Origin of the sequence: Pseudoxanthomonas suwonensis, assembly GCF_010093235.1 — a bacterium.
GTDB lineage: Bacteria > Pseudomonadota > Gammaproteobacteria > Xanthomonadales > Xanthomonadaceae > Pseudoxanthomonas > Pseudoxanthomonas suwonensis.
Genome location: NZ_PDWP01000012.1, coordinates 56710 through 106165, shown reverse-complemented (window position 1 = coordinate 106165; position 49456 = coordinate 56710). Strand labels below are relative to the sequence as shown.

The window sequence follows — 49456 nt, the reverse complement described above, 5'->3', positions numbered from 1 at the left end:
CGCGGGCACCCGCGGCGCCCGCGGCCGGAGCACACATCGCCCCCGCACCCGTGGGACCAGCCCCCGGGGGCGCTGATGCAACCCCCAGGCCGCGGGCCAATCCGGAGGGGCATACCAGGGAGGCGGGCAACCGCGCGATGCCCGCCACCCGCGAGCCCGCCGCGAAGGGGGCCGACCCCACCGCCAATGCAGCGGAGAGCACCGCCGCCAGGGCGCGCGAGGCTGCTGCCGACGCCCGCACCGACAACGACTGACCCGGAAGGGCCGGCTGCAGCCCGCAGCCGGCCCTTCGTGCTGCGCCGCCAGAAGGCGGCAAGGACGCCGTGGCTTATCCTCCCGGCACGCCTAACCGACGATTCCCATGCCCGTCCTCCGCAGCCAGATCGATACCCGCTCCCCCGGATTCCGCGAAAACGAAGCCCACCACCGGCAACTGGCCGATGAACTGCACCGGCGCCTGCAACGGGCCGCCGAGGGTGGTGGCGAGAAGGCCCGCCAGCGCCACGTCGAACGCGGCAAGCTGCCGGTCCGCGAACGCATCGATGCCCTGCTCGACCCGGGCTCGCCCTTCCTGGAAATCGCCCCGCTGGCGGCCGAGGAGATGTACGACGGCGCCGCGCCGGCCGCCGGCATGGTCTGCGGCATCGGCCGGGTGATGGGCCAGGAAGTGGTCATCGTCGCCAACGACGCGACGGTCAAGGGCGGTACCTACTTCCCGATGACGGTGAAGAAGCACCTGCGCGCGCAGGAGATCGCGCGCGAGAACAACCTGCCCTGCGTCTACCTGGTCGATTCCGGCGGCGCCTTCCTGCCGCTGCAGGACGAGGTGTTCCCGGATCGCGAGCACTTCGGCCGGATCTTCTACAACCAGGCGCGGATGAGCGCCGACAACATCCCGCAGATCGCGGTGGTGATGGGCAGCTGCACGGCCGGTGGCGCCTACGTGCCGGCGATGTGCGACGAGAGCATCATCGTGCGCGAGCAGGGCACGATCTTCCTCGGCGGCCCGCCGCTGGTGAAGGCAGCCACCGGCGAGGTGGTCGATGCCGAGGCGCTGGGCGGCGCGGATGTCCACACCTCCATCTCCGGCGTGGCCGACCATTACGCCGAGGATGACCGCCACGCGCTGGAGATCGCGCGCGGCATCGTCGGCCACCTCAACCGCCGCAAACAGCCGCCCGTGGCGTTGCGCGAGCCGCGCGAGCCGCTGTACCCGGCCGAGGAGCTCTACGGCCTGGTGCCGAAGGACACGCGCCGCCCGTTCGACATCCGCGAGGTGATCGCGCGCATCGTCGACGGCAGCGAGCTGGACGAGTTCAAGGCGCGCTACGGCAAGACCCTGGTCACCGGCTTCGCCCACGTGCACGGCTGCCCGGTGGGCATCATCGCCAACAACGGCATCCTGTTCGGCGAGAGCGCGCTCAAGGGCGCGCATTTCATCGAGCTGTGCAACCAGCGCGGCATCCCGCTGGTGTTCCTGCAGAACATCACCGGCTTCATGGTCGGTCGCAAGTACGAGAACGCGGGGATCGCCAAGGACGGGGCGAAGATGGTCACCGCCGTGGCCTGCTCGTCGGTGCCCAAGTTCACCGTGGTCATTGGCGGCAGCTTCGGCGCCGGCAACTACGCCATGTGCGGTCGCGCCTACGGCGCCCGCTTCCTGTGGATGTGGCCGAACGCGCGCATCAGCGTGATGGGCGGCGAGCAGGCCGCCAGCGTGCTGGCCACCGTGCGCCGCGACGCGATCGAGGCTGGCGGGGGGCAGTGGAGCGCCGAGGAGGAAGAGGCGTTCAAGGCGCCGGTGCGCGAGCAGTACGAGCACCAGGGCAGCCCCTGGTACGCCACCGCGCGTCTGTGGGACGACGGCATCATCGATCCGGCCGACACCCGCCGCGTGCTGGGCCTGGGCCTGTCGGCCTCGCTCAATGCACCGATCGAGCCGGCACGCTTCGGCGTGTTCCGCATGTAACCGGGAGGACACGCATGGCCGACGCACGCGTATTGCTGGTCACCGGCGCCAGTCGCGGCATCGGCGCGGCGACCTCGCTCCTTGCGGCTGCGCGCGGCTATACCGTCGTGCTGAACTACCGTCGCGATGCGGATGCCGCGCGGTCCGTGGTCCAAGCCATCCAGGCCGGAGGCGGCAACGCGCTGGCGCTGCAGGCCGATGTCTCCGATCCGGCGCAGGTGGCCGCGCTGTTCGAACGCATCGACGCCCGCCTCGGCCGGCTCGATGCGCTGGTCAACAACGCCGGTGTGCTCGAGACCCAGATGCGCCTGGAAGACCTGGACCCGGCCCGGGTCCAGCGCATTTTCGCCACCAACCTGCTTGGCCCCCTGCTCTGCTGCCAGCAGGCGGTGCGGCGCATGTCGACCCGCCATGGCGGTCGCGGCGGCGCCATCGTCCACGTCTCCTCGGTGGCCGCACTGACCGGCTCGCCCGGCGAGTACGTGGACTACGCCGCATCCAAGGGCGCGCTCGATACCCTGACCCGCGGGCTGGCACAGGAAGTGGCGCAGGAAGGCATCCGGGTCAACGGCGTGCGCCCCGGTTTCATCTACACCGGCATGCATGCCGACGGCGGGGAGCCGGGCCGGGTCGACCGGGTCAAGGCCATGGTGCCGATGCGCCGCGGCGGCCAGGCCAGCGAAGTGGCCGAGGCCATCCTCTGGCTGCTGTCCGACCAGGCCTCCTACACGACCGGCGGTTTCATCGACGTGGCCGGCGGCCGCTGAGCGGGCGTGAGGGGCCGCACAGTTCTGCTATGGTCGGCGGCGCTTTCCTGGAGGGGATCCCGCTGCATGCACCACCGACTGTCGTTCCGGCGCCTGGCCGCCACCCTGCCCCTGGCCCTTGCCATGACCGCCTGCACCGCGGGCAGTACCGAAGCCCCCGCCACGCCTGCGGTCGCCGCTTCCGTCGCGCCGGCTCCCGTGGACAGCCAGGCCGGCGCCGTGGATTCGGGCCAGTATCGCGACCTGTTCGCCGAGGCCGGCTATGAGGCCGCGGCCGTGGAAGCGAAGATCCAGGCCGCATTCGCGCAGCTGTTCCACGGCGACCCGGGCAACCAGACTGTCTACTACCCGTCGGGCAGCAACGAGCACGGCCCCAAGGCCTACATCCATGACGTCAACAGCAACGACGTGCGTTCGGAGGGCATGTCCTACGGGATGATGATCGCGGTGCAGCTGGACCGTAAGGCCGAGTTCGACGCGATCTGGAACTGGGCCATGACCCACATGTACCACGCCGACCCGAAGCATCCGGCGCACGGCTACTTCGCCTGGTCGGTGCGCACCGATGGCACCGCGATCGACGAGATGCCCGCGCCCGACGGCGAGGAGTACTTCATCACCGCGCTGTACTTCGCCTCGGCGCGCTGGGGCGACGGCGAGGGCATCTACGACTACCGCGCCTGGGCCGACCGCATCCTCACCGACGTCCTGCATCGCGAGGCGATCACCGGTCCAACCTCGACCGCAAAGAAGGCCACCGCGATCAACCTGTTCGACAAGGACGCGAAGATGGTCCGCTTCACCCCGGACCTGGGGAACTCGGCGCATACCGACGCCTCCTACCACCTGCCCGCGTTCTACGAGGTCTGGGCGCGGGTGGGGCCGGAAGCCGACCGCGCGTTCTGGCGCGAGGCGGCGCGGGTCAGCCGCGACTACTTCGTGCGCGCGACCCACCCGGAGACGGGCCTGACGCCCGACTACGGCAACTTCGACGGCACGCCGTGGGCCGCGCCGTGGCGCGCCGAATCGGCCGACTTCCGCTACGACGCCTGGCGCACCGCCATGAACTGGTCGATGGACTGGTCGTGGTGGCGCGCCGATCCGCGCCAGGTCGAGCTGAGCAACCGCCTGCAGGGCTTCTTCCTGCGACAGGGCCTGGACCGCTACGTCAGCCTGTACACGCTGGACGGCAAGCCGCTGGGCGGCGGCCAGACCACTGGCCTGGTATCGATGAACGCGACCGCCTCGCTGGCGGCCGACCATCCGCGCAGCCTGGAGTTCGTGCGCGAGCTGTGGAAGCAGCCGGTGCCCGAAGGCCACCACCGCTACTACGACGGCATGCTCTACATGATGGCCCTGCTCCACTGCAGTGGCCGCTACAAGGCCTGGCTGCCGGAAGACACGGCGAACTGACCACCGGAAAACAGGAACGGGCGCCCAGGCGCCCGTTTTCTTTTGCAGCGTTGCTGGCCGCGCTCAGCGGCGCGGCGGCTCCGGGCCGCAGTTGTCGCAGCCGCCGCAGGCACCCCCGTTCCCGCTGGCCGGCGGCGCGACCATGCGTGCCACCCGGCGCATCCACGCCGGCCTGCCATCACGCACCAGCGGCGCGGCGATGGCGATGCGCACGCGACGCACGGTGCCGGGGAACTGGCGGCGCAGGAACATCCACAGCGCCAGCAGCACCACCAGAGCGACGACCACGTACTGCAGCCACAGCGGCATCGTGCGTCCTCCTCAGCCCGCGCCCAGGCGGATGGCGACCTGGTAGGTCAGCATCGAGGCCAGGTAGGCCAGGGCGAACAGGTAGCCGGCCGCGATGGCCATGGTCTTCCACGAGCCGGTCTCGCGCTTGATCGCCGCCCAGGTCGCGATGCACTGCGGCGCGTAGATGAACCACACCAGCAGGGCCAGGCCCGTGGCCAGCGACCAGCCGTCGGAGATCAGCGGGGTCAGCGCCTGCGCCGCGGCCTCGTCGTCGGCCGCCGACAGCGCATACACCGTGGCCAGCGAGGACACCGCCACCTCGCGCGCGGCCAGGCCCGGGATCAGGGCGATGCAGATCTGCCAGTTGAAGCCCAGCGGCGCGAACACCACCGACAGCGCATGGCCGATGCGGCCGGCCAGGCTGTAGTCGATCGCCGGCATGGTCGCGTCGACCGGGGCCGCCGGGAAGTTCAGCAGCACCCACAGCAGCACGGTCAGGGCGAAGATGATGCCGCCCACGCGCTTGAGGAAGATCACCGCGCGCTCCCACAGGCCGATGGCCAGGTCGCGCGGGTTGGGCAGGCGGTAGGACGGCAGCTCCAGCAGCAGCGGATGCTCGCCCTTGTCGCGACGCCACTTCTTCATCACGAACGACACCGCCAGCGCGCTGAGGATGCCGGCGATGTACAGGCCGAACAGCACCAGGCCCTGCAGGTTGAACCCGCCCCAGACCTCGCGCGACGGAATGAACGCACCGATCAGCAGGGCGTACACGGGCAGCCGCGCCGAACAGGTCATCAACGGCGCGACCAGGATCGTGGTGAGGCGGTCGCGCGGATCCTGGATGCTGCGGGTGGCCATGATCCCGGGGATGGCGCAGGCGAAGGACGACAGCAGCGGGATGAAGGAACGCCCGGACAGGCCGGCGCCGGCCATCATCCGGTCCAGCAGGAAGGCCGCGCGCGGCAGGTAGCCGGACTCCTCCAGGGCCAGGATGAAGGCGAACAGCACCAGGATCTGCGGCAGGAACACGATCACCCCGCCGAGGCCGGCGATGATGCCGTCCACCACCAGGCTGGCCAGCGGTCCCTCGCTCATGCGCGCGCCGACCCACTCGCCCAGCGCACCGGCGCCGGCGTCGATCAGGTCCATCACCGGCGTGGCCCAGGCGTACACCGCCTGGAAGATCAGGAACATCACCACGGCCAGGGTCAGCAGGCCGAAGACCGGATGCAGCAGCCAGCGGTCCAGGGCATCGTCGATCTTCGCGGTGCGCTCCGGCATCGACACGGTCGCCGCCAGCAGGCGCCGGGTCTCGGCGTGCAGGTCGGCGTCCTCGGCCAGCTGCGCCGCCGGAGGTTGCGGATGGGCGGCAGTGCGGTCGATCAGCTCGAGCAGCTCGCGCGCGCCGTTGCGGCGCACGGCCACGGTCTCGACCACCGGCACGCCCAGCTCGCGCTCCAGCGCCTCGCGGTCGATCACGACGCCGCGGCGCTGGGCCGCATCGCTCATGTTCAGCGCCACCACCATCGGCCGGCCCATCTGCCGCACCTCGAGCACGAAACGCAGGTGCAGACGCAGGTTGGTGGCGTCGACCACGCACACCAGCATGTCCGGCGCCGGCTCGCCCGGGTAGAAACCGCGGCACAGGTCGCGGGTGATCGCCTCGTCCAGGCTGGCCGGGTTGAGGCTGTAGGCGCCGGGCAGGTCCAGCACCGCGTAGCTGCGCCCGGACGGGGTGACCAGGCGGCCTTCCTTGCGCTCGACGGTCACGCCGGCGTAGTTGGCCACCTTCTGCCGGCTGCCGGTGAGCTGGTTGAACAGTGCCGTTTTGCCGCAGTTGGGATTGCCCAGCAGCGCCAGGCGCAGGCTCGCTTCCTGGACGCTCATGCCGCCTCCGCGCCCGCCGAGACCTCCACCCGGACCCGCGCGGCTTCCTCGCGGCGCAGGGCGAACCGGGTATAGCCGACCTGCACCAGCAGCGGCTCCCCGCCCACCGGACCGCGCGCGACCACCTGCACCGGCTCGCCGGCCACGAAGCCAAGTTCGCGCAGGCGGCGGGCAATGGCGTCGTTCGGGTGGCGATCCTCGACCGAGGTGACTGCGACCGGGGTGCGCAGCGGCAGATCTGACAGCAGCACGATGGCTCCAGACAATCAAGAATTGTTCTCAATTGTAGCCCATCAGCGGCAGGTGAAGGTTTCCCGCGGGCCGGTACGCCGCGCTGCGTCATGGCCCCGCCCGGGCTGACCGTTATCATCCGAAACGGTTTTCCCCCGGAGCCATCATGGCCGAACCGCTGCTGATCCAACCGGCCGGCCCCGTGCTGCGCCTGCGCCTGAACCGGCCCCACCTGCACAACGCCTTCGATGCCGGGCTGATCGCGGCGCTGACGGCCGCGCTGGAGCGCGCTGGCGCCGACCCGGCCGTGCGCCTGGTGGTGCTGGAGGGCGAAGGCGCCTCGTTCTCGGCGGGCGCGGACCTGAACTGGATGCGCGGCATGGCCGCCGCCAGCGAGCAGGAGAACCGCGAAGACGCCCTGGCCCTTGCCCGCCTGATGCGTACCCTGGACGAACTGCCCCGCCCCACCCCGGCCCGCGTGCACGGCCCGGCGTTCGGTGGTGGCGTCGGCCTGGTGGCCTGCTGCGATATCGCCATTGGCACCCCCAGGGCGCGCTTCGGCCTGACCGAAAGCCGCCTGGGCCTGCTGCCGGCGGGGATCTCGCCCTACGTGGTCGCCGCCATCGGCCCGCGCCAGGCGCGGCGCTGGTTTGCCACCGCCGGGCATTTCGACGCGGAAGCCGCACTGCACATGGGCCTGCTGCATGCGGTCGTGCCCGAGGAAGAGCTTGATGCCGCCGTGCAGGCGCAGCTGGACCTGCTGCTCAAGGCCGGCCCGGTCGCCGCGGCCTCGGCCAAGCAGCTGGTGCGCCGGGTGATGGCCGGTGGCCCGGCCGAGGCGCTGGATGCCGACAACGCCGCGCTGATTGCCGCGCTGCGGGTTTCGCCCGAGGGCCAGGAAGGCCTGGCCGCGTTCCTCGGCAAGCGCGCACCGGCCTGGATCGACAGCAAGGATTGAGTTCCGCGCGCCGGCCGCCCGTGGCGCCGGCTTCGCGGAGTGACCGTGTTCCAACCGCGCGCACCGCGTCGCGGTTCCCACCTGGACCAGACATGCCCGCAAGCCCGATGTTCCAGCGCGTCCTGATCGCCAACCGCGGCGAGATCGCCTGCCGCGTTATCCGCACCTGCCGCAGGCTGGGCATCGAGACCGTCGCGGTGTACTCGGAGGCCGATGCCGGCGCCCTGCACGTGCGCCTGGCCGACCATGCCGTCTGCATTGGTGCCGCCGCCCCGAACGAGAGCTACCTGCGCGGCGAGGCGGTGATTGAGGCCGCGCTACGCTCGGGCGCCCAGGCCATCCATCCCGGCTACGGCTTCCTGTCCGAAAACGCCGGCTTCGCCGAGACGGTGGCTGCGGCGGACCTGGTGTTCATCGGTCCGCCGGCTTCGGCCATGCAGCGCATGGGCAGCAAGGCCGGCGCCAAGCAGCTGATGGCCGCCGCGGGCGTGCCGGTCGTGCCCGGCTACAACGGCGAGGACCAGTCGCCGGAAACGCTGTCCGCCGAGGCGCAACGCACCGGCTTCCCGCTGATGGTCAAGGCCGCGCACGGCGGCGGTGGCAAGGGCATGCGCGTGGTGCATCGCGCCGAGGACTTCGCCGCCGCGCTGGAAAGCTGCCAGCGCGAGGCGCGCAATGCCTTCGGACGCGACCGCGTGCTGCTGGAGCGTTACGTGCGCTCGCCGCGCCATATCGAGATCCAGGTGTTCGCCGACACCCACGGCCAGGTGATCCACCTCAACGAGCGCGAGTGCTCGGCCCAGCGCCGCTACCAGAAGGTGCTGGAGGAATCGCCGTCTCCGTTCCTGACGCCACGGCTGCGCGCGGCCATGGGCGAGGCCGCGGTCGCCGCGGCGCGCGCGATCGGCTACGTCAACGCCGGCACCGTGGAATTCATCGTCGATCCCGACGGCAACTTCTATTTCATGGAGATCAACACCCGGCTCCAGGTCGAGCATCCGGTCACCGAGATGGTCACCGGGCTGGACCTGGTCGAGTGGCAGCTGCGGGTCGCGGCGGGCGAGCCGCTGCCGCCCGCGCAGGCGCAGATCCCGCAGCAGGGCCATGCGATCGAAGTACGGCTGTATGCGGAGGATCCGGATTCGGGCTTCCTGCCGGCCTCGGGCACGCTGCGCACGCTCGCCCTGCCCTCGCCTTCGGAAAACGTGCGGATCGACGCCGGCGTCGAACAGGGCGATGCGGTGAGCGTGTTCTACGACCCGATGATCGCCAAGCTGATCGTCCACGACGTCGACCGCCCCAGCGCGCTGGCCACGCTGCGCGCGGCGCTGGCCGAATGCCATGTCGCGGGGCTGAAGACCAATATCGGCTTCCTCGAGGCGCTGGCACGGCATCCGGCGGTGGTCGAGGGCCGGATCGACACCGGCTACCTGGACCGGCACCTGGACGAGTTCCTGCATGGCGACGCAGCCGCGACCCATGCCGACCTCGCCATCGCCGCCGCCGCTTTCCTGCTGCGTGCGCAGCAGGCCGAGGCAGCGCAGGCGGCTGCCAGCAACGATCCGCACTCGCCCTGGGCGCTGGCCGATGGCTGGCGCATGCATGGCCGCGCGGCGCGCCACCTGCGCCTGCGCTGCGGCGAGGCCGTGCACGAGGTACTGGCACGCGGCCATGGCGGCGACTGGCGGCTGACCGTCGATGGCCAGCAGCACGCCATCAGCGGCGCACGCATGCACGACGGGAGGCTGGAACTGCTGCTGGACGGAGCGGGCCGTCGCGCACGCGCCCGCTTCGATGGCGACACCCTGGAACTGCACGACGGCCACCGCCGCCTGCAGCTGCAGCGCCTGGCCAGCGAGCGCGCCGGTGCCGACGAAGGCGGCGGCGACGGCCAGGTTCGCGCGCCCATGCCCGGGCGCGTGGTAGTCGTGCGGGTGGGACATGGCCAGCAGGTCGAGGCCGGCACCGAACTGCTGGTGATGGAGGCGATGAAGATGGAGCTGTCGGTCAAGGCGCCGCGCGCCGGCATCGTGTCCGCGCTGCGCGCGGCGGCCGGCGACTTCGTCGAGGCCGAAGCGGTGCTTGCCGTGGTCGATGACGCGGGGGCCGCATGAGCGACTTCGTGCGCATCGTCGAGGTGGCCCCGCGCGACGGACTGCAGAACGAGTCCGCGATGGTCGCCACCGCGGACAAGATCGCACTGGTGGACCGGCTCTCGGCCACCGGCCTGCGCAGCGTCGAGGCCACCAGCTTCGTCAGCCCGAAGTGGGTGCCGCAGCTGGCCGACGCGGCCGAGGTGATGGCCGGGATCCAGCGTCGACCCGGAATCGCCTACCCGGTGCTGGTGCCCAACCTGCAGGGCTATGAACGCGCGCGCGCCGCGGGCGCGGACGACGTGGCGGTGTTCACCGCCGCCTCGGAAGCCTTCAACCGCAGGAACATCAACGCCTCGATCGACGAGTCGATCGAGCGCTTCATGCCGGTGCTCAAGCGTGCCCGCGCCGACGGCGTGCGCGTGCGCGGCTATGTCTCCACCGTGCTCGGCTGCCCCTACCAGGGCGAGGTGCCGCTGGCCGACGTGGTCCGCGTGGCCCGGCGCCTGCACGCGCTGGGCTGCTACGAGATCTCGCTGGGCGACACCATCGGCGTAGGCACCCCGCGCAAGGCGAAGGAAATGCTGCTGGCGGTGGCCGCCGAGGTACCGATGCAGGCGCTGGCAGTACATTTCCATGACACCTGGGGCCAGGCCCTGGCCAATATCGCCGCCTGCGTGGAAGCCGGCGTGCGCGTGGCCGATGCCGCGGTCGCCGGCACCGGTGGCTGTCCCTATGCGCGTGGCGCCAGTGGCAACGTGTCCACCGAGGACCTGGTGTACATGCTGCATGGCATGGGGCTGGAAACCGGAGTGGATCTGGAGGCGCTGGCGGAGACGGGGCGCTGGCTGGCCGCGCTGCTGGGCCGCCCGACGGGCAGCAAGGTGGGAAAGGCGCTGGCGCGGGAGTAATACCTGGCCGTAGCCCGGATAAGGCCGAAGGCCGCATCCGGGGCGGGCCGGCGAACAGCCACCACCGCGATCAGCCGCCGTATCGGCTCGCCAATCCTCTCCCCTACCCATTGTTCCGCAGCGAGAGCGGGACCCCGGGTGCGCTTCGCTTACCCGGGCTACGCAGGCCGCGTGGCATGGGGCTGGAGACCGGCGTGGATCTGGAGGCGCTGGCGGAGACGGGGCGCTGGCTGGCCGCGCTGCTGGGCCGCCCGACGGGCAGCAAGGTGGGAAAGGCGCTGGCGGGAGTAATACTGGCCGTAGCCCGGATAAGGCCGAAGGCCGCATCCGGGGCCGGCGAACAGGCACCACCGCGATCAGTCGCCGTATCGGCTTGCCAATCCTCTCCCCTACCCATTGTTCCGCAGCGAGAGCGGGACCCCGGGTGCGCTTCGCTTACCCGGGCTACGCAGGCCGCGTGGCATGGGGCTGGAAACCGGCGTGGATCTGGAGGCGCTGGCGGAGACGGGGCGCTGGCTGGCCGCGCTGCTGGGCCGCCCGACGGGCAGCAAGGTGGGAAAGGCGCTGGCGCGGGAGTAATACCTGGCCGTAGCCCGGAAAGGCCAAAGGCCGCATCCGGGGCCGGCGAACAGGCACCACCGCGATCAGCCGCCGTATCGGCTCGCCAATCCTCTCCCCTACCCATTGTTCCGCAGCGAGAGCGGACCCCGGGTGCGCTTCGCTTACCCGGGCTACACAGGCTGCAGCGGCGCGGTGCGCTTTGATTGTCCGGGCTACGCGCCGGTCGAGGCCTGCGGGCCCTGGAGCCGGGATTCCCAGCTTTCGGTCTGGCCCTGTTCCAGGCGGCGCTCGAAGGTGCGCTGCCACGAGGGCACGAGCGGCAGCGTCAGCGCCGCACGCAGTTCGTCCTGGTCCAGGGTGCGGCGGTAAAGCAGGTCCATCAGCCGCGGCAGCGGCCAGTCCGCATGCGGGCGTTCGAGCAGCACGAGGTCGTCGCCGGCCTGCACCTGGCCCGTTTCGATGACCCGGTAGTACCAGCCACTGCGACCGCTGTCCTGCACGCGGCGGGCCATGTCGGGCACGCCGAAGCGGTCGGAGAGCTTCCAGCACGGCTGCCGGCCCTGGGCCATCTCGACCACGGCCGTACCGAGGCGCAGGCGGTCGCCGAGGCAGATGTCGGCTTCGGTGACGCCGGTGGTGCTGATGTTCTCGCCGAAGGCGCCGGGCTGCCCAAGCAGTGGATGCGCGCCGATCTCCGCGGCCCAGGCCGCATAGTGGTCGCGGGCGTAATGGTGGATGGCCTTGTCGGGCCCGCCGTGCACGCGGCGGTCGCCCTGCTCGTCGCCTTCCAGGCCTTCGGGACCGACCGTGACCGGTCCCTGGCGTGGCTGCTTGGCGATGGCGCTACGGCTGCCCGCCCGCGTATAGGGCAAGGCCGTGCCGGTGAGCACGGCCTCGATGCGGGCAATAACCTGCGCGCTCACGGGCCCACCACCGCGGCCAGGCGACGGCGATGGGCGCGTGCCACGGGCATCAGGCCGCCGCGGGAAGCGCGGCGATCTCGGCCTTGAGCAGCTCGCCCAGGACCTTGATGCCGTGGTCGATCTTCTCCGCCGGAACCGTCACGAAGGACAGGCGCAGGGTGTTGCGGCGCGGCTCGACGGCGTAGAACGGCGCGCCCGGCACGAAGGCCACGTTGCGCTCGATCGCCTTGGCCAGCAGCGCGCTGGTGTCGAGGCCTTCCGGCAGTTCGACCCAGATGAACATGCCGCCTTCCGGACGGTTCCAGCGCGCTTCCTTCGGGAACTCGCGCTCCAGCGCGGCCAGCATGTGCTCGCACTGGGCGCCATACAGGGTGCGGATCGACGGAATGTGGCGGTCGATGAAGCCGTCCTGCACCGCCTCGTACACGATGCGCTGCGAGAACGACGGGGGGTGCAGGTCGGCGGCCTGCTTGGCCTGGACCATCTTGCCGAGGATCTCCTCCGGCGCGACCACGTAGCCCAGGCGCAGGCCCGGGGCCAGCACCTTGGAGAACGAGCCCATGTAGATCACGCCATCGGGGTTCATCGACAGCAAGCTCGGCAGCGCCTCGCCACCGTAGGACAGCTCGCCGTACGGGTCGTCCTCGACCAGCGGCACGCCGGCCCTGGCGGCCAGCTCGACCAGGGCCTTGCGGCGCTCCAGCGGCATGCGCCGGCCGGTCGGGTTCTGGAAGTTCGGCAGGCAGTACAGGAAGCGCGCGCCTTCCATGTCGGCCGGCGTGATCCGGTCGGTGACGATGCCCTGGGCGTCGCTGGGCAGGGAGGCGAACTCCGGCGCGAACAGCGAGAAGGCCTGCAGAGCACCGAGGTAGCTCGGGGTTTCGACCAGGACCTTGCTGCCCTCGTCGATCAGGACCTTGCCCAGCAGGTCCAGGCCCTGCTGCGAGCCGGTGGTGATCAGCACGCGCGAGGCCGGGATCTTCGCGCCATTGCGGCTCAGGCGCTCGGCGACCCATTCGCGCAGCGGGGTGAAGCCCTCGGTCGGGCCGTACTGCAGCGCCGCGTGCGGGGCGTCGCGCAGAACCTTCTCGGTGGCTTCGCGCATGCGCTCGACCGGGAAGGTCGCCGGAGACGGCAGGCCGCCAGCGAAGGAAATGACTTCGGGACGCTCGGTGACCTTGAGGATCTCGCGGATCGCGGAGCTGGTGAGGGCCCGGGCGCGCCCGGACAGCGTGAATTGGGTCGTCATGGAGCCTAGTCTACCGGGATGCATGGGCCGGCCCAATGATGCGCCGCAGCGCGGCACTGCCGCCACCGGTTCTTCACGACGGACGGTCGCATGCTTGGACCCGGAGGGGTATGCGCCCCGATGCGAGCACACAGGAGGCAGGCATGTCGTTCCGCCAGTTCCCCGCCACCGGCAACGATGGCAATTCCTACGTGATCATCGAGTTCCACGACGAGAAGCCCGGCCCGGATGGCCGGCCGACGCTGCGCTACGAGCTGCCCGACGGCCAGCGCCTGGTCCGCAGGGACAAGCAGTTCAGCAACGAGGACGGCAGCCTGGTCCTGACCGCGGACTGAGCCCCCAGGGCCGGTCCAGCACCCGGCCCAGGCCGCCGTGGTCGATCGCGTCGGCCGCCGAGCGCAGCCGGTCGACGTCGGCACCGGCATCGAAGCCGATGCGGAAGTGGACCTCGCCGGCCGGGGTGCGCGAGGAGTGGATCGAGGTCAGGTTGATGCCGTGCTCCTCGAACACGTGCAGCAGCGCACGCAGCGAGCCTGGCCGGTCCTCCGGCAGGTGCACGCTCAGGCGCCGGGTCTCGGTGAGGTCGGCCAGCAGGTAGCCGATCCGTTCGAAGGTGTAGCTGCCCTCTTCCAGCGCGGCCTCGCCCCAGGCGGCGCGGTTGCCGGCCAGGTAGTGCTCGCGGAACTCCGCGCGGGCCTGCTCGTCGCCGCGCGCGACCAGCGCCTGCAGCCGCGAGATCTCGTCCGACAGCCGCGACAGCACCTCCACGGCGTGCGGGTTGCCGAACTGGATGTCCTCGTACACCTGCGGGTTGAGCGCGAGGATGCGCGCAGTGACTGCCGCATCCATCTCGAAGCCGACCGAACGGTACGGCATCAGCTCCGCAGGACCGCCCAGCTCGCCGGCGAAGCTGCGCAGCACGCCGGCCTGGCCGAGGTGGGCCGCGTGCACCATCGCCTGCACCAGGGCCATGACCCGGTCGTGGTGCGCGGGCGTGGTACGGACGTACTCGCCCTCCAGCGCCTGCAGCAGACCGTCGACCCAGCCGCGCCAGGCATCCAGCCTTTCCTCGCAGACCACCACCACGCGACCGCGCAGGGTCGGGGTCTTCAGCGGCGCGGTCATCGGGTGCAGGCCCACCACCTCGGCGCGCGAGGCGAGCATGGCCGCCACCGGCGCCTGCTTGATCGAGGTGATGTCCAGCCACAGCCGGCCCCGCTCGCGCCCGGCCGAGCGCTCGACGTACTCGCCGATCAGGCGGGCCGCGCTCTGGATGGGCACCGAGAACACCAGCACGTCGGCTTCGGCTAGCAGGCGCCCGGAAGGCTCGCTGGCCGGATCGGCCGGATCATGTCCCAGCACCCGCAGTCCCATGCGGTCCTCGAAGAAGCGGCGCAGCCAGCGGCCATAGGCCCCTGCACTGCCCACCACGCCCACGACCGGATGGGTCGGCACCGCCATCCCGCTCAAAGTTCCACCGCCGGGAAACGGGCCGGGGCCGCAGCCAGGGCCGCCGCCGGGGCCGCCTGCACGTCGAGCTCCTCCCAGCCATTGGCGAGGGTCGACTCCAGGGTCGCATGCACGCCGGCCACCGCGCGCTCGGCCGCACGGTGTGGCGGCTCCCCACGCAGCAGGAAGGTGGCCATCAGCGCGGTAAGCACGTCGCCGGTCCCGGCCACGTCCACGAACAGGCGCGGCGAGCGGAGGCGCCCGGCGCGGTCGCGGCCGACCAGCCGGGGGACCCGGTCGGCGGCCTCGTCGTCGTCCTCGCCCCCCACGCTGTGCGCGAGCACCCACTCGGGGCCGCGCTGCAGCAGCGAGCGGGCAGCCTGCAGCGCGTCGGGCTCGAGCAGGGCCGGCCTGCCGGCCAGCCGTTCGAGCTCGAAGGCATTGGGCGTGACCATCCATGCCAACGGCAGCAGGCGGCGCACGAACACCTCCTCCAGGCCCGGCTCCACGTAGGCGCCGGTATGGGTGTCGCCGATCACCGGGTCCAGCAGGTAGCGCGGCGCCGTGCCGGCGGCATGGTTGCGCTCGAGCCAGTCGGCGAAGGCCTCGCCATTGGCGACGCTGCCGAAGTAGCCGGAGGTCGCCATCGGCGCGCGCGCGGTCACCCCGCGCTCGTCCAGGCCCAGCAGCAGGTCGGCCAGCCAGTCGGCCGGCAGGACGCGGCCGCGCAGGGTGTCGTAGAAGGGGGTGTTGCTGAACAGCGTGGTGGGCACTTCGGCCACGCGCACGCCCAGCATGCGCAACACCGGCACCGCGGCGCTGTTGCCGGCATAGCCGTAGGCCAGCTGGGACTGCACGGACACCAGGTCCACCGGCGAGGGGCCCTGCGGGCGGTTGCGACGCTCGTGGACGAGGTGGCTTTCCAGTTCGCTCATGCCGGCTGCATTGGTGGATGTGCGGCGCATGCTAGCGCGTGCGTTGGCCCATCCGTGCGCAGCGTTTCAGCAGCAACGGAAATATGCTGATTCCGGCAGGTTTTCCGCCGGACACGACAGACATGGGCCCGCGAGGCGGGCCCATGGGATATTGATGCGCGTGAAACCGGAGCGCCGTATGGCGCCGCGGCTCAGGATGAGGTCATCCGTCCCCAGAACGACTTGACGCCGTCCAGGAAGGTGGCCGAACGCGGCGAATGCCGGCGTCCTTCCTCGCCACGGAAAGTGGCCTCGAACTTCTCCAGCAGTTCGCGCTGCTCGGCGGTGAGGTTGACCGGGGTCTCGACCACCACGCGGCAGTACAGGTCGCCCGGCGCGCGGCTGCGCACCGAGCGCACGCCCTTGCCGCGCAGGCGGAAGGTCTTGCCGGTCTGGGTCTCGGCCGGGATCCGGATCTCGGCCTCGCCACCGAGCGTCGGCACGTTGACCACGTCGCCGAGGGCGGCCTGCGAAATGCGGATCGGCACCTCGCAGTGCAGGTCGTCGCCGTCGCGGGTGAAGATCGCATGCTCGCGCACGCGCACTTCCACGTAGAGGTCGCCTGGCGGGGTGCCCGGCGGACCGGCCTCGCCCTCGCCGGTCAGGCGGATGCGGTCACCGCTGTCCACGCCTGCGGGAATCTTGACCGAAAGGACCTTCTCGTCCTCGATGCGGCCGGCGCCGTGGCACTTGCGGCAGGGGTTGCGCACCACCTGGCCACGCCCGCCGCAGTCCGGGCAGGCCTGCTGCATGGCGAAGATGCCGCGCTGGAAGCGGACCTGGCCATGCCCGCGGCAGGTGCCGCAGGTCTCGACCTGGCCGTCCTCCGAGCCGCTGCCCTTGCAGGCCTCGCACTCGGACAGGGTCGGGATCTCGATGCGCTTCTCGACGCCGGCGACCGCCTCCTCCAGGTCCAGCTCCATGACGTAGCCGATGTCCGCGCCGCGCCGTGCGCCGCGTCCACCACCGCCGCCGAAGATGGTCCCGAAGATGTCGCCGAAGATGTCGTTCATGTCCGGCGCCGGGCCGCCACCGCCGCCCATGCCGTGCTCGAACGCGGCATGGCCATGGGCGTCGTAGGCGCGGCGCTTGCCGGCATCGGACAGGACCTCGTAGGCCTCCTTGCACTCCTTGAACGCGGCCTCCGCGGCGGCATCGCCCGGATTGCGGTCCGGGTGGTACTTCATCGCGCAGCGGCGATAGGCCTTCTTCAGCTCTTCGTCGCTGGCGGTGCGGGACACGCCGAGGACTTCGTAGTAGTCGCGTTTCATTGAAAGGCCGGGATTGGAGATTCGGGATTGGGGAATCGGGAAGGAACGGGGGCGGGAGCCGCAAAGAGAGGAAGAGCGGGATGAAGCCCGCTCTTCCAATCACGAATCCCGAATCACGAATCCCGGCTCTTGTCGTCCTTGACCTCGGTGAACTCGGCGTCGACCACGTCGTCCTGGGCCGTGCCGCCCGGAGCCGGGCCGCCGGCCGCGCCGGCATCGCCCTGGCCGGCGGCCGCGGCCGCCGCGTACAGCGACTGCCCGGCCTCTTCCAGCGCCTTGGCCTTGGCCTCGATCTGGCCCTTGTCGTCGCCCTTGAGCGCGGTCTCCAGGTCGGCGATGGCCGACTCGACCCGGCCGATCACGTCGCCCGGCACCTTGCTGCCGTGCTCGGTGATGGCGCTGCGGGTGGCGTGGATCAGGCCGTCGGCCTGGTTCCGGGCCTGGACCAGCTCCTGGAACTTCTTGTCCTCCTCGCGGTGCGCCTCGGCGTCGGCCACCATCCGCTGGATCTCCTCCTCGGACAGGCCCGAGCCGGCCTTGATCTCGACCTTCTGCTCCTTGCCGGTCTTCTTGTCCTTGGCCGACACATGCAGGATGCCGTTGGCGTCGATGTCGAAGGACACCTCGATCTGCGGCATGCCGCGCGGCGCCGGCTCGATGCCGGTCAGGTCGAACTTGGCCAGCGACTTGTTGTAGCGGGCCTGCTCGCGCTCGCCCTGCAGCACGTGCACGGTCACGGCCGACTGGTTGTCCTCGGCGGTGGAGAACACCTGCGAGGCCTTGGTCGGGATCGTGGTGTTCTTCTCGATGATCTTGGTCATCACCCCGCCCAGGGTCTCGATGCCCAGGCTCAGCGGGGTGACGTCCAGCAGCAGCACGTCCTTGACGTCGCCGGCCAGCACGCCGCCCTGGATCGCGGCGCCCAGCGCCACGGCCTCGTCGGGGTTGACGTCCTTGCGCGGCTCCTTGCCGAAGAACTCGGCCACGGCCTGCTGCACCTTGGGCATGCGGGTCTGGCCGCCGACCAGGATCACCTCGCCGATGTCCGAGGCGCGCAGGCCGGCGTCCTTCAGCGCGATGCGGCAGGGCTCGATCGAGCGCTTGATCAGGTCCTCGACCAGCGCCTCGAGCTTGGCCCGGGTCAGCTTGATGGCCAGGTGCTTCGGGCCGGAGGCGTCGGCGGTGATGTACGGCAGGTTGACCTCGGTCTGCTGCGCGCTGGACAGCTCGATCTTGGCGCGCTCGGCCGCGTCCTTCAGGCGCTGCAGGGCCAGCGGATCCTTGCGCAGGTCGATGCCCTGGTCCTTCTGGAACTCCTCGACCAGGTAGTCGATGACGCGCGAGTCGAAGTCCTCGCCGCCGAGGAAGGTGTCGCCGTTGGTGGCCAGCACCTCGAACTGCTTCTCGCCGTCGATCTCGGCGATCTCGATGATCGAAACGTCGAAGGTGCCGCCGCCCAGGTCGTAGACCACGATCTTGCGGTCGCCGCCGGCCTTGTCCAGGCCGTAGGCCAGGGCGGCCGCGGTCGGCTCGTTGATGATGCGCTTGACGTCCAGGCCGGCGATGCGGCCGGCGTCCTTGGTCGCCTGGCGCTGGCTGTCGTTGAAGTACGCCGGGACGGTGATCACCGCCTCGGTGACCGTCTCGCCCAGGAAGGCCTCGGCGGTCTTCTTCATCTTCTCCAGCACCTTGGCCGAGATCTCCTGCGGGGCCATCTTGCGGCCCTCGCTGGTCTCGACCCAGGCGTCGCCGTTGTCGTGCTGGCGGATCGCGTACGGGACCAGGCCCAGGTCCTTCTGGACCTCGGCGTCGGTGAACTTGCGGCCGATCAGGCGCTTGACGGCGTAGAAGGTGTTCTTCGGGTTGGTGACGGCCTGGCGCTTGGCCGGCGCGCCGACCAGCACTTCGCCGTCCTTGGTGTAGGCGACGACCGACGGGGTGGTGCGATCACCCTCGGCGTTCTCGATCACGCGGGCCTTGCCGCCTTCCATGATCGCAACGCACGAGTTGGTCGTGCCCAGGTCGATGCCGATGATCTTGCTCATTGCTTGGGTGCTCCCTCGAATATGGGTGGCCGGTGCTGCCGTGGCCATTGATCGCTAGATAGGGGTGGGCCGACGCCATTCAAGTAGGCGCATTCAGCCGATCGTTCAGTCGTGGCGGGCCACCACCACCAGCGCCGGCCGCAGCAGGCGCTCGTTGAGGAGGTAGCCCTTCTGGAAGACCTGCACCACCGTGCCCGGGGCGGCATCGCCCGGATCGGCCTGGCTGATGGCCTGGTGGTGTTCGGGGTTGAACGGCTGGCCGGCCGGATCGACCACGACCAGGCCGTTGTCGGTGGCGACCTTCAGCAGCTGGCGCTTGGTCAGCTCCAGGCCCTCGCGCAGGGGGTTGCCCTCCCCCGTCCCGGCCGCGGCCAGGCCGGCATCCAGGCTGTCCAGCACCGGCAGCAGCTCGCCCAGCAGCTTCTCGTTGGCGAAGCGGCGCGCCTGCTCGATGTCCCGGGCCACGCGCCGGCGCTGGTTCTCCAGGTCGGCCCGTTCGCGCAGGGAATCCATGCGCAGCTGCTCGATCTCGCTGCGCAGGGCTTCGATCTCCCCGCGCAGCTGGGCCTCGATGCCGGCCTCGGCGTCCTGCGGCTGGGTGGACTGGATGTCGTTCTCGGTCATTGCAAATCGGCTCCGTGGCGGCGCTCCCGGCCGCCCATCCACGCCCCAATGGGGGCCGGCCCGGGTCGATTCAAGGCTGCGACGTGCTGCCGGAGCCCTGCAGCGCCGCGCCGAGCACGTCGGCGGCCGCCTGGACCACCGGGATGACCCGGTCGTAGGCCATGCGCGTGGGTCCGATCACCCCCAGCACGCCCAGCACCTGGCCGCCGCGGCCGTAGGGGGCGGTGACCAGCGAGACCCCGTCCAGCGGGGCCAGGCCGGTCTCCTCGCCGATGAAGATGCGTACGCCCGGCGCGCGCTGGGTCCGCTCCAGCAGCTGCAGGATCTCCCGCTTGCGGGCGAAGGCCTCGAACAGCTCGCGCAGGCGCTCCAGGTCCGACAGGTCCTGCAGCCCCATCAACCGGGTCTGTCCCGCCAGCACCATGTCGTCGCCCGGGGGCTCCAGCGCCTGTTCGGCCAGCTCCACCGAATGGGCCAGCAGCTGCTCCATCTCGTCCCGGGCCTGGCGCAGCTCGTGCACCAGGGTGGCGCGGATGTGCGCCAGCGAGCGCCCGGCGAAATGGGTATTGAGGTAGTTGGCGACCCGCTCCAGCTCGTCCGTGCCGAAGCTCCGCTGCGGCTCGACCACCCGGTTCTGCACCTCGCCGTCGGCGAACACCACGATGGCCAGGATCCGGCGTCCGTCCAGCGGCACGAAGTCGATCTGGCGGAAAGCGAACTGGCTGCGCCGCGGCGCGCTGACCACCCCGACGAAATGGGTCATGGCCGACAGCAGCTCCGAGGCGTTGCCCAGCAGGGCCTGGGTCCCGGCGCCGGCGGTCAGCTCGGTGCGCAGGCGGGCCAGCTCGTGCTCGCCCAGCGAACGGACCTGCAGCAGGCTGTCGACGAACACGCGGTAGCCCTGGGCGGTCGGCACCCGGCCGGCCGAGGTATGCGGCGAGCTCAGCAGGCCGATCTCCTCCAGCTCGGCCAGGATGTTGCGGATCGTGGCCGGGCTGACGTCCAGTCCCGAATGCCGGGCCAGGGTCTGCGAGCCGACCGGCTCGCCATCGCGGATGTAGCGGCCGATCAGGGTCCGCAGCAGCTGGCGGGCGCGCGGGTCGAGCTGGACCTGGTGGGCTGGGGACGGGGTTGCCATGTCCAATAGATAGCGCCTGCCCCGGCGCAGCCGCAAGCAAGCCGGGGCGGTGCCGTCTCAACCCGCGCGACGGCGGGCGGCGAGCATCGCGCCGGTATCGGCCACCCCTACAATGTGCGCATGCTCACCCATCTCGCCCTGAAGGATTTCGCCGTCGTCCGCGCCACGGAACTGGAGTTCGGACCCGGCATGACCGTGATCTCCGGCGAAACCGGCGCCGGCAAGTCGTTGCTGGTAGACGCGCTGGGCTTCCTGTCCGGCCTGCGCGCCGACAGCGGCGTGGTCCGCCATGGCAGCGAGCGCGCCGAACTGGCCGCCGGCTTCGACCTGGCCGGCAACGCCGCCGCCCGCCAGTGGCTGCGCGAACAGGAGCTGGACGAGGACGACGAGCAGTGCCAGCTGCGCCGGGGGATCCGCGCCGAGGGCGGCTCCCGCGCCTGGATCAATGGCCGCCCGGTGACCCTGGCCCAGCTGGCCGAGCTGGCCGGGCTGCTGGTGGAGATCCACGGCCAGCACGAACACCAGTCCCTGCTCTCGCGCGCCAGCCAGCTGGCGCTGCTGGACGCCCATGCCCGCAACGAGGCCGAGCGCGCCACCGTGCGCGAGGCCGCCGCCGCCTGGCAGGCACTGCTGGATGAGCGCCAGGCCCTGCAGTCGCGTGGTGACGTCGGCGACCGCATCGGCTGGCTGGAGCACCAGCTGGCCGAGCTGGAACGCGAGGACCTGGACCCTGCGGCGCTCGAGGCCCTGGACCAGGCCCACCGTCGCCAGGCCAACGCCGCCGGGCTGATCGCTGCCTGCGAGGAGGCCCTGGCCCGGATCGACGGCGACGAAGGCCCTTCCCTCACCGGCCTGCTGCAGCAGGCGCGTAGTGGCCTGGCCCGGGCGACCGGCGACGAACCGCGCCTGGGCGAGGTCGACACCCTGCTGGAGGGTGCCGCCGTCCAGCTCGAGGAAGCGCTTGCCCTGCTCGGCCGGATCCGCGACGACCTGGACCTGGATCCTGACCGCTTCGAGGAACTGGAACGCCGCCTGGGCCGGATCCACGACCTGGCGCGCAAGCACCGCCTGCCGGCCACGGAACTGGCCGCGCACCGCGATGCCATCGCCGCCGAACTGGAGACGCTGCGCGGCGCCGGCGACCGCCTGCTGCAGCTGGACGCCGAGATCGCCCGCGCTTCGGAACGCTGGACCGAGGCCGCCGCGGCGCTCACCGCCACCCGCCGCGCCGCCGGCGAGGCGCTGGCCTCCGCCACCACCGCCCTGATCGACGAGCTGGGCATGGGTGGGGGTCGCTTCCTGGTCGAACTGGAGCCGGTGGCCGGTGCCGGCAGCCGGCCCGACCCGAACGGCGCCGAACGGGTCGAGTTCCTGGTCGCGGCCAATGCCGGCCAGCCACCGCGGCCGCTGCGCAAGGTCGCCTCCGGCGGCGAACTGTCGCGCATCTCCCTGGCGATCGAAGTGGCCGCGCTGGGCTCGGATGCGGTGCCGACCATGGTGTTCGACGAGGTCGATTCGGGCATCGGCGGCGCGGTGGCGGAGATCGTCGGCCGCAAGCTGCGCGCCCTGGGCCGCTCGCGCCAGGTGCTCTGCGTGACCCACCAGCCGCAGGTCGCCGCCCAGGGCCATGCCCACTACCGCGTGAGCAAGGCCCCGGTGGAAGGCATCACCCGCAGCTCGGTCGAGCGCCTGGACGGCGAAGGGCGGCTGGGCGAGGTCGCGCGCATGCTCGGTGGCGTCGAGGTCGGCCCGGAAGCCTTCGCCGCGGCGCGACGCCTGCTCGAGGAAGCGGTGGCCGCCGACGCGGCCGCGGCGAACGGGCCCGCCCCGAAGCGAGGCGCGCGCCAGCGCGTCGAAGCCGCCGGCTGAAGCCTGGCGGCCACGGGAAACGGAAACGGCGCCGCGAGGCGCCGTTCTTCCTTCCAGGGGCGCCGCGGCTCAGCGCCGCGGCTTGCGCACGTACAGCACGAGCGAGTGGTCCTCCAGCTCGTAGCCGTGCCTGGCGGCGATCTCGCGCTGCAGCTGCTCGATCTCCGCGCTCTCGAACTCGATGATCTTGCCGGTGTCCAGGTCGACCATATGGTCGTGGTGGTCGCCGCGGTCCAGCTCGTAGATAGCCTGCCCGCCCTCGAAGTTGTGCTTGATCACCAGGCCAGCGGCCTCGAACTGGGTCAGCACGCGGTACACGGTGGCCAGCCCGATCTCGTCGCCCTGGTCCAGCAGGCGGCGGTAGATGTCCTCGGCGGTCAGGTGGTGCTGGGGCTGTTTCTCCTCCAATAGCTCGAGGATGCGCACGCGCGGATGGGTCACTTTCAGGCCGACGCGGCGAAGTTCATTGGATTCCATGCCCTAGCTCCATTCACTACCGGTTTACCGCCGGCGGGCCGACAGGGGGCCGTTCGGCGTGCCGGGAGTGTATCATCGGCCCACTTTCCACCCCCGCGTACACGCAATGCAAAGCCTGTCCCGCCTGCTGCTGATCGCCCCCGTCTCGCTGGCACTCGCCGGTTGCGGAATCCTGTACAAGCAGCCGATCTACCAGGGCAACCTGATGGAGAAGGAAGCGGTCGACCAGCTGCGTCCGGGCCTGAGCAAGCAGCAGGTCGCCGGCCTGCTCGGCACCCCGTCGCTTGCCGATCCGTTCCACGCCCAGCGCTGGGACTACGCGGCCAGCGAGCGCACCAACCGCCAGGGGGACGTGGAGATCAAGGTCCTGACCCTGCACTTCGAGAACGACACCCTCGTGCGCTGGGAAGGCGAGTACTTCCCGGAGCAGGACCTGGAGCTGGCCCGCAAGTCGATGCGCCAGTTCGGTCCGAACCAGCCGCGCAACAAGGACAAGCGCAGCCGCTGAGGCTCAGCGGCCGGTGCGCTGGGCGCCCGCGCGGCGCCGGCGCGCTTCCTTCGGATCGACCTGCAGCGGCCTGAGCAGCTCCACCCGGTCGCCGTCCCGCAGCCGGCTCTCCGGCTGCACCGCCACGCCGAACCCCGCATGGCCGGCCACCTCCCCTGCGTGGCCCAGGGCCGCAGCGCGCACTGCGTCGGCCACGGTCGCCCCCGCCTCCAGTTCCAGCTCGCGCCGCTCGAAGCGGTGCGGCCAGGCGATGACGACCTCCACCCGCATCCTCAGGCCTCGCGGTCGGCCACGCGCACGAAATCGTCGACCATGCGGTCGGCCAGTCCCTGGAAGCCGATTGCGAACACCGGTCCCAGCAGGCGCGAGGCCGGCTCGAACTCCAGGGTCAGGGTCACCTTGCAGGAGGCCTCGTCCAGGGCATGGAAGGTCCAGACCCCGTGCAGCTTGCGGAACGGCCCGTCGCGCAGCTGCATGTCGATCCGGCCTGGCCGCTCCAGCCGGTTCTCGGTGGTGAACCAGGTGCGAAGCGAGCCCAGGCCCAGGTCCAGGCGGGCGACCATGCGGTCCTCGCCCTGCTCCAGGACCTGCGCCTGCTCGCACCACGAGAAACGCCGCGGATACGCGGCGACGTCGTTGACCAGGTCGAACATGCGGGTCGCCGTATGGTCGACCAGGGCACTGCGCGTGATGCTTGGCATTTAACCGGGGGCGTCTGCGGCCGCCCGATTTGGGCGACAATGGAAGGATGAGCAAGAAAGCGCCCAATGATAAGGCAAAGGCCAAATCCAAGGCCGGGTCTGGCGACCGCACCATCGCGCTGAACAAGCGCGCCCGCTTCGAGTACCACCTGGTCGAACGCTTCGAGGCCGGAATCGAGCTGCAGGGCTGGGAGGTCAAGGCGATCCGCGCCGGCCGGGCCAACCTCACCGATGGCTATGCCTACGTGCAGGACGGCGAAATCTACCTGATCGGCGCCCAGATCACCCCGCTGATCCAGGCCTCGACCCACGTGGTGGCCAACGACCGCCGCACCCGCAAGCTGCTGCTGCACCGGCACGAGATCGACAAGCTGATCGGGCGGGTCGAGCGCGACGGCTACACCATCGTGCCGACCGCGATGTACTGGAGCGGCAACAAGGTCAAGCTCGAGATCGCCCTGGCCAAGGGCAAGAAGGAGCACGACAAGCGCGATACCGCGCGCGACCGCGACTGGCAGCGCGAGAAGCAGCGCGTCATGCGCAGGAACAACAAGGACGCCTGAGCCTCGCGGCAGGCACATGCCAGTCCCCGGGCAAGGACGACCTTCCGGCCTTGCCCAGCAGCCCTCCCGGTCCCGATTGACGAAGCGCGGGCCGTGCACCTGCCCCGCCTCGACGCCCGGCACGCATCATCCCGCGCGGCTCTGCACCATCCTCGCCCGCGGATAACCCGCTACATCCCATCCATTGCCGTGCCGCCGGGGCGGCACATCGATCCCACATCCCTGGCGTCCACCACGACCTGTACGGCCGCTCGCGGACCGCCGCGTCGCCGATGCAGGCATCGGGCAAGCGTGGCCCCGCACACGGCCACGCATTCGGACCGTGGCGGGCCGTGCCTGCCTATGCTCCCGGCTGCAGCTTCTCGGCGATGAAATCGAGGAACAGCCGCATCCGCTGCGGCAGGTGCGCGCGCGACGCATAGACCGCGTAGAGGTTGATCCGGTCGCATTCGAACGCTTCCAGGGGGCGGACCAGGCGTCCCGACCTGATGCCGTCCTCGACGTCCCACAGGGCCTTGTACGCGACGGCGCGTCCGGCCACCGCCCATTCGTGTACGACCTCGGCGCTGTTGGAAAGCAATGTCCCGCTGACGCGCAGCTCGCGCGGCTGGCCATCCTCGTTGTAGAGCCAGCGATCGAAGATGCGGCGGCCGCGAACCAGGCGCGCGCAATCGTGCTCCAGCAGATCCGCCGGCTTCCTGATCGGCGCATGGCTTTCCAGGTAAGCGGGCGATGCGACAGTCACGCGCTGGCTGCGGATCAGGGTGCGCGTGACCAGGTTGCCGTCGCTGGGCAGGTCGAGCACCAGCCCGATATCGATCTCCTTCTCGACGATATCGAGCTTGGCGTCGTCCAGGAACAGCTCGATGCTGATCTCCGGATGCCGTGCCGTGAATTCCGCCACCAGCGGCGCGATGCGGTTCCTGCCGATCTCCAGCGGCGCGCAGATGCGCATGTGTCCACGCGGGCGCCTGGCGCGCGCGCTGAGTTCGGCCTCGGTGGTGTCGAGCTCGAGCAGGATCGATTCGGCGCGTTCCAGCAGGAAGCTGCCTTCCTCGGTAAGCGTGAAGCGGCGAGGCCCGCGCTCGATCAGGCGTACCCCCAGGCGCCCCTCCATCGCCGCCAGCCGGCGACTGACCACCGGAAGGGAGCTTTGCAGGCGCCTGGCGGCTTCCGAGAGGCTGCCGGCTGCGGCGATGCGCACGAACAGCCTGAGGTCGCCAAAGGTGTCGGACACGCGCCAGCCTTCCATTTTCCGGAAGACTATCTTCCTCTTTCCGCCCCTACAAGGACCCGGAACCGGCCACAACAATTGCGCCAGATTCAATTGACAGACTGGACGCTTGACCATGGCCGACCAACCTGCACGCACCGAACCCACACCCGAGCAACGCTTCCGCCGGAGCGTCTACATCGCGACGGCGATCGGCATCCTGTTGCTTATGTACGTGGTCGTAGCGGACCAGTTCATGCCCCTGACGCCGGAGTCGCGGGTGCTCTACGACATCACCCGGATCGCGCCGGAAGTCCCCGGCACGGTCGTCCGGGTCAACGTCGGGAACGGCCAGCGGGTCCACGCCGGGCAGGTGCTGTTCGAGATCGACGCGACCCGCTACGAGCTGGCGGTGAAGTCCGCCAGGCTGGCCCTGGAGGAAGCCGAAAGGACGATCCGCGAGCGGGATGCCGACATCGCCGCGGCGCGTGCCGCCGTGGCAAGCGCGAAGGCCGTGGCCGACGACGCGATACGCCAGGCGAAGCGGCAGGTGGCCCTGAGCGAACAGCATGTCGCGCCGCTCAGCTCCGCCGAGGCGGCGGTCGCCAGGCGCGACGAAAGCCTCGCCGCGCTCAGGGCGGCCGAGGCCCGGCTGCGCGCAAGCCTGGTGCAGCGTGGCGAACAGGGCCCGGACAACCTGTACCTGCGGGAGGCGAGGAACAACCTGGCCATCGCCGAACGCGACCTCGCCCATACGCGCGTGGTGGAACTGGAGGATGGCGTCGTCACCAACATGCGGCTGCGCCCCGGCAACTATGTTCCCGCCGGCACCCCGGTCCTGGCGCTGGTCGGCCTGCAGCCGACGATCACTGCCGATTTCCGCGAGAAGGCGCTCAACCGCGTCAAGGAGGGCGATCCGGCCATCGTGAGCCTCGACGCCCTGCCCGGACGCGTTTTCACCGGACGGGTGGTCTCGGTGGATGCCGGCATCGCGCAGGGCCAGATCAATCCCGACGGATCGCTCGTGGAAACCGTGGAGACCGACCGCTGGATCCGGCGCGCCCAGCGGGTACGGGTGAACGTACAGCTGGAGGATCCGCCGCAGCTCGTCAGTGGCTCGCGCGCCACGGTGCAGCTGGTGCCGCACAGCTCGACCATCGCCCGCGTCTTCGCGGAAGCCCAGATCCGCCTGCTGGCCGCGCTACGCTATGTCTACTAACCCTGCCCAGGTGCTGACCGCCAACGACTGGCGCCAGGCCTGCCGGATGGCGTTCGGCGGGTTCGTCGGCTGGTCGCTGGCGACCCTGCTGTCCCTGCCCTATGCCGCCTATTACGCGGTCTATCCGCTGGTGCTGCTGGGCCTGTCGCCGGTCTACGACCGGCACGTCGCCCTGCAGTTCATCGCCAGCGCACCGACCGGGATGATTGCCGCCGGGCTGTTGATCGGCGTGTTCTCCACCCATCCGGTGGTCATGACCGCGGCCTACCTTGGCTTTGCCCTGTTCTGCTTCTCGGTGATGACCAGCCCGCGCAAGCTTTTCATGTACGGCGCGATGTGCCTGGCCGTCTGCAGCGGCCTGGTGCACTACGGCAGCTATCCGGAGATGGCGTGGCAGCAGCTGTTCTGGGCCATCGCCGGCTCCCTGGCCTGCAGCGTGGTCCTCTACGCGCTGTCCTTCGCGCTCTTCCCGGACGTCGAGCCACGCGCCCCGCGCATCCCGCCAAGGCGCACCGCGACCCAGCGGCGCCATTTGGTCCTGCTCTGCTCGCTGGGAGCGACGGGTTCGTTCGCGTTCTTCCAGCTGGTCGAGCTGAGCGACTCGCTGAGCGCCCAGATGGCGACGGTCCTCATCCTGCTGGGCCTCACCCACGAGGGCATCTGGAGTTACGGACGCACCCGCATCGTGGGTTCGGTCATAGGCTCGATCCATGCCTCGGTAACGCAGCTGCTGATCACCCACTACTCCAGCTTCTGGCCCCTCACCGCGAGCGCCCTGCTGGTCGGGCTGCTGTGGTTCAGCGCCAGCCATACCCGCGACAAGTCCGGGTCGATGAAGGGCTTTTCCGCGGTCACGGCGCTGGCGATCCTGTTCGGCCTGCTCAGCCCCACCGACGACCTGATCGGCAATTCGCTCTACCGGGGCGTCTCGGTGGTGATCTCCGTCTCCGCCATGCTGGTGTTCATCTCGCTGCTGCACTACGCCTTGAACCGGTTGCCCTCGGCCCGCTGGGAGACCCAGGCCTAGCCGGGGCACCCGGAAGCGGCGGCCGGCACAAGGACCGTATCCGCACAACCCGACAGCCAGGAGCCGGGCAAGAAAAAACCCCAGCCGGAAGGCTGGGGTTCTTGTTGGTGGAGGTGGGCGGAGTTGAACCGCCGTCCGAAGGCACTCCATCTCCGGCACTACATGCTTAGCCCGCCGTTGGATCTCGTCCCGTTGCAGCACGGCTGGCAAAGCGCGCCCCGGGACCAGCCTGTTTTGTTTTGACCATCAGCTGACAGGCAGCCGCCGATGGCGATCCCGTGATGATGACCCTACATCCACGAGCACGGGCACAAGTGGGTTCGGGGCTAGGCCTTAAGCGGCCAGAGCGTAGTTGTCGTCGTTGGCAACTATGAGTTTTGCCGCTGGATTAACGAGGAAAGCTGCCCCCTCGGCATGCGCCAGTCGACTTCGCAACCCCCGTCGAAACCAGGACACCCCCGGAAACTTCGGGCGAAGTTCATCGCCAGACGGTAGCCAGTGTAGGGACGCCGGCGGCGCCAGACAAGGCATGCGCGGCTGCAGGCGCGGCCACGGTTCATGCCGGCGTTCACCCGGCGCGCGCGATGCCTGCCCTAGCCTGCGGCCATGCCGCGACAGGACGATCCCGTGCGCGGCGCGCCGCGGCTGGCGCGCCCGGTGGACGAAGTACCGGAAGGCAGCCTGTCCGCGCTGCGCCGCCAGGCCGCCGGATGCCGGCGCTGCCCGCTGTGGCGCCCCGCCAACAGGACAGTGTTTGGCACCGGGCCGGCGGACGCACGCATCCTGCTGGTGGGCGAGCAGCCCGGCGACCACGAGGACCTGGAGGGCAAACCCTTCGTCGGCCCGGCCGGGCAGCTGCTGCGCCGGGCGCTGGTCGAGGCCGGACTCGAGCCGGCGTCCCTGTACCTGACCAACACGGTCAAGCACTTCAAGTTCCAGCCGCGCGGCAAGCGCCGGCTGCACCAGCGCGCCAATGCCGCCGAACAGGCCGCCTGCCGGCCATGGCTGGCTGCCGAGCTGGAGCGGGTGGACCCGGACCTGGTGGTCGCGCTGGGTGCGATGGCCGCAAACGCGGTGTTCGGGACGGCGTTCCGGCTGACCCGCCAGCACGGGCAGTGGCAACGCATCGGCCCGCACACCCACGCGCTGGCGACCTGGCATCCCTCCGCCATCCTGCGCATGCGCGGCCCGGAGCGCGAACACGCGTACGCGCAGCTGCTGGAAGACCTCCGCCGCCTGCGGCAGCCGCCCGCGGGCTGACGGAGAGCGCCTGGATTGCAGCGCTTTCCGCAGCCCTCGCCCCGCGTTCACGGCGGCGGCGCTGCAATGGCATGCCACAACCGGAACCGGAGCACCCCAATGGCCCGCTGCGACGTGTGCGGCAACGAGTACGACAAGGCTTTCCGGGTCACCCTGGCCGACGGCAACAACGGCACCTACGACTCCTTCGAATGCGCCATCCACGCACTCGCGCCTACCTGCGACCACTGTGGTTGCCGGATCATCGGCCACGGCGCGGAAAGCGACGGCCGCTTCTTCTGCTGCGCCCATTGCGCCTCACATGCCGGCGTCGATGGCATCGAGGACCGCGCCTGACCGCCCCCTACTTCGGCCCGTCCTCCGGGGGCACGATGTTGCGCCGTTCGAACCAGCGCAACACCGTCAGTACGGCGAGGGTCAGCGCGGCCATGGCGAAGCCCAGCGCCAGGTAGCCGAAACCCACGGTGATGCCGATCGCCGCGACGGTGAGCAACGAGGCGGCCGTGGTGATGCCCTGGACGCCATCGCCCTTGCGGCTGGCGAAGATGGTTCCGGCGCCGATGAAGGAGACGCCGGCCACGACTGCCTCGACCAGCCGCAGCGGATCGATGCGCAGCCCGGTACCGGCGTAGTGGTCGTCCTCGAGCACCATCCGGCTGAGGCCGAGCAGCAGGGCCGAGGTGGCGGCCACCAGCATGTGGGTGCGGAACCCCGCGGGGCGATCCTTGAGCTCGCGCTCGTAACCGATGGCTCCGCCCAGCGCCATCGCGTAGACGACGGCCGGCAGCACCCGCAGCTGTTCGATCCATTCCATGCCGCGCACGATTGCCAGACCGCCGGCTACGCGCCGTGAAGGTCAGTTCCCCAGGGGCGGCGCCCAGGCGGCGGCGGCGATTCCCTGCCCCTCCACCTGATCGCCATCGCCCGCATGGGCATTTGCACCTCCCAGGGCCTTGTAGACCGCCACCGCGGCGATGTTCACCGAGGCCTCCGCATCGGCCAGGGCATCGTCGGCGGCCAGCTGGGTACGTTGCGCATCCAGCAGCGTGAGGAAGTCGGTCGCGCCCTCGCGATAGCCAACGCGGGCCAGCCGCTCGGCTTCCCTGGCAGCCTCGGCCTGCTCGACCACGATGCGCAGGCGCTCCTGCCGGCGGGCATAGTCCTGCAAGGCGTTCTCGGCGTCTTCCAGCGCCGCCAGCACCGCCATCTCGTACTGCACCGCCGCCGCGTCGGCGCCGGCCTCGGCCGCGCGCAGGCGTGCGCGCACGCTGCCCATGTCGAACGCGGCCCAGCTGATCGACGGACTCACCTGCCAGGCCTCGTTGCGCCCGGCCACCAGCGAGGAGAACTCGCCGGACAGGAAGCCGGCGAAGCCGCGGATGCTGATCCGCGGGAACAGGTCGGCCGTGGCCACGCCGACGCGCGCGGTGGCCGAAGCCAGGCGCCGTTCGGCCGCACGCACGTCCGGCCGGCTGCGCAGCAGCTCCCGGGTATCCCCCAGCGGCAGCGCCCGCGCGAATGCGGGCACCGGCTTCGGCGCCAGCAGCTCGTCCAGCGCCCCCGGCTGCAGTCCCTGCAGCACCGCGAGCCTGTGCCGCGCGGTGGCCTCGATCGAACGCAGCAGCGGGATGTCGGCCTCGATCGCCTTAAGGCGCGCGCGGCTGCTGTGCACGTCCAGGGCGCTGCCCGCGCCAAGGTCGCGACGGGTTTCGGTCAGGCGCTGGGTCTGGTCGAGGTTGCGCAGGGTCTGCTCGGCTACCTCGATCCGCTTCTGGGTGCCGCGCAGGAGGAAATAGTTGCGCGCCACCTCGGCGGCGAGGCTCACCTGCACGTCCTCCAGCCCTGCCTGCTCGGCCTGCAGGTCGGCACGGGCCGCCTCCGCGCCGCGGCGCAACCGGCCGAACAGGTCCAGCTCCCAGGCTGCGTCGAAGCCCAGGGTATAGGCCTCGTCGATGCCGCCGCCTGCGGCATCCGGCTGGCGCGTCCGCTCGCCGGTCGCCGCGGCACCGACGTGCGGCCATGGGTCCAGGCGACGTTCGCTGAACACCGCGCGCGCGGCACGCACACGGGTCGTGGCAAGGCGCAGGTCCGGGCTGGCCAGCAGCGAATCATTGACCAGCTTTTCCAGCACCGGGTCATCGAACTGCGCCCACCACTGGACGACGGCGACGCCGGGGGCGAAAGCGTTGCCGGCGGCGTTGCCCAGGTTCACGTCCGGCGGGACCGGCGCGCGGTAATCGGGGCCGACGGCGCATGCCGACAGGGCGACGGCGGTGGCCACGGCCAGTGCGATCGTGCGGATCACCATGGCAGCGTTTCTCCCAGGTGGGTGAACGTTCCGGTCGGTCCGTCGGCTCCGAGCAGCGCCATCTCGACACTGCTCCTCGCGCCGACGCCGACATCGAGTTCTGCATTGGGGTTCATGTCGGTCTTGATGTTGCCGGGGTGGATGGCATTGACCTTGATCCCGGTGTCGCGAAGCTCGTAGGCAAGCTGGATGGTCCAGGCGTTCACCGCGCTCTTGGAAACGTTGTAGGCCGGCAGCTTGATCGCGTAATAGTCCGAAGCCGGGTCCGCCTGCAGGGCGCTCGAGCCCAGCACGCTGGACACGTTCACGATGCGCCCGGAGCTGGAGGCCCGAAGCAGCGGAAGAAACGCACGGGTGACCTCGACCAGGCCAAACACGTTGGTTTCGAAAGTCTGGCGCCAGGTTTCCGGCGGCTGCTCGGAGGGGGCCTTGTTCCAGTCATCGAGGGCGATGCCGGCGTTGTTCACCAGGATGTCCAGCCGGCCGTGGCGGCGTTCCACCTCGCGGACGGCTTCGCGGATGCCGTGGCCGCTGGTGACGTCGAGCGCGATCGCCTCGACCGGCAGGCCCTCCGCCTGCAACTTCAGCGAAGCCTCGACCGCGCGTGAGCGGTCGCGCCCGGCCAGGAGCGTATGCACCCCGGCCTGCGCGAGCTGGCGCACGGTCTCCAGGCCGATGCCGCGGGTGGCACCGGTGACCAGGGCAATGCGGGAAGAAGTGTTCATGGATGGGGATTCCTTGTCGTTCGGGGGTGGGAGCGGCGCGGTTGCCGCTCCCGGGCCAGGTTGGTGCCCGGGACCCGGCGGTTCACGCCGGATCCGGACCAGGCTTTCTTCGCCTCATGCGTGCACCTCCGCGGCATGCGCCCCGCCCTCGGCATGCGGCGCGTGGGACACCAGCGGGCGGTTGGCCAGCTTGCGCAGGGCCACGTAGAACACCGGGGTCAGGAACAGGCCGAACAGGGTCACGCCGAGCATGCCTGCAAACACGGTGATGCCGGTGACCGAGCGCACTTCCGAGCCCGCGCCGCTGGACAGCACCAACGGCACCGTGCCGGCGATGAACGCCACCGAGGTCATCACGATCGGGCGCAGTCGCAGGCGGCAGGCCTCGAGCGCCGCTTCGATGATGCCCTTGCCCTGCAGCTCCAGCTCGCGGGCGAATTCGACGATCAGGATCGCGTTCTTGCAGGCCAGGCCCATCAGCACCACCAGGCCGACCTGCACGAACACGTTGTTGTCGCCACCGGTCAGCCACACGCCCAGCAACGCCGACAGCAGGGTCATCGGCACGATCAGGATCACCGCCAGCGGCAGGGTCCAGCTCTCGTACAACGCGGCCAGCACCAGGAAGGCCAGCAGCACGGCCAGCGGGAACACCACCAGGGCGGCCTTGCCCTGCGTCGCCTGCTGGTAGCTCAGGTCGCTCCAGTCGATGTCCATGCCCGGGGGCAGCACCTGTCGCGCCAGACCGGCCACCGTGTTCATGGCCTCGCCGGAGGACAGGACGCGCGGGTCGGCGTCACCCAGGAGGTCGGCGGCCGGATAGCCGTTGAAGCGGATCACCGGATCGGGGCCATAGGTCTGGCGGATGTTGACCATCGATCCCACCGGCACCATCTCGCCGGCCTCGTTGCGCGTGCGCAGGTTGGCGATGTCGGTGACGTCGTCGCGGAACGGCGCGTCGGCCTGGGCGATCACCTGCCAGGTGCGGCCGAACATGTTGAAGTCGTTGACGTAGGCCGAACCGAGGTAGGTCTGCAGGGTCTCGAACAGCTCGGTCAGCGGCACGCCCTGCGCCTTGGCCTGCACGCGGTCGACCTCGGCATCCAGCTGCGGCACGTTGGCCTGGTAGCTGGAAATCGGGAAGCCCATGCCCGGCACCTGCGAGACGGCGCCCTGGAACGCCTGCACCGCGTTCTGCAGCTCGCCATAGCCCAGGCGTGTGCGGTCCTCGACGAACAGCGACCAGCCCGAACCGTTGCCCAGGCCCTGGATGGCCGGCGGCATGAACGCGAAGGTGAAACCCTCCTGGATCGTGGAGAAGCGGCGGTTGAGCTCGGCCGTGATCTCCTCGGCGCTGGCCTTGCGCTCGCCGAACGGCTTGAGGGTGAAGAACACCACGCCGTTGTTCGGGGTGTTGGTGAACTGCAGCGGGTTCAGGCCCGGGAACGCGACCTCGTTCTGCACGCCCTCGACCTCGGCCGCCATCGCCGCCATCCGCTTGAGCACGGCATCGGTGCGCTCGATCGAGGCGCCCTCCGGCATCTTCACGCCGGCGATGATGTACAGCTTGTCCTGCACCGGGATGAAGCCGGCCGGAACCGCGTTGAACATCACCCCTGCCCCGACCAGCAGCACCGCGTACACCGCGAACACCGCGCCGCGGCGGCCCAGGGCGCGGCCCACCGCGCCCTCGTAGCGCTCGGAACTGCGCTTGAAGAAGCGATTGAACGGGCGGAACACCCAGCCGAACAGGCGCTCGATGATCCGCGTCGGACGGTCCTTCTCGGCGCCGTGCGGACGCAGCAGCTTGGCCGCCAGCGCCGGCGACAGGGTCAGCGAGTTGATCGCCGAGATCACGGTGGAGATGGCGATGGTCACCGCGAACTGCTTGTAGAACTGGCCGGTGACCCCGGTCAGGAAAGCCATCGGCACGAACACCGCGCACAGCACCAGCGCGATGGCGATGATCGGGCCGGACACCTCGCGCATGGCCAGGTGCGCCGCCTGCAGCGGCGATGCGCCTTCCTCGATGTGGCGCTCGACGTTCTCCACCACCACGATGGCGTCGTCCACCACGATGCCGATCGCCAGCACCAGCCCGAACAGGGTCAGGGTGTTGATCGAGTAGCCCAGCACGTACAGCACCGCGAAGGTTCCCACCACCGACACCGGCACCGCCAGCAGCGGGATGATCGAGGCGCGCCAGGTCTGCAGGAACAGGATGACCACCAGCACCACCAGGAACACCGCCTCCATCAGGGTGCTGATCACCGACTTGATCGAGTCGCGCACGAAGATCGTGGTGTCGTAGATCGACTGGATCTCCACGCCCGGCGGAAGCGTCTGCCGGATCTCGGCCATCTTGGCGACCACCGCATCACGGATCTCGAGTGCGTTGGCACCCGGCGACTGGAAGATGCCGATCGCCGCCGCGTTCTTGCCGTCCAGGCGCGCGCGCAGGGTGTAGTCGCCGGCGGCCAGCTCGATCCTGGCGACGTCGGACAGGCGCACGACCTGGCCGTCGGCGCCGCTCTTGAGCACGATGCCACCGAACTCCTCGACGCTTTCCAGGCGGCCCTTGGCGTTGATCGGCAGCAGGAAGTCGCTGCCGCCGGGCATCGGCTCGGCGCCGATCTGGCCGGCGGACACCTGCACGTTCTGCTCGCGGATCGCGCGCAGCACGTCGCCGGCGGTCATCTGCCGCGCCGCCACCTTGTCCGGATCAAGCCAGATGCGCATGGCATAGTCGCCGCCGCCGAACAGCTGGGCATCGCCCACGCCGGGGATGCGCGCCAGCTCGTCGCGCACGTGCAGGCGCATGTAGTTGCGCAGGTACAGCGAGTCGTAGTTGCCGTCGGTGGAGGTCAGGTGCACCACCATCAGGAACACCGGCGACTGCTTCTGGGTGGTCACGCCCTGCCGCCGCACGTCCTCGGGCAGGCGCGCCTGCGCCTGGGCGACGCGGTTCTGCACGCGCACCGCGGCCTCGTCCGGGTCGGTGCCGGGACGGAAGGTCACGGTCAGCTGCAGCACGCCGTCGGAGCCGGCGACGGACTTGAGGTACATCATGTCCTCGACGCCGTTGATGGCCTCCTCCAGCGGTGTGGCCACCGTCTCGGAGATGACCTTGGGGTTGGCGCCCGGGTACACGGTGCGGACGACCACGGACGGCGGCACCACGTCGGGGTATTCGCCGATCGGCAGCAGCGGGATCGAGATCAGGCCCGCGGCGAAGATCACGATCGACAGCACGGCCGCGAAGATCGGCCTGTCGATGAAGAAACGGGAGAAGTCCATGGGGGTGGTTCCTGGATTCCGGGAAAAAGAGGGCCCGTCCTCCCCGCCTTGGGGAGGGGTGCGCGGGGAGGACGGGTGCCCGAAGGACCGCGCGCGCGGCGCGGCAGAACTCAGCTCATCGCAGTGCCACCGACGGCTCGCCGGCCGGCTCGCCCATGGCCACGGCCTGGGCGCGCACCGGCATGCCGGGGAAGAAGACCTTCTGCACGCCGGTGACGATCACCTTGTCGCCGTGCGACAGGCCCTGCTCCACGATGCGCAGGCCGTCGGCGAGCCGGCCGACCACGATGTCGCGCCGCTGCGCCTTGCCTTCCTCGTCGACCACGTAGACGTACTTGCGGTCCTGGTCGGTGAGCACGGCCTTGTCGTCCACCAGCGCCGCCTCGAAGCGGCCGCTGCCGGGCAGGCGCACCCGTGCGTACAGGCCCGGGGTGAAACGGCGGTCGGCGTTGTCCAGCACGGCGCGCGCGCGGATGGTGCCGGTGCTGCGGTCGACCTGGTTGTCCAGGAAGTCGATGGTGCCGGCGTGCGGGAAACCCTCCTCGTCGGCGAGCGCGACCTGCACCGGCAGCGTGCCTTCGCGCTCGCTGGCGCGCTTGCCGCTGCGGGCCAGCTCGGCGTAGCGCAGGAAGCTGCGCTCGTCGGCGTCGAAGTGCACGTGCACCTTGTCCAGCGACACCAGGGTGGTCAGCACGCTCGCACCGTTGTCGGCGCTGACCAGGTTGCCGGCGGTCACCAGCGCCCGCCCCGCGCGTCCGTCGATCGGCGCCCGCACGCGGGTCCATTCCAGGTCCAGCTTGGCCGCGTCGACCGCGGCCTGCGCCGCGGCCAGGTCGGCCCGGGCCTGCTCGGCGGCGGCGCGCCGCTGCTCCCAGGTCTCGACCGAGATGGCCTGCTCCTGGGACAGGACGCGCGCACGCTCGGCCTCGCTGCGCGAAACCTCGGCCTGCGCGCGGGCGCGGGCCAGCGCCGCCTGCGCCCGCGCCAGTTCGGCGCGGTAGGTGCGGTCGTCGATGGTGAACAGCACGTCGCCCTTCTTCACTTCCTGGCCTTCGCGGAAGTTCACCGATTCGATGTAGCCGGATACCCGCGGCCGCAGCTCGACGCTTTCCACGGCCTCGATGCGGCCGCTGAACTCGTCCCACTGCTGCACAGGCCGCACCGGCACCTCGGCCACCCCGACCTCCGGGGGAGGCATCTGCTCGGCCGCATGGCCACCGCTGCAGCCGGCCAGCACGGTGAGGGCAATCGCACCGGATGCGCCGAGCGCAAGCAGGCGCCGGCCGTTGATTCGAATCTTCCTGTTCATGGGGGATGTCCTCGCAATCTGTGGAAAGGAATGGCGCGGCAGGCATCCGGCCTGGCGCGGGCCCGGCGGACCGGGGTTGTTCATGCGGTCCAGCCCGCGTCGGGCGAGCTGGAAGCGGCGTCGAGCACGCTGGCGAAATCGCGGCCGAGCATTCCCGGCGGATGCGCCCCCGATTGCTCGGCGTAGGTGACGATGCAGCGCGCATCGGGGCTGCTGCTGGCCAGCAGCGAGACCATCGCGCGGCCGATGCCGAGCGCGCTGTGCCAGCCGGCGCAGGCGCGCGCGGTGTTGTCCGGGGTCCACACGGGCGCATCGATCGACAGCATCTGCACCCGCACGCCCATGGGCTGCGCTTCCTCGTGCAGTACCCGCGCGAGCATGCGCGTGGCGCTGATCGCGATCGACGCATGCCCGTAGCCGGCCCAGCCACAGAGCGCATGCGGGCCACCCGCCAGCAGGTAGCGGTCGCCTCCGCGCCGCTGCAGCAATGGCAGGAGGTGGCGCGCCGCGGCCAGGTGCGACAGCACCTCCTGTTCGAAGCTGGCCGAAAGCACCGGCGTGGGCTGGTCGAGCAGGCGCGAAGCACGTCGCGTGCCCGCGGTGGCGTCGACGACCGCGCGCAGCGGGCGCGGACGCCGCGCCACGCGGCGCGCCAGGTCCTGCGCGGCGCCATCGTCGGCAACCGACGCGACCATCGTCTCCAGTCCCGGCTCGTCGGCATGCATCGCGGCCAGGCGCTGCAGGCGCGAAGCGTCCCGGGCGACCGCCAGTACCGGACTGCCGGCCTCGAGCAGCGCGGCCCCCACGCCCGAACCGACGCGACCGCTGGCGCCGATCACCAGTACCTCGGGAGCAAGCGTCCCGTTCATGGGATATTTTCTCCCGCGACCGGGATAATCCCGTCGGTGCGACCATGGCGGCAGCGGCGGGTCGCCGGCAGGGAGAGGCCACCCTGCTGCAGCCTGCGGGGAACGGTGAACTCGCGGAAATGCCCACGGGGCCTGCTTTCCCCGAGCATCGGCGGATACAAGTCCTTGTCCGTGCTGGACGCTTCGGAAGGGAAGAACAGGTCTTTGAGGCGCCGGACCAGCATGGCAGCCCTCCATCGTTTCTGGGATGGGTGCGAAATTACGCCTCGAATCAGGACTTGATTAGTCCCGATTAAAGGGAATAATCGTCCCGCAGCAGGTCCAATTCTCCTGCGCTCCCGTCCCCTTCCCCGGAATCCTCCCCATGGCTTACGACCTCAACGACACCCTCGTCTTCGTCAAGGTGGTCGAACAGGGCAGCTTCATCGCCGCGGCCAGGTCGCTCGGCCTGCCCAAGACCACCGTCAGCCGCAAGGTCCAGGAGCTGGAAGCGCGGCTCGGCGCGCAGCTCCTGCACCGGACCACGCGCCGCCTCGGCCTCACCGAGGCCGGCAACGTGTATTTCGAACATTGCCAGCGCATCGCCCAGGAGCTGGAGGAAGCCGAAGGCGCGGTAGGTCAGCTGCAGGGTGGCCCGCGAGGCTGGCTGCGGTTCACCGTGCCCTACTCCATCGGCATCGCCTGGATCTCGCCGCTGCTCGGACAGTTCCATGCGCAGTACCCGGAAATCCGCCTGGACATGCACATGAGCAACGATCCGGTCGACCTGATCGGCAGCGAGATCGACGTGGCGCTGCGCGTCGGCACGTTGCCCGACTCGACGCTCATCGCGCGGCGCCTTGCCGGGTTCCGCACCCAGGTGTTCGCCAGTCCGGCGTACATCGAGCGGCACGGCGAACCGTTGCATCCGGACGAGCTGCAGCACCACCGCATCCTCGCCGTGCGCAAGCACTACCACTCCCATCCCACGCGAATCACCTGGCCGCTGAGCGACGGCAACGGCATCACCGACTACCCGATCAACCCGCTGATGGTCGCCAACGATCCGTCGGCCCTGATCGGCGCGGTGCTGTGCGGCGAAGGCCTGACCCTGGCCACCGACGTTGCGGCGAAGCCCTACGTGGAATCCGGCGCGCTGCGCCGGGTGCTGGCCGGCTGGACCGGACCGATGGTGGATTTCAACGCGGTATTCCCCCGGGGGCGGGTGATGTCGCCCAAGGTCCGCGCCTTCGTCGATTTCCTGGTCGAACGCCTCAGCGACAACGCGGACTACATGATGGTGCACTGCCCCTCGCGTTGCCCCAACGAGGTCGCGGCCGACAACGCGGCCACGGAAGAGGCCAGCGTGCGCGAAGGCAAGCGCATCCTGGAGGCAGCAGTCGGCTGAGCCTTCCGGCCGATGCGACGGAAAAGAAAAAGGGGCCGCTCGCGCGGCCCCCTTCTGTTACTGCGATGCGTACCGGATCAGGAACGCACCGGCACCAGCGTGATCTCCACGCGGCGGTTGGCGGCGCGGCCGGCCTCGGTGTCGTTGCTGGCGATCGGATAGCGCTTGCCGGCGCCGACGGTGATGAAGCGCTGCGAGTTGATGCCCTGCGCGATCAGGAACTGGGTCACCGCATTGGCACGCTGCTCGGACAGGCGCTGGTTGACCTCGTCGCTGCCGACGCTGTCGGTGTGGCCGGCGACCTCGACGACGGTCTTGTCGTACTCCTTGATCACATCGGCGACGCTGCTGAGCACCGGATAGAACTGCGGGTCCAGGTTCGAGCTGTTGAAGCCGAAGGTCACGTTGCCCGGCATGTTCAGGGTGATGTTGTCGCCGTTGCGGGTGACGCTGACGCCGGTACCCTGCAGCTTGGCGCGCAGCGCGGCCTGCTGGCGATCCTGGTAGGCACCCACGGTGCCGCCGGCCAGGCCGCCGACGCCGGCGCCGATCAGGGCGTGCTGGCGGCGCTCGACCGCGCTGTTGCCGGTCAGCAGGCCGGCGGCCACGCCGATGCCGGCGCCGATCAGCGCACCCTTGCTGGTGCGGTTCATCTGTTGCTCGCCGGTATACGGGTTCGTGGTCTGGCAGCCAGCGGCCAGGACGGCGACCAGCGCGGCGGTGCCGAACATGGCCAGGGTCTGCTTGCGGATGTTCATGAGGTACTCCTTGTCCGTATGCGTGGCCCGGTCAGGCCACGGCGCACGGATGCTAGTCCCGGCCCCGTGAACGGACAATGGCGGCCGGGACTGGTTCCGACGGACGGTTATTCGAACGAACCGACCGCGTCGTTGGCCAGGTTGTCGAAGCGGGTGTACTCGCCGAAGAAGCGCAGCTTGACCGAACCGGTAGGGCCGCTTCGGTGCTTGCCGATGATGACCTCGGCCAGTCCCTTGTCCGGCGAGTTTTCCTTGTTGTAGTACTCGTCGCGGTAGATGAACAGGATGATGTCGGCGTCCTGCTCGATGGCGCCCGATTCGCGCAGGTCGGCCATGACCGGGCGCTTGTCGGTACGCGTTTCCAGCGAGCGGTTGAGCTGGGACAGCGCGATCACCGGCACGTTGAGCTCCTTGGCCAAGGCCTTGAGCGAGCGGGAGATCTCCGAGATCTCGGTGGCGCGGTTCTCGCTGTTGCCCGGCACCTGCATCAGCTGCAGGTAGTCGATCACCACCAGGCCCAGGCCGTGCTCGCGCTTGAGGCGGCGGCACTTGGAACGCAGCACGTCCGGCGACAGTGCCGGGGTGTCGTCGATGAAGATCTTGGTTTCCTTTAGCATCCGGATCGCGCTGGTCACCCGGCTCCAGTCCTCGTCTTCCAGCTGGCCGGTACGCAGGCGCTGGGCGTTGACCCGGCCATTGGAGGAGATCAGGCGCAGCGCAAGCTGCGCGGCCGACATTTCCATCGAGAACACCGCCACGGCCTTCTTCGACTTGATCGCCGCGTACTCGGCGATGTTCAGCGCGAAGGTGGTCTTGCCCATGGCCGGGCGCGCCGCGAGGATGATCAGGTCCGTCGGCTGCAGGCCGGCGGTCATGTTGTCGAATTCCGTATAGCCGGTCGGCAGGCCGGTGATGTTGCCGCCGCTCTCGAAGCGCTTCTGCAGCACCTCGAAGGCGTCGCGCAGCGCGGTGTTGAGGCCGGTGAAGTCGGTGCGGCCGCGCGCGCCGGCTTCGGCGATGGCGAACACCTCCTGCTCGGCACGGGCCAGCAGCTCGGCGCTGTCGCGGCCCTCGGGCTGGAAGCCGTTGTTGACGATCTCGGTGCCGACCTCGATCAGCTGGCGCAGCACCGCCTTGTCGCGCACGATCTCGGCATAGGCGCGGATGTTGGCCGCCGATGGCGTGGTGGTGGCCAGCTCGACCAGGTAGGCGCCGCCGCCGATCTGCTCCGAATAGCCCTGCGAGTCGAACCACTCGCCCAGGGTCACCGCGTCGAACGGCTGGCTCTTCTCGGCCAGCTCGCGGATGGCGCGGTAGATGAGCTGGTGGTCGCGCCGGTAGAAGTCCTTCTCCACCAGCACGTCGCCGACGGTGTCGTAGGACTCCGGCGCCAGCATCAGGCCGCCGAGCACCGCCTGCTCCGCCTCGACCGAGTGCGGCGGGACGCGCAGCTGCTCGATGCGGCCGTCGCTGCCATCGCGGTCACGGTCGCGTTCGCGGTCTTTGCGGAAGCCGGGGCGTGCGGACATTCGGGTGGTTCCTCGGGGTGGCGGGCGCAGCGGGCGCCCGGCCGGGTGGATCAGGTACGACAGCAGGCCATCCTATGCGCCGGCCGGGGTCGCCGCCATGGATAACCCTGTGCATAACGCGTGGACATCTCAGCGGCCGCGACGGCCACAAAAGCGAAGGGCGCCTTGCGGCGCCCTCCGTCGGGTCCTGCGGCCTTGGCCGGCCGATCAGGCTTCCGGCTCGACCACGACCTTGACCGTGGTCTCGACGTCCGCATGCAGGGCGACCTGGACTTCGAACTCGCCGACGTGGCGGATCGAGCCTTCGCCCATGATGACCTCGCTCTTCTCCAGCGGCAGGCCGGCGGCGGTGAAGGCCTCGGCGATCTCGCGCGGGCCGACCGAGCCGTACAGCTTGCCTTCGGTCGAAGCGTTGGCCTTGACGGTCACGCTGGCGCCTTCCAGCTTGGCCAGGCGGCCCTGGGCCTCGTCCAGCAGCGCCTTGGCCTTGGCCTCGTACTCGGCGCGCTTGGCCTCGAACTCGGCCAGGTTGGCGGCGGTGGCCGGCACGGCCTTGCCCTGCGGGACCAGGTAGTTGCGGCCGTAGCCCGGCTTCACGGTGACCTTGTCACCCAGGTTGCCGAGGTTGACGACCTTCTGCAGAAGGATCAGTTCCATGGTGTTGCTCCTCTATCCGTTAGCCGCGGCATGATGCGCGGCAACGCGTGCTGTCCGGATCGGACGAATGGGTTGCAGCCAGCCAGCTGGCGCGGGTTCCGCCGGGACCGCACGGATGCGGCCCCGCGGATGCCACGCATCAGATGTCGTGGTTGTCGGTGTACGGGATCAGGGCCAGGAAACGGGCGCGCTTGATCGCGGTCGACAGCTGGCGCTGGTAGCGCGACTTGGTGCCGGTCACGCGGCTCGGAACGATCTTGCCGTTCTCGGTCAGGTACTGGCGCAGGGTGTTGAGATCCTTGTAATCGATCTCCTTGACGCCCTCGGCGGTGAACTTGCAGAACTTGCGACGACGGAAGAACTTGGACATGGGTGTGCTCCTTAGGCGGCGGCTTCGGCGTTGTCGCCGTCGGTTTCGGCGGCGGCAGTGCCCTCGCCTTCCTCGTCACGGCGGCGGCGCTCGCCACGCTCGGGCTTGTCGCCCTTCTCGTCCTTGCTCTTCATGATCAGCGACTGTTCGGTCTCCGGACCGTCGCGGCGGATGACCAGGTGGCGCAGGATCGCGTCGTTGAAGCGGAAGGTCTCGACCAGCTCGTCGATGGCGGCCTGGCCGACTTCGGCGTTGAACAGCACGTAGTGGGCCTTGACCAGGTTCTGGATCGGGTAGGCCAGCTGGCGGCGGCCCCAGTCTTCCAGGCGGTGGATGGTGCCACCGGCGTTCTCGATCAGGCCCTTGTAGCGCTCGATCATCGCCGGCACCTGCTCGCTCTGGTCCGGATGGACCAGGAACACGACTTCGTAATGACGCATTGTGTTTTCCTTGTGGATGCGGCCCTTGCGGGCCTGGCAGCCCCCCGTCGACCTGGATGGAAGCGGTGGGGCAAGGGTCCCCGGCCTGCACGCAGGCGCGGAGAGCCGGAAATTATGCCGGCTCAGGGACTTGGGCGCAATGGCGGGCCGGAAACGGGCCCGGCGGGCTGGAACCGGCTCAGGCCGGCTGGGTGGTGAAGCTCTCGCCGCAGCCGCACTCGGCCTTGGCGTTCGGGTTCCTGAAGATGAAGCCCTCGCCCAGGCCCTGGCGGGCGAAGTCGATCTCGGTGCCGTCCACCAGCGGCAGGCTGGTGGCGTCGACGTAGATCCGTACCCCGTCCTGCTCGAAGACCGTGTCGCCCTCGCGCTGGTCGCGGGCCAGGTCGGCCACGTGGCCCCAGCCGGAACACCCGGTGCGCTCCACGCCGAAGCGCAGGCCCAGGGCCTGCGGGTCACGCTGCAGAAAGCGCTGGACGCGCTCCAGGGCGGCGGGAGTAAGGATGACAGCCATGGGGAACCTCCGGGAAACAGCACGCCCATTATAGGCGGCCTGCGTGGCGGGCCACCGGCCCGGGCATGGAACGCAGCGACCCGGCCGGCACGGCGCCTCGCCGGCCGGCACGTGCAACCGCTACACTTCCGCCCTTCCAGATGGGCTTCACGACACAAGGATTCAAGCCATGACGGTGGTCAGCGTCGAACATGCGCTCGCGGGCAAGGTTGCCGCCGGCGGCGAGGTCACGGTACGCGGCTGGGTGCGTACCCGGCGCGACTCCAAGGCCGGACTGAGCTTCGTCAACGTCAGCGACGGCTCCTGCTTCGCCCCGATCCAGGTGGTGGCGCCGGCCGACCTGCCGAATTACGAATCCGAGGTGAAGCACCTGACCACCGGCTGCTCGGTGATCGCGACCGGCACCCTGGTGCCCTCGCAGGGCCAGGGCCAGAGCTTCGAGATCCAGGCCTCCAGGATCGAGGTCGTCGGCTGGGTCGAGGATCCGCTGACCTATCCGATGCAGCCCAAGCAGCACTCGCTGGAATACCTGCGCGAGTTCGCCCACCTGCGCCCGCGCACCAACCTGTTCGGCGCGGTCACCCGTATCCGTCACTGCCTGGCCCAGGCCGTGCACCGGTTCTTCCACGAGCGCGGCTTCTACTGGATCAGCACCCCGATCATCACCACCTCCGACGCCGAGGGCGCCGGCCAGATGTTCCGGGTCTCCACCCTGGACCTGGCCAACCTGCCACGCACCAAGGAGGGCGAGGTCGACTTCTCCCGCGACTTCTTCGGCAAGGAAACCTTCCTGACCGTGTCCGGCCAGCTCAACGTCGAGGCCTACGCCCTGGCGCTGAGCAAGGTCTACACCTTCGGCCCGACCTTCCGGGCGGAGAACTCCAACACCACCCGCCACCTGGCGGAGTTCTGGATGATCGAGCCGGAGATCGCGTTCGCCGACCTGGCCGCCGACGCCGACCTGGCCGAGGACTTCCTCAAGTACCTGTTCCGCACGGTGCTGGACGAGCGCGCCGACGACATGGCCTTCATCGCCGAACGCGTGCAGAAGGACGCCATCACCCGCCTTGAGTCGTTCATAAATGCGCCGTTCGAGCGCATCGACTACAGCGAGGCGATCAGGCTGCTGCAGGCGTCGGGCCGGAAGTTCGACTTCCCGGTCGAGTGGGGCCTGGACCTGCAGACCGAGCACGAGCGCTGGCTGACCGAGGAACACGTCGGCCGCCCGGTGGTGGTGATGAACTACCCCGAGCACATCAAGGCCTTCTACATGCGCCTGAACGACGACGGCAGGACCGTCGCCGCGATGGACGTGCTCGCCCCGGGCATCGGCGAGATCATCGGCGGCAGCCAGCGCGAGGAGCGCCTGGACGTGCTGGACGCGCGCATGGCCCAGTTCGGCCTCGAGCCCGAACACTACCAGTGGTACCGCGACCTGCGCCGCTACGGCGGCGTGCCGCACGCAGGCTTCGGCCTGGGCTTCGAGCGCCTGGTGGTCTACACCTGCGGCCTGTCCAACATCCGCGACGCGATCGCCTACCCGCGCGCGCCCGGCAGCGCCGAGTTCTGATCGGCAAGCAGGCCTCCGCGTCCCACGGGCACGGAGGCTGGTTTTCCGGATCACAAGTCACGAACAACCCATCACGCCCCCATGCTCCTGTTCCTTGCCCTGTGCTTCGTGGGCGTGGCCATCGCCGGGGCCACGGCCTTCGTGATCTTCTGGCCACTGACCCTGGTCCACATCCGCGACCGCCACGCCGGCGGCGAGGCCGACTTCGGCGCCGGCGCCTTCCTGGCCCCGGCGGCACTGGGCTGGCTGCTCAGCGGGCGTTACCGCGCCATCGGCGACCGTTCCCTCAGCGGCCTGGCCACCCCGGCACGGGTCGCGCTCATCACCATCTTCATCGGCCTGGGCATGGCTGCCCTGCTCTGGCTGGTTTCGGAGGCAAGTCCATGACACACGACAGCTGGTGGCTTGCCACCCTCGGCCGCACCCTGCACTGGGCGCGACTGCGCGAACGCGAGGCCGGCACCGCCGAGGTGCTGGACCACGACGGCACCCTGCATTCCTACGACAGCGAGGACACCGCCCGCTCGATGCTGCTGGATGCCGACTTCGTCGAGTTCGACGGCCTGGACGAGGACGACGCGCTGGAGCGCGGCTTCTCGCTGGACGAGGTCGCGCCGCCGCGCGCGGAGGACGACGAATCGCTGGTCCGGCTGATGACGGTGGACCTCGGCCGCCGGGCCTGAGCCAAGTACACCCCGCGCGCCTTCGCCGAAACCGACCTGGCGGAGCTCGACCGCCTGCTGGCGCGCGACCCGTTCATCACCCTCGTCACCACCGGCGCCGACGGCCTGCCCTTCGCCAGTCACCTGCCGGTACTGCACCGGCGCGAGGACGATTCGGTGGAACTGGAAGGCCACTGGGCCAGGCCCAATCCGCAGGCAGGCCACGCCGGCCCGGCGCTGGCGATCGTGCATGGCCCGCACCATTACATCTCGCCCGGCTGGTATCCGGACAAGGCCGAGTCGGCCCGGGTGCCGACCTGGAACTACGCGGCCGCGCACCTGTACGGCACCCTGGAACCATTCGACGACGAAGCCTCCCTGGCCTCCGTCGTCGCCCGCCTGGGCGAGCGCTTCGAACCCGGCGTCGGCGGCAACTGGGCCTATGACCACGCCGACCCGCGCGAACGCGCCCAGCTCCGTGGCATCGTCGGTTTCCATTTCCGCGCCTCGCGGATCGAGCTGAAGTTCAAGCTCAACCAGAACCATCCGCCGGCGAATGTGCGCGGCGCCATCGAGGGACTGCAGGCCCTGCCCGGCGACAACGCGGCTCAGGTCGCCGCACTGATGGCTGAACGCCTGGCCCGGCGCGAAGGCTGAGGCGGCTCCCTGCCGCGTGCCGCGGGCGAGCCACTCGGGGATAATGCGGCGATGAGCGAAGACCTCCACGACCTGATCCGCCGCAACCATGCCTGGTCCGAGCGCGTCCGCGCCGAGGATCCGGAATTCTTTTCGCGCCTGTCCAAGCAGCAGGCACCGGAATACCTGTGGATCGGTTGCTCCGATTCGCGCGTGCCGGCCAACCAGATCATCGACATGGCGCCGGGCGAGGTATTCGTCCACCGCAACGTCGCCAACGTGGTCGTGCACACCGACCTCAACTGCCTGTCGGTCATCCAGTTCTCGGTGGACGTGCTGAAGGTCAAGCACATCCTCGTGGTGGGCCACTACGGCTGCGGCGGCGTGTACGCCGCGCTGACCCGCCAGCGCCTGGGCCTGGTCGACAACTGGATCCGCCACGTGACCGACGTGGCCGAGCACCATGCCGACTGCCTGCACAATGCCGGCGAGACCGAGCTGCAGCATGCGCGCCTGTGCGAGCTCAACGTGCTCGAGCAGGTGGTCAACGTGTGCAAGACCCACGTGATCCGCGACGCCTGGGACCGTGGCCAGGAACTGACCGTGCACGGCTGGGTCTACAGCCTGCGCGACGGCCGCGTCCACCACCTGGGCATGGACGTGGACCGCATCGAGGACCTGGAACCGAAGTACGAGGCCGCCCTGGCCAGGATCAAGCAGGACCACGAGTTGCGCTGACCCCCACCAAGCAGGAACCCGCCATGTTCTCCGCCCCGCTCAACCTGCAGGCCTGGATCGAGGAACACCGCCACCTGCTCAAGCCGCCCGTCGGCAACAAGTGCATCTACAACGGCGACTTCATCGTCATGGTGGTCGGTGGTCCCAATGCGCGCACCGACTTCCACTGGGACGAAGGCCCGGAGTGGTTCTACCAGCTCGAGGGCGAGATGGTGCTGCGCGTGCAGGAGCGCCCCGAGGGCGGCCCGGGCTCGCTGCGCGAGATCCCGATCCGCGCCGGCGAGACCTTCCTGCTGCCGCCTCGCGTGCCGCATTCGCCGCAGCGCATGGCCGGCGGCGTCGGCCTGGTGATCGAGCGCGTGCGCCTGCCGCACGAGCGCGACGGCCTGCTGTGGTACTGCGAGCGCTGCAACCACAGGCTGTACGAGGAGTTCTTCCAGCTGCAGGACATCGAGCGCGATTTCCCGCCGGTGTTCGAGCGATTCCACGGCTCGCTCGAGAAGCGCACGTGCCGCAACTGCGGGCACGTGCATCCGCCGCGCGCCGAGGCGCCGCAGCCGGTCCTGGAGGTAGCTGGATGAGCGACCTCGCCGCGCAGGTTCGCGAGCTGGACGCGGCCGATCCGCTGCGCCACTTCCGCGACGAGTTCCTGATCCCCCCGCACGCCGGCGGCGAGCAGCGCTATTTCGTCGGCAACTCGCTGGGCCTGCAGCCGCGCGCCGCGCGGTCGTACGTGCTGGAAGTGATGGACAAGTGGGCCAACGAAGCGGTCGAGGGCCACTTCACCGGCGATACCGCGTGGATGGAATACCACCGCCTGGTGCGCGAACCACTCGCCCGCCTGGTCGGTGCGCGTCCGGACGAAGTGGTGGCGATGAACACGCTGACGGTGAACCTGCACCTGATGCTGGCCAGCTTCTATCGCCCGGACGCGCAGCGTCCGGTGGTGCTGATGGAAGCCGGTGCATTCCCTTCCGACCGCCACGCGGTCGAGTCGCAGATCCGCCTGCATGGCCTGGACCCCGCCGAATGCCTGGTCGAGGTCGAGGCCGACGAGCCCGATGGCACCCTGTCGGACGAAGCCGTCGCCCAGGCCATCGCCACCCATGGCCCGCGCCTGGCGCTGGTGCTGTGGCCGGGCGTGCAGTACCGCACCGGGCAGGCCTTCGACCTTGCGCGCATCGCCGCGCTGGCGCACGCCCAGGGTGCGAAGTGCGGCTTCGACCTGGCGCACGCGGTGGGCAACCTGCCGCTGGCCCTGCACGACGCCGACGCCGACTTCGCCGTGTGGTGCCACTACAAGTACCTCAATGCAGGTCCTGGCGCGGTGGCCGGCTGTTTCGTCCACGAGCGCCATGGCAGCGCCGGGCTGCCGCGCATGGCCGGCTGGTGGGGCCACGAGGCCTCCACCCGCTTCCGCATGGCGCCGGAATTCGTGCCGGCCGTGGGCGCGGAAGGCTGGCAGCTTTCCAATCCACCAGTGCTGGCGATGGCCCCGCTGCGCGCGTCGCTGGAGCAGTTCGAGCGTGCCGGCGGCATGACCGCGCTGCGCGCCAAGTCCGAGCAGCTCACCGGCCTGCTGGAACGGCTGATCCACGAACGCCTGGCCGACACCCTGCAGGTGGTCACTCCCACCGAGCCACGGCGCCGCGGCTGCCAGCTGTCCCTGCGCGTGGCCGGCGGCCGCGAGCGCGGCCGGGCGCTGTTCGAGCACCTGCGCGACCGCGGCTTCCTCGGCGACTGGCGCGAGCCGGACGTGATCCGGATCTCCCCGGTGCCGCTCTACAACCGCTACGCAGACGTGCTGGAACTGGTCGAGGAAGTGGACCGCTGGCGTGCCGGCTGAGCTGCCCGTTGCACGAGGCAAGGCCAGCACTGCCGGCCCTCATGACTCCGCATGCCGACCGGCGACGCCGCCAACCATGATCCAGCCGTCGCCCTCCCCCTGAAGGCCCATCCCAACTACGCATCCCGCGGCGCGGGCGCACAGGAACCTGCTTGGACACCACCGACTCCCGTTCCCTGACCCTGATCGGCGCCGGCCTCGCCGGTTCGCTGCTGGCGATCCTGCTTTCCCGGCGTGGCTGGAACGTCAC

General features: G+C 70.0%; 50 protein-coding genes, 1 other RNA gene and 2 pseudogenes (1 of these 53 cut by a window edge). 24 read left to right on the top strand and 29 right to left on the bottom strand.

What is annotated here, in order from left to right; all coding sequences use genetic code 11:
- Window positions 1-361: 361 nt before the first annotated feature.
- The 3 genes from CSC68_RS07690 to CSC68_RS07680 all read left to right on the top strand — a co-directional run bounded on the left by CSC68_RS07690 (window position 362) and on the right by CSC68_RS07680 (window position 4149).
- The gene (locus tag CSC68_RS07690; RefSeq protein ID WP_162202979.1) at window positions 362-1969 is read left to right on the top strand and encodes a carboxyl transferase domain-containing protein; all 1608 of its coding nucleotides are present in this window, start codon (window positions 362-364) and stop codon (window positions 1967-1969) included.
- A gap of 14 nt (window positions 1970-1983) precedes the next feature.
- Window positions 1984-2736, top strand: coding sequence for an SDR family oxidoreductase (locus tag CSC68_RS07685; protein WP_162202978.1), 753 nt, complete (start codon window positions 1984-1986; stop codon window positions 2734-2736).
- Window positions 2737-2802: 66 nt separating this feature from the next.
- Window positions 2803-4149 carry a family 8 glycosyl hydrolase gene (locus CSC68_RS07680; protein WP_162202977.1) on the top strand — a complete coding sequence of 449 codons (1347 nt, stop codon included), beginning with the start codon at window positions 2803-2805 and terminating at the stop codon, window positions 4147-4149.
- Window positions 4150-4212: 63 nt separating this feature from the next.
- On the opposite strand, the gene CSC68_RS07675 is transcribed toward CSC68_RS07680, so the two are convergent.
- The 3 genes from CSC68_RS07675 to CSC68_RS07665 are packed head-to-tail and all read right to left on the bottom strand — an operon-like array spanning window position 4213 to window position 6581.
- The gene (locus CSC68_RS07675) at window positions 4213-4458 is read right to left on the bottom strand and encodes a DUF6587 family protein (protein ID WP_162202976.1); all 246 of its coding nucleotides are present in this window, start codon (window positions 4456-4458) and stop codon (window positions 4213-4215) included.
- Between the two features lie 12 nt (window positions 4459-4470).
- On the bottom strand, window positions 4471-6330 hold the full coding sequence (gene feoB / locus CSC68_RS07670; RefSeq protein WP_162202975.1) for a ferrous iron transporter B: 1860 nt from the start codon (window positions 6328-6330) through the stop codon (window positions 4471-4473).
- Entirely contained in the window at window positions 6327-6581 is a 255-nt protein-coding gene (locus tag CSC68_RS07665; RefSeq protein WP_013535315.1) for a FeoA family protein, read from the bottom strand. The genes feoB and CSC68_RS07665 overlap by 4 nt, the downstream gene beginning before the upstream one ends.
- A gap of 146 nt (window positions 6582-6727) precedes the next feature.
- Here CSC68_RS07665 and CSC68_RS07660 point away from each other — a divergent pair, with 146 nt between their 5' ends.
- The 4 genes and pseudogenes from CSC68_RS07660 to CSC68_RS07640 all read left to right on the top strand — a co-directional run.
- A complete protein-coding gene (locus tag CSC68_RS07660) occupies window positions 6728-7519 on the top strand; it encodes an enoyl-CoA hydratase-related protein (protein ID WP_162202974.1) in 792 nt (263 codons plus the stop codon).
- A gap of 107 nt (window positions 7520-7626) precedes the next feature.
- Window positions 7627-9633, top strand: a complete 2007-nt coding sequence (locus tag CSC68_RS07655; protein WP_162202985.1) for an acetyl/propionyl/methylcrotonyl-CoA carboxylase subunit alpha — start codon at window positions 7627-7629, stop codon at window positions 9631-9633.
- A complete protein-coding gene (locus CSC68_RS07650) occupies window positions 9630-10523 on the top strand; it encodes a hydroxymethylglutaryl-CoA lyase (RefSeq protein ID WP_162202973.1) in 894 nt (297 codons plus the stop codon). The genes CSC68_RS07655 and CSC68_RS07650 overlap by 4 nt, the downstream gene beginning before the upstream one ends.
- Before the next feature lie 459 nt (window positions 10524-10982).
- A pseudogene (locus CSC68_RS07640) lies at window positions 10983-11102 on the top strand (hydroxymethylglutaryl-CoA lyase); the annotation flags it as partial.
- A 194-nt stretch (window positions 11103-11296) separates the two neighbouring features.
- On the opposite strand, the gene CSC68_RS07635 reads toward CSC68_RS07640, so the two are convergent.
- Together CSC68_RS07635 and CSC68_RS07630 are read right to left on the bottom strand one after the other, a co-directional pair.
- Window positions 11297-12007, bottom strand: coding sequence for an MOSC domain-containing protein (locus tag CSC68_RS07635; RefSeq protein ID WP_162202972.1), 711 nt, complete (start codon window positions 12005-12007; stop codon window positions 11297-11299).
- A 49-nt stretch (window positions 12008-12056) separates the two neighbouring features.
- The gene (locus CSC68_RS07630) at window positions 12057-13256 is read right to left on the bottom strand and encodes an aminotransferase-like domain-containing protein (protein ID WP_162202970.1); all 1200 of its coding nucleotides are present in this window, start codon (window positions 13254-13256) and stop codon (window positions 12057-12059) included.
- Window positions 13257-13399: 143 nt separating this feature from the next.
- Between CSC68_RS07630 and CSC68_RS07625 the strand changes: the two genes are divergently transcribed.
- Entirely contained in the window at window positions 13400-13591 is a 192-nt protein-coding gene (locus CSC68_RS07625) for a hypothetical protein (protein WP_162202968.1), read from the top strand.
- On the opposite strand, the gene CSC68_RS07620 is transcribed toward CSC68_RS07625, so the two are convergent.
- The 6 genes from CSC68_RS07620 to hrcA all read right to left on the bottom strand — a co-directional run bounded on the left by CSC68_RS07620 (window position 13551) and on the right by hrcA (window position 20757).
- Complete coding sequence (locus CSC68_RS07620; RefSeq protein WP_425501223.1) at window positions 13551-14726, bottom strand: prephenate dehydrogenase; 1176 nt, start codon at window positions 14724-14726, stop codon at window positions 13551-13553. The two genes, CSC68_RS07625 and CSC68_RS07620, sit on opposite strands and share 41 nt — an antisense overlap.
- Complete coding sequence (gene pdxY, locus CSC68_RS07615; protein WP_162202966.1) at window positions 14723-15640, bottom strand: pyridoxal kinase; 918 nt, start codon at window positions 15638-15640, stop codon at window positions 14723-14725. Before pdxY ends, CSC68_RS07620 begins: the two co-directional genes overlap by 4 nt.
- A 191-nt stretch (window positions 15641-15831) precedes the next feature.
- Window positions 15832-16950 (bottom strand): molecular chaperone DnaJ, encoded by a 1119-nt coding sequence (gene dnaJ / locus CSC68_RS07610; protein WP_162202965.1) that lies wholly within the window; start codon window positions 16948-16950, stop codon window positions 15832-15834.
- A gap of 113 nt (window positions 16951-17063) precedes the next feature.
- Entirely contained in the window at window positions 17064-18995 is a 1932-nt protein-coding gene (gene dnaK / locus CSC68_RS07605) for a molecular chaperone DnaK (RefSeq protein WP_162202963.1), read from the bottom strand.
- Between the two features lie 105 nt (window positions 18996-19100).
- On the bottom strand, window positions 19101-19619 hold the full coding sequence (gene grpE / locus CSC68_RS07600) for a nucleotide exchange factor GrpE (protein WP_162202961.1): 519 nt from the start codon (window positions 19617-19619) through the stop codon (window positions 19101-19103).
- A 70-nt stretch (window positions 19620-19689) separates the two neighbouring features.
- Window positions 19690-20757 (bottom strand): heat-inducible transcriptional repressor HrcA, encoded by a 1068-nt coding sequence (gene hrcA, locus CSC68_RS07595; protein ID WP_162202960.1) that lies wholly within the window; start codon window positions 20755-20757, stop codon window positions 19690-19692.
- Window positions 20758-20877: 120 nt separating this feature from the next.
- Between hrcA and recN the strand changes: the two genes are divergently transcribed.
- The gene (recN, locus tag CSC68_RS07590; RefSeq protein ID WP_162202958.1) at window positions 20878-22626 is read left to right on the top strand and encodes a DNA repair protein RecN; all 1749 of its coding nucleotides are present in this window, start codon (window positions 20878-20880) and stop codon (window positions 22624-22626) included.
- A gap of 69 nt (window positions 22627-22695) precedes the next feature.
- On the opposite strand, the gene fur is transcribed toward recN, so the two are convergent.
- The gene (gene fur, locus CSC68_RS07585) at window positions 22696-23103 is read right to left on the bottom strand and encodes a ferric iron uptake transcriptional regulator (protein ID WP_162202957.1); all 408 of its coding nucleotides are present in this window, start codon (window positions 23101-23103) and stop codon (window positions 22696-22698) included.
- 115 nt (window positions 23104-23218) lie between these two features.
- Here fur and CSC68_RS07580 point away from each other — a divergent pair, with 115 nt between their 5' ends.
- Window positions 23219-23611, top strand: coding sequence for an outer membrane protein assembly factor BamE (locus CSC68_RS07580; protein WP_211365708.1), 393 nt, complete (start codon window positions 23219-23221; stop codon window positions 23609-23611).
- 3 nt (window positions 23612-23614) lie between these two features.
- On the opposite strand, the gene CSC68_RS07575 is transcribed toward CSC68_RS07580, so the two are convergent.
- Both CSC68_RS07575 and CSC68_RS07570 read right to left on the bottom strand, forming a co-directional pair.
- Entirely contained in the window at window positions 23615-23881 is a 267-nt protein-coding gene (locus CSC68_RS07575; protein WP_162202953.1) for an RnfH family protein, read from the bottom strand.
- 2 nt (window positions 23882-23883) lie between these two features.
- A complete protein-coding gene (locus CSC68_RS07570) occupies window positions 23884-24312 on the bottom strand; it encodes a type II toxin-antitoxin system RatA family toxin (protein ID WP_162202952.1) in 429 nt (142 codons plus the stop codon).
- A gap of 47 nt (window positions 24313-24359) precedes the next feature.
- On the opposite strand from CSC68_RS07570, the gene smpB reads away from it, so the two are divergent.
- On the top strand, window positions 24360-24875 hold the full coding sequence (gene smpB / locus CSC68_RS07565) for an SsrA-binding protein SmpB (protein ID WP_162202950.1): 516 nt from the start codon (window positions 24360-24362) through the stop codon (window positions 24873-24875).
- A 340-nt stretch (window positions 24876-25215) separates the two neighbouring features.
- On the opposite strand, the gene CSC68_RS07560 is transcribed toward smpB, so the two are convergent.
- Window positions 25216-26112, bottom strand: coding sequence for a LysR family transcriptional regulator (locus CSC68_RS07560; protein WP_170296341.1), 897 nt, complete (start codon window positions 26110-26112; stop codon window positions 25216-25218).
- A gap of 112 nt (window positions 26113-26224) precedes the next feature.
- Here CSC68_RS07560 and CSC68_RS07555 point away from each other — a divergent pair, with 112 nt between their 5' ends.
- Together CSC68_RS07555 and CSC68_RS07550 are read left to right on the top strand one after the other, a co-directional pair.
- On the top strand, window positions 26225-27307 hold the full coding sequence (locus tag CSC68_RS07555; protein ID WP_162202948.1) for an HlyD family secretion protein: 1083 nt from the start codon (window positions 26225-26227) through the stop codon (window positions 27305-27307).
- Window positions 27297-28334, top strand: coding sequence for a DUF2955 domain-containing protein (locus tag CSC68_RS07550; RefSeq protein ID WP_162202946.1), 1038 nt, complete (start codon window positions 27297-27299; stop codon window positions 28332-28334). The genes CSC68_RS07555 and CSC68_RS07550 overlap by 11 nt, the downstream gene beginning before the upstream one ends.
- 105 nt (window positions 28335-28439) lie before the next feature.
- On the opposite strand, the gene ssrA is transcribed toward CSC68_RS07550, so the two are convergent.
- Window positions 28440-28794, bottom strand: a transfer-messenger RNA (tmRNA) gene (gene ssrA, locus CSC68_RS07545).
- Between the two features lie 146 nt (window positions 28795-28940).
- Here ssrA and CSC68_RS07540 point away from each other — a divergent pair.
- Window positions 28941-29594, top strand: coding sequence for a UdgX family uracil-DNA binding protein (locus tag CSC68_RS07540; protein WP_162202944.1), 654 nt, complete (start codon window positions 28941-28943; stop codon window positions 29592-29594).
- A gap of 99 nt (window positions 29595-29693) precedes the next feature.
- On the top strand, window positions 29694-29930 hold the full coding sequence (locus tag CSC68_RS07535; RefSeq protein ID WP_162202941.1) for a hypothetical protein: 237 nt from the start codon (window positions 29694-29696) through the stop codon (window positions 29928-29930).
- A 7-nt stretch (window positions 29931-29937) separates the two neighbouring features.
- Here the strand turns inward: CSC68_RS07535 and CSC68_RS07530 are convergent, their stop codons facing one another.
- From CSC68_RS07530 to CSC68_RS07500, 7 genes are all read right to left on the bottom strand, one after another.
- The gene (locus CSC68_RS07530; RefSeq protein ID WP_162202940.1) at window positions 29938-30408 is read right to left on the bottom strand and encodes an MgtC/SapB family protein; all 471 of its coding nucleotides are present in this window, start codon (window positions 30406-30408) and stop codon (window positions 29938-29940) included.
- Between the two features lie 42 nt (window positions 30409-30450).
- Window positions 30451-31902: an efflux transporter outer membrane subunit gene (locus tag CSC68_RS07525; RefSeq protein WP_162202938.1), complete on the bottom strand. Its 1452-nt coding sequence runs from the start codon at window positions 31900-31902 to the stop codon at window positions 30451-30453.
- Window positions 31896-32627 carry an SDR family oxidoreductase gene (locus CSC68_RS07520; protein ID WP_162202936.1) on the bottom strand — a complete coding sequence of 244 codons (732 nt, stop codon included), beginning with the start codon at window positions 32625-32627 and terminating at the stop codon, window positions 31896-31898. Before CSC68_RS07520 ends, CSC68_RS07525 begins: the two co-directional genes overlap by 7 nt.
- A 114-nt stretch (window positions 32628-32741) precedes the next feature.
- A complete protein-coding gene (locus CSC68_RS07515; protein WP_162202934.1) occupies window positions 32742-35924 on the bottom strand; it encodes an efflux RND transporter permease subunit in 3183 nt (1060 codons plus the stop codon).
- A 115-nt stretch (window positions 35925-36039) separates the two neighbouring features.
- On the bottom strand, window positions 36040-37233 hold the full coding sequence (locus tag CSC68_RS07510; RefSeq protein WP_162202932.1) for an efflux RND transporter periplasmic adaptor subunit: 1194 nt from the start codon (window positions 37231-37233) through the stop codon (window positions 36040-36042).
- Between the two features lie 80 nt (window positions 37234-37313).
- Complete coding sequence (locus tag CSC68_RS07505) at window positions 37314-38102, bottom strand: SDR family oxidoreductase (RefSeq protein WP_162202930.1); 789 nt, start codon at window positions 38100-38102, stop codon at window positions 37314-37316.
- Window positions 38099-38326: a hypothetical protein gene (locus CSC68_RS07500; RefSeq protein ID WP_162202929.1), complete on the bottom strand. Its 228-nt coding sequence runs from the start codon at window positions 38324-38326 to the stop codon at window positions 38099-38101. The genes CSC68_RS07505 and CSC68_RS07500 overlap by 4 nt, the downstream gene beginning before the upstream one ends.
- Window positions 38327-38466: 140 nt before the next feature.
- Between CSC68_RS07500 and CSC68_RS07495 the strand changes: the two genes are divergently transcribed.
- Window positions 38467-39489 (top strand): LysR family transcriptional regulator, encoded by a 1023-nt coding sequence (locus CSC68_RS07495; protein ID WP_162202927.1) that lies wholly within the window; start codon window positions 38467-38469, stop codon window positions 39487-39489.
- A gap of 77 nt (window positions 39490-39566) precedes the next feature.
- On the opposite strand, the gene CSC68_RS07490 is transcribed toward CSC68_RS07495, so the two are convergent.
- The 6 genes from CSC68_RS07490 to CSC68_RS07465 all read right to left on the bottom strand — a co-directional run bounded on the left by CSC68_RS07490 (window position 39567) and on the right by CSC68_RS07465 (window position 43754).
- Window positions 39567-40247, bottom strand: coding sequence for a YiaD family glycine zipper/OmpA-like lipoprotein (locus tag CSC68_RS07490; protein WP_162202925.1), 681 nt, complete (start codon window positions 40245-40247; stop codon window positions 39567-39569).
- Between the two features lie 107 nt (window positions 40248-40354).
- Window positions 40355-41776: a replicative DNA helicase gene (locus CSC68_RS07485; protein ID WP_162202924.1), complete on the bottom strand. Its 1422-nt coding sequence runs from the start codon at window positions 41774-41776 to the stop codon at window positions 40355-40357.
- Between the two features lie 207 nt (window positions 41777-41983).
- The gene (gene rplI, locus CSC68_RS07480; RefSeq protein ID WP_162202922.1) at window positions 41984-42433 is read right to left on the bottom strand and encodes a 50S ribosomal protein L9; all 450 of its coding nucleotides are present in this window, start codon (window positions 42431-42433) and stop codon (window positions 41984-41986) included.
- Between the two features lie 139 nt (window positions 42434-42572).
- Complete coding sequence (gene rpsR, locus CSC68_RS07475) at window positions 42573-42803, bottom strand: 30S ribosomal protein S18 (protein WP_013535347.1); 231 nt, start codon at window positions 42801-42803, stop codon at window positions 42573-42575.
- Window positions 42804-42814: 11 nt separating this feature from the next.
- Window positions 42815-43243, bottom strand: coding sequence for a 30S ribosomal protein S6 (gene rpsF, locus CSC68_RS07470; protein WP_162202920.1), 429 nt, complete (start codon window positions 43241-43243; stop codon window positions 42815-42817).
- Between the two features lie 178 nt (window positions 43244-43421).
- Window positions 43422-43754 (bottom strand): HesB/IscA family protein, encoded by a 333-nt coding sequence (locus CSC68_RS07465; protein WP_162202918.1) that lies wholly within the window; start codon window positions 43752-43754, stop codon window positions 43422-43424.
- Window positions 43755-43923: 169 nt separating this feature from the next.
- On the opposite strand from CSC68_RS07465, the gene asnS reads away from it, so the two are divergent.
- The 8 genes and pseudogenes from asnS to CSC68_RS07425 form a co-directional block, all read left to right on the top strand.
- Window positions 43924-45324, top strand: coding sequence for an asparagine--tRNA ligase (gene asnS, locus CSC68_RS07460; RefSeq protein WP_162202916.1), 1401 nt, complete (start codon window positions 43924-43926; stop codon window positions 45322-45324).
- A gap of 81 nt (window positions 45325-45405) precedes the next feature.
- Window positions 45406-45711, top strand: coding sequence for a hypothetical protein (locus tag CSC68_RS07455; protein WP_162202914.1), 306 nt, complete (start codon window positions 45406-45408; stop codon window positions 45709-45711).
- Entirely contained in the window at window positions 45708-46007 is a 300-nt protein-coding gene (locus CSC68_RS07450) for a hypothetical protein (RefSeq protein ID WP_162202912.1), read from the top strand. The genes CSC68_RS07455 and CSC68_RS07450 overlap by 4 nt, the downstream gene beginning before the upstream one ends.
- 6 nt (window positions 46008-46013) lie before the next feature.
- Window positions 46014-46643: pseudogene (locus CSC68_RS07445) on the top strand (FMN-binding negative transcriptional regulator); the annotation flags it as partial.
- 51 nt (window positions 46644-46694) lie between these two features.
- Entirely contained in the window at window positions 46695-47360 is a 666-nt protein-coding gene (can, locus tag CSC68_RS07440) for a carbonate dehydratase (RefSeq protein ID WP_162202911.1), read from the top strand.
- 23 nt (window positions 47361-47383) lie between these two features.
- Entirely contained in the window at window positions 47384-47941 is a 558-nt protein-coding gene (locus tag CSC68_RS07435) for a 3-hydroxyanthranilate 3,4-dioxygenase (protein ID WP_162202909.1), read from the top strand.
- Window positions 47938-49206 (top strand): kynureninase, encoded by a 1269-nt coding sequence (gene kynU, locus CSC68_RS07430; protein WP_162202907.1) that lies wholly within the window; start codon window positions 47938-47940, stop codon window positions 49204-49206. The genes CSC68_RS07435 and kynU overlap by 4 nt, the downstream gene beginning before the upstream one ends.
- A 152-nt stretch (window positions 49207-49358) precedes the next feature.
- On the top strand, window positions 49359-49456 hold the 5' end (the start) of the coding sequence (locus tag CSC68_RS07425) for an FAD-dependent oxidoreductase (protein WP_211365704.1). The gene runs 1285 nt beyond the window's last position; 98 of the gene's 1383 nt are visible here — the first part of the coding sequence; it begins with the start codon at window positions 49359-49361; its stop codon lies off the right edge, out of view.

Bases quoted from the DNA above. Each gene is read 5' to 3' on its own strand.
- CSC68_RS07525 (WP_162202938.1), bottom strand. From the start codon at position 31,902: ATGGTGATCCGCACGATCGCACTGGCCGTGGCCACCGCCGTCGCCCTG.
- CSC68_RS07455 (WP_162202914.1), top strand. From the start codon at position 45,406: ATGCTCCTGTTCCTTGCCCTGTGCTTCGTGGGCGTGGCCATCGCCGGG.
- asnS (WP_162202916.1), top strand. From the start codon at position 43,924: ATGACGGTGGTCAGCGTCGAACATGCGCTCGCGGGCAAGGTTGCCGCC.
- CSC68_RS07485 (WP_162202924.1), bottom strand. From the start codon at position 41,776: ATGTCCGCACGCCCCGGCTTCCGCAAAGACCGCGAACGCGACCGTGAC.
- recN (WP_162202958.1), top strand. From the start codon at position 20,878: ATGCTCACCCATCTCGCCCTGAAGGATTTCGCCGTCGTCCGCGCCACG.
- smpB (WP_162202950.1), top strand. From the start codon at position 24,360: ATGAGCAAGAAAGCGCCCAATGATAAGGCAAAGGCCAAATCCAAGGCC.
- CSC68_RS07500 (WP_162202929.1), bottom strand. From the start codon at position 38,326: ATGCTGGTCCGGCGCCTCAAAGACCTGTTCTTCCCTTCCGAAGCGTCC.
- kynU (WP_162202907.1), top strand. From the start codon at position 47,938: ATGAGCGACCTCGCCGCGCAGGTTCGCGAGCTGGACGCGGCCGATCCG.
- CSC68_RS07685 (WP_162202978.1), top strand. From the start codon at position 1,984: ATGGCCGACGCACGCGTATTGCTGGTCACCGGCGCCAGTCGCGGCATC.
- hrcA (WP_162202960.1), bottom strand. From the start codon at position 20,757: ATGGCAACCCCGTCCCCAGCCCACCAGGTCCAGCTCGACCCGCGCGCC.
- CSC68_RS07465 (WP_162202918.1), bottom strand. From the start codon at position 43,754: ATGGCTGTCATCCTTACTCCCGCCGCCCTGGAGCGCGTCCAGCGCTTT.
- CSC68_RS07490 (WP_162202925.1), bottom strand. From the start codon at position 40,247: ATGAACATCCGCAAGCAGACCCTGGCCATGTTCGGCACCGCCGCGCTG.
- feoB (WP_162202975.1), bottom strand. From the start codon at position 6,330: ATGAGCGTCCAGGAAGCGAGCCTGCGCCTGGCGCTGCTGGGCAATCCC.
- CSC68_RS07660 (WP_162202974.1), top strand. From the start codon at position 6,728: ATGGCCGAACCGCTGCTGATCCAACCGGCCGGCCCCGTGCTGCGCCTG.
- CSC68_RS07690 (WP_162202979.1), top strand. From the start codon at position 362: ATGCCCGTCCTCCGCAGCCAGATCGATACCCGCTCCCCCGGATTCCGC.
- CSC68_RS07570 (WP_162202952.1), bottom strand. From the start codon at position 24,312: ATGCCAAGCATCACGCGCAGTGCCCTGGTCGACCATACGGCGACCCGC.
- CSC68_RS07515 (WP_162202934.1), bottom strand. From the start codon at position 35,924: ATGGACTTCTCCCGTTTCTTCATCGACAGGCCGATCTTCGCGGCCGTG.
- CSC68_RS07520 (WP_162202936.1), bottom strand. From the start codon at position 32,627: ATGAACACTTCTTCCCGCATTGCCCTGGTCACCGGTGCCACCCGCGGC.
- CSC68_RS07555 (WP_162202948.1), top strand. From the start codon at position 26,225: ATGGCCGACCAACCTGCACGCACCGAACCCACACCCGAGCAACGCTTC.
- CSC68_RS07535 (WP_162202941.1), top strand. From the start codon at position 29,694: ATGGCCCGCTGCGACGTGTGCGGCAACGAGTACGACAAGGCTTTCCGG.
- CSC68_RS07510 (WP_162202932.1), bottom strand. From the start codon at position 37,233: ATGAACAGGAAGATTCGAATCAACGGCCGGCGCCTGCTTGCGCTCGGC.
- fur (WP_162202957.1), bottom strand. From the start codon at position 23,103: ATGGAATCCAATGAACTTCGCCGCGTCGGCCTGAAAGTGACCCATCCG.
- rpsF (WP_162202920.1), bottom strand. From the start codon at position 43,243: ATGCGTCATTACGAAGTCGTGTTCCTGGTCCATCCGGACCAGAGCGAG.
- CSC68_RS07450 (WP_162202912.1), top strand. From the start codon at position 45,708: ATGACACACGACAGCTGGTGGCTTGCCACCCTCGGCCGCACCCTGCAC.
- CSC68_RS07550 (WP_162202946.1), top strand. From the start codon at position 27,297: ATGTCTACTAACCCTGCCCAGGTGCTGACCGCCAACGACTGGCGCCAG.
- dnaK (WP_162202963.1), bottom strand. From the start codon at position 18,995: ATGAGCAAGATCATCGGCATCGACCTGGGCACGACCAACTCGTGCGTT.
- CSC68_RS07675 (WP_162202976.1), bottom strand. From the start codon at position 4,458: ATGCCGCTGTGGCTGCAGTACGTGGTCGTCGCTCTGGTGGTGCTGCTG.
- CSC68_RS07530 (WP_162202940.1), bottom strand. From the start codon at position 30,408: ATGGAATGGATCGAACAGCTGCGGGTGCTGCCGGCCGTCGTCTACGCG.
- CSC68_RS07630 (WP_162202970.1), bottom strand. From the start codon at position 13,256: ATGACGACCCAATTCACGCTGTCCGGGCGCGCCCGGGCCCTCACCAGC.
- rpsR (WP_013535347.1), bottom strand. From the start codon at position 42,803: ATGTCCAAGTTCTTCCGTCGTCGCAAGTTCTGCAAGTTCACCGCCGAG.
- CSC68_RS07435 (WP_162202909.1), top strand. From the start codon at position 47,384: ATGTTCTCCGCCCCGCTCAACCTGCAGGCCTGGATCGAGGAACACCGC.
- CSC68_RS07625 (WP_162202968.1), top strand. From the start codon at position 13,400: ATGTCGTTCCGCCAGTTCCCCGCCACCGGCAACGATGGCAATTCCTAC.
- CSC68_RS07575 (WP_162202953.1), bottom strand. From the start codon at position 23,881: ATGCGGGTGGAGGTCGTCATCGCCTGGCCGCACCGCTTCGAGCGGCGC.
- CSC68_RS07495 (WP_162202927.1), top strand. From the start codon at position 38,467: ATGGCTTACGACCTCAACGACACCCTCGTCTTCGTCAAGGTGGTCGAA.
- CSC68_RS07655 (WP_162202985.1), top strand. From the start codon at position 7,627: ATGTTCCAGCGCGTCCTGATCGCCAACCGCGGCGAGATCGCCTGCCGC.
- CSC68_RS07505 (WP_162202930.1), bottom strand. From the start codon at position 38,102: ATGAACGGGACGCTTGCTCCCGAGGTACTGGTGATCGGCGCCAGCGGT.
- CSC68_RS07540 (WP_162202944.1), top strand. From the start codon at position 28,941: ATGCCGCGACAGGACGATCCCGTGCGCGGCGCGCCGCGGCTGGCGCGC.
- CSC68_RS07650 (WP_162202973.1), top strand. From the start codon at position 9,630: ATGAGCGACTTCGTGCGCATCGTCGAGGTGGCCCCGCGCGACGGACTG.
- dnaJ (WP_162202965.1), bottom strand. From the start codon at position 16,950: ATGAAACGCGACTACTACGAAGTCCTCGGCGTGTCCCGCACCGCCAGC.
- pdxY (WP_162202966.1), bottom strand. From the start codon at position 15,640: ATGAGCGAACTGGAAAGCCACCTCGTCCACGAGCGTCGCAACCGCCCG.
- grpE (WP_162202961.1), bottom strand. From the start codon at position 19,619: ATGACCGAGAACGACATCCAGTCCACCCAGCCGCAGGACGCCGAGGCC.
- rplI (WP_162202922.1), bottom strand. From the start codon at position 42,433: ATGGAACTGATCCTTCTGCAGAAGGTCGTCAACCTCGGCAACCTGGGT.
- CSC68_RS07680 (WP_162202977.1), top strand. From the start codon at position 2,803: ATGCACCACCGACTGTCGTTCCGGCGCCTGGCCGCCACCCTGCCCCTG.
- can (WP_162202911.1), top strand. From the start codon at position 46,695: ATGAGCGAAGACCTCCACGACCTGATCCGCCGCAACCATGCCTGGTCC.